A 51,060-nucleotide genomic window follows, 5' to 3' on the forward strand; every position below is an offset into this window, starting at 1 on the left:
GGCCTGCGGTATAAGCCACCGCCCCGATGTCTTCCAGACGGACTCCTGCCTGCCTCAATACCTGACGAGTCAGGGGAATGACACGGCGGATATGGTCACGCGATGCCAGCTCGGGAACAACGCCACCGTACTCACGGTGCATGTCAATCTGACTGTGCAAAGCATGGGCAAGCAAACCACGCTCCGTGCAAACCAGGGCAACACCGGTTTCATCGCAGGAGCTTTCAAAGCCAAGAATAATCATGATTTAGTGTCGACAGGCCAGCGCCCTGCCTGATTGATTGCGCGTTTACACGCTGCTGTCAAGCGAATCCGCAACGCAGCATGGCGAGCGCAGGCGCCGTAGGTCAATGTGCGATTCAGTTCAACAGAACCCTGAGGAAAGCCGTAGAATTCAGTCTGCATTTTACCGCCTACCTTCTGATTCGCTATCCGGAGTCTCTTTTCATGCTCGAACGACTATTCAGGCTGCGTGAGCACGGTACCGATGCCCGCACCGAAGTGCTGGCCGGTGTCACCACCTTCCTGACCATGGCCTACATTATTTTCGTCAACCCCGAGATTCTGTCGAGCACCGGCATGGACAGAGATGCCGTATTCGTAGCGACTTGCCTGGCGGCCGCCTTGGGTTCGCTGATTATGGCTTTTGTGGCCAACTGGCCGGTCGGCATGGCCCCGGGTATGGGTCTCAATGCTTTTTTCGCTTTCACCGTCGTAGGTGCCCTGGGCTACAGTTGGCAGCAAGCGCTGGGAGCCGTCTTTATTTCCGGCGTCATCTTTCTCATCATCACGATTACAGGCATCAGGACCTGGCTGATTGCAGGCATTCCTTCTTCCCTGCGTTCGGCCATTGCTGCCGGTATCGGGCTTTTTCTGGCCATTATCGCCCTGACCACATCCGGCATTGTAGTGGCCAACCCCGCTACCAAAATCGCGCTGGGCGACCTGACTCAACCCGCCCCACTCTACACAATTTTAGGGTTCTTCATTATTGCCTCGCTCGACGCGCTACGCATTAAAGGAGCGATTCTGATCGGTATTCTGGTGGTCACTGTACTTTCCATGATTCTGGGCCACAACACCTTCTCCGGGTTGTTGTCAGCGCCACCCAGCCTGGCGCCCACTTTTCTACAACTGGACATTGTTGGCGCACTGCACACCGGCTTTGTCCATGTCATTCTGGTGCTTGTACTGGTTGAGGTGTTCGATGCCACCGGCACAATGATAGGCGTAGCAAAACGTGCTGGCCTGATTTCCGATGGCCACCCCGGCCGCCTGAACCGCGCCTTGCTGGCCGACAGCACAGCCATTGTGACGGGTTCCATGTTGGGTACTAGCAGTACCACAGCCTATGCTGAAAGCGCCGCAGGCGTTCAGGCGGGTGGGCGCACCGGCCTGACAGCGCTTACTGTCGCACTATTATTCTTGCTCGCTTTGTTCTTTTCGCCGCTAGCAGGTTCAGTACCCTCTTACGCTACCGCTCCTGCCCTGCTATACGTGGCCGGCCTGATGATGCGGGAAATTACTTACATCGATTGGGATGATGTGACGGAAGCCACCCCCGCGGCGCTTACCGCTCTTATGATGCCGTTTACCTATTCCATCGCTAATGGGCTGGCTTTCGGCTTTATCAGTTATGTCATGTTGAAGGTGGCCACCGGGCGCTGGCGCGATGCTCACCCTGCCAGTTACACGGTTGCGTTGTTATTTGCAATCAAGTTTTCTTTATTTCCAGACTGATTACACCGTCACCTTTTTGCAATCGTTAGATACAATGTCGAAGCTTTTGCTTTTTTAGCTAAAAACACTATAAGAATTTTATTGTGCCGCCAGTACTTTCTCCGGTAGGCCGGAACTACAAGGGTCTCTGGCTTCCAATCATTTTTTTGGCGCTCGGTCTGCTCCTGACGACCGCCGCTTTCCACCAAACACAGCGACTGGTCGGGCAGGAACAGCAAACGGTATTGAATGCGCAAGCCTATCGCATGCGCAATATCCTGACCATGCACATCCTGCAGCACGCCGACGCCCTGCGTGCATATCAGGCCGAATTCGCAGCCCGGCCACTGATATCTGATGATGCGTTTAAGCGCATGGCTGGGGCGCTCAAGCTGCAAGAGCGCTTGCCCGGCCTTTACGCCATCGGTTATGTTCGGCGCAATGACGGGAAAGATAACACCAACAAGAGCTTTCTCTGTCATTATCTGTTCTTGCATGGCCCCTCAGCACTGCAACTCAGCCCAGGCATTCCCATTGACGACCCCGTGCGGGAAGAAGCGCTGATTCGCGCGCGCAATACGGGAAAAATGGCGGCGACCGCCCCGGTACACTCGGCGGTTGACCCTAGCCACCCCGACACCTTGATGATATTTCTGCCGCTGTATTACGGTGGTGTGATACCGGATACACTGGCCGCACGCCAGCGTAATTTTTCAGGAGCGGTGTTTGCTTCGATACAGCCCGACCTGCTGCTGGCCTCCATGCTCGATCAGAGCGGTGAAACCAGCGCCACCGCCCGGCTGCGGTTCGACGACTACACCGACGGCACTTTGCTCGACATCCCCATGGCGACGTTTGCGGAAAGCATCGAGCCCGAACCTGTTTCTCTACAGCAAGCACAAGTCCAGTTACCCCTTTTCCTGGCTGGCACCCGTTGGATACTCGACATCACCATGGAGCCCACCGCGTCGCGTTCGCAACGGTGGCTCCCTTGGAGCATACTGGCTATTGGCATACTGCTGTCGCTGCTAGGAGCCCTGATTATCGTCAGGCTGCAAAAAGCCCGTGAAAGAAGCATGCATAGCGCCACACAGGATAGAAGCCTGCGTCGCCAGGCGGAAGCCGCCTTGCACCTGAGGCAGCGTGCCATCGAAGCGAGCGCCAATGCCATCCTTATCACGAGCGCAACGAAGCTTGGTTATCCGGTCGAGTATGTAAACCCCGCCTTTGAACGCATGACAGGCTACTCAGCCGATGAAATCATCGGTCAGAGCCTGCGTATCATGCATGGTTCTGATACGGAGCAAGAGGGCCTGGAAGAGCTGCAACGCATTCTGGCCGAACAGCGGGAAGGCCAAGCGACACTGCGTAACTACCACAAAAACGGGCAGCTTTACTGGACACGCGTTCACATTGCTCCGGTACGCGACGAAACGGGCGTAGTCACGCATTTCGTGGCAGCCAAGTACGATATCACTCAGGCCCGTCGCTACCGCGAAAGTCTGGAGTTCCAGGCCTGGCACGATGCTCTGACCCAGTTGCCTAACCGTCATGCCCTACGTGCGCGACTCACCGAAGCCATCCAGAACTACAAGCCGGGCGACCCGCCTTTCTGGGTTGCTTTTCTGGATCTCGACAATTTCAAACTGATGAACGATTCTCTGGGCCACACACTGGGTGACCTTGCCTTGCAACAGATTGCCAAGCGACTCCAGGAGACCCTGCATGACGGCGACATGGTGGCGCGTCGTGGGGGCGATGAGTTCGTTTTCATCCTGTTTGATAATGCCCCGCCCCGCAATGCGGTGGCAACGCTAAGCCGCATCATGTCGGCCATAACGCGCCCACTATCTTTGAACGATCAGCGCTTCTACCCGTCGGGCAGTGTAGGAATCGCCATTCACCCCAAAGACGGCAATGACCCGGAAATTCTGATCAAACACGCCGACATGGCTATGTATCAAGCCAAGCAGCAAGGGCGCAACAACTATCAGTTTTTCAGCTCAGCCTTGCACGAACAGGCCATGGAACGCGTCCAACTGGAGGCCGATCTCCGGGCTGCGCTAGACAATAACGAATTCGAGCTTCACTATCAGCCACAGCTAAACCTGCACGACGGTGAAATGCGAAGTATGGAAGCACTGGTGCGTTGGCGCCACCCTACTCGCGGTCTTATTCCTCCAGGCAGTTTCATTCCTCTGGCGGAAGAAACCGGGCTCATCGTGCGCCTGGGCGAATGGGTGCTGCGTACGGCATGCCAACAAATTGCTGCATGGCGTGAAGCTGGCCTGCCGCCCCTACGCGTGGCGGTCAACCTTTCGGCCCGCCAATTCAACCATCGCGATCTTCCCATAATGATTCGCTGCGTCTTGCAAGACAACATGCTTGACCCGCAACAGCTGGAACTTGAAGTCACTGAGTCTTTGCTTGTCGACGACGTCAAGGCCGCCAGCGCCATTCTGGAGCGCCTCAAGCGATTGGGAGTGATGCTATCGCTCGATGATTTTGGCACGGGTTATTCCAGCTTGGCGCAACTCAAGCGCTTTCCCATCGACATCTTGAAGATTGATCGTTCCTTCGTTTCCGATATCTCGGACAGCGGCGACACCATTGTGCGCACCATTATCAAGCTGGCGCACAATCTGGGCCTGACCGCAGTGGCCGAGGGCGTTGAGACGGCAGAACAAAAAGCGTTCTTAAAAGAACATGGGTGTGATGTGATACAGGGTTACTACATCAGCCGCCCCTTGCCCGCCGAAGAGTTCGAGACATGGATGCGCCAGCATTATGCTGCATCGTGAAATGTGTTCAGAATATCAGCCTCGCCATTCACCACCTTTTACCGTCGGAATACGATTTGCACCTAGGCGCGTGGTCAAGTCCTGTTGCACTACGCAGGTTTCCGTTATGGCGGCAGATGCCTGAGCGTATACACTGGCAGTTGACATGAACAGGCGGCATGCTTTCATGCCGCCTTTTTTTATGAGGACAGACTGCCCATGACAACCATTGATTTGAACAAAGACACATTCCAGGAGGCCATTGACGGCGACAAACCGTTGATCGTGGACTTCTGGGCGCCATGGTGCGGGCCGTGCAAGACCTTTGGTCCTATCTTTGAAGCTGAAGCTGCAGAGCACCCAGACATCACATTCGCCAAGATCAATACCGAAGACCAGCCTGAAATCGCCGAGGCCTTGGGTATCCGTTCAATTCCCACACTTATGGTATTCCGCGAGCGCGTTCTGCTGTTCCGTCAGGCAGGCGCCCTGGCCCGCCAGCAACTCTCGCAGTTGGTCAGCCAGATCAAGGAGGTGGACATGGAGAAGGTCCACGCTGAGATGGCTGCTGCACAGAACAACGCGCCTGACCGCGAGTAAGGTCGATAATCAGTGCCGCCACCTCGGCGGCACGTTCTTGAGGAACGGCCAGCAGCCAGTTGGCCCCTTCGCCATCGAATGACTCTTCAGCAATTCGCACACCCTGTGCAGCGAAACGCGACTGCAGCAGCGCCACATCAGAAAACGGGCAACTGCACTTCAGCAAGGTTTCTTCGACGATTTCGACCTTATCCGCCAGGCGCAGGCATTGCGCCGCCACCCCGCCGTAGGCGCGCACCAGCCCGCCCGAACCCAGTTTGATACCGCCGAACCAGCGTATTACCAGCACCGCAACCTGATCGCATTGCTGGCCTTCTATGGCCTGCAACATAGGGCGCCCCGCCGTGCCCCCCGGTTCGCCGTCGTCGTTAAAACGATATTCTTGACCGATACGATACGCCCAACAGTTATGCGTGGCGTCGGGCACTTGGTGTTCGGCAAAAAACGCCATGGCCTCGGCAGCAGTCTGCACTGGTGCGGCCAGCGCCAGGAAGCGACTCTTTTTAATGAGTTCTTCATAACGGGCAATTCCAGTGAGGGTATATGTCATAGGCAATGCAGCATGCGGCTACGACTCAATGCCGCGTGAGCTGAGGTAATCTTCGTAACCGCCCATGTAGTCGACAATTTCGCCATCCGGCAAAATTTCGATCACACGAGTGGCCAGCCCGGAAACAAACTCGCGGTCATGCGAGACAAAAAACAGCGTACCCTTGTAGAGATCCAGCGCGTACTGCAAAGACTCGATGGATTCCATATCCAGATGGTTGGTGGGCTCGTCCAGCAGCATGACATTATGGCGCCCCAACATCAGCCTTCCAAACGTCATGCGGTTTTTTTCACCGCCCGACAGCACCGAAACCGATTTGCTAATGTCATCACCCGAAAACAGCAAGCGGCCCAGCACCGAACGCAAGGCTTGATCGTCGTCGCCTGGCTGGCGGTATTCTCCCAGCCAGTCGAATAGATTGAGATCGGTCTCGAATTGGTCGGAGACATCCTGCGCCATGTAGCCCAAATCGGCCGCATCAGACCATTTCACACTGCCGGAATCCGGCTGAAGGTCGCCCGCCAACAAGCGCAGCAACGTGGTTTTACCCACACCATTGGCACCAATGATGGCCACTTTCTGTCCCGCCTCCAATGTCAGCGAGAAGTTTTTGATGACCTGATGGCTGTCATAGCCCTTGCTCAGGTCTTTCACCGTTACCGCCTGACGATGCAGAACCTTGTTTTGTTCAAAACGAATATAGGGATGAACACGGGAAGATGGCTTGACCTCAACCGTGGATGCCTTAATGCGGTCGATCTGCTTCAAACGCGATGTCGCCTGGCGCGACTTGGACTTGTTGGCAGCAAAGCGGCGCACAAAATCCTGTAGTTCAGCCACCCTCTCTTTGGCCCGTGAGTTGGCGGCGGAAACGCGCTCACGGGCTTCGGCCGCCGCCAGCATGTATTCATCGTAATTCCCAGGGTACAGACGCAGTTCCCGGTAATCCAGATCGGCCATGTGTGTGCAGACTTCGTTCAAGAAGTGGCGGTCGTGGCTAATGATGATCATGGTGCTCTGATACGAGTTAAGCACGCCTTCCAGCCAGCGGATGGTATTGATGTCCAGGTTGTTAGTGGGCTCGTCCAGCAGCAGGACATCGGGGTTGGAGAACAAAGCCTGGGCCAGAAGCACACGCAGTTTCCAACCAGGCGCCACCTCGCTCATGGGCACATTATGCTGCTCAACCGGAATTTCCAGGCCCAACAACAGTTCACCCGCACGCGCTTCGGCGGTATAGCCGTCGTATTCCGCGAATTTAGCCTCCAATTCGGCGGCCCGCATGTAGTCGTCTTCGGTGGCCTCAAGGTTGGCATAAATGGCGTCGCGCTCAGACATCGCGGCCCACATCTCCTCATGCCCCATCATGACGACGTCCAGCACCCGCACGTCTTCGTAGGCGAATTGATCTTGCCGCAACTTACCCAGCCGCACGCCGGGGTCAAGCGCAACATTACCGGCGGAAGGCTCAAGGTCGCCACCGATAATCTTCATAAAGGTCGATTTGCCCGAACCATTGGCGCCAATCAGGCCATAACGATTTCCCTCCCCGAACTTGACGCTGACATTCTCGAATAAGGGCTTGGCGCCGAATTGAATGGTGAGGTTGGAAGTGGTGATCACTGGATGCTGGACTCTAGAAAAAAGGGGTAAAACCTTCTATTTTACTCCCTTAGTTAAAAATTCCGAATCACAGCACGAGACGTGCCTACACAGCCGCGCTGTCAGTGATGTTCCTGCAAAAGCAAATAAGCCATGCCATCTTCCGTGGCCACACCCACCAGCGCGCCGACGGGCAAGGTTGCCTTGAGCTTGACGTGGCCATAAGGTAGCCCCGTCACCACGGGTACCCGGCATGACGCACGCAACCACGCTATGACCGCATCCATGTTGTAGCCGTTGTCATGGGCGACGGTGCGATATTCGGTAAAGCGGCCCAGCACAATGGCTTTTTGTTTCGCCAGCACGCCTGAATGCAGCAGTTGCGCAAGCATGCGCTCAATACGGTAGGGGTGCTCACCCACATCTTCCAAAAACAGCACGCCACCCGAGATATTTGGAAAGTATGGCGTACCCACCAATGACGCCAACATGGCCAAGTTACCGCCCCACAGCACGCCCCGCTCATCTACTGCGTCGGACCCAGGTGATTCAAAGCTCAGCACCTCCAGTTGGTCGCGCATCACTTCGGCGAACAGATCAGCGGTCAGGTCATCTACCTTGCTTTGGCCAAAATCGGGAATCGCTGCCGGGCCGGTATAGCTGATTGCGCCGGTTTGCGACAGCAAAGCCAAGTTGAAAGCCGTAAAGTCGCTGTGACCAACGAATATCTTGCCGCTATCGGCAACCGCCTTCCAGTCAATCTTATGCAAAAGCCGGCTCAAGCCGTAGCCACCCCGTGTGGCCATCACGATAGGGTGTTTTTGCTTCAGGGATCGTTGGACGGCAGCCAGGCGCTGTGCGTCCGTGCCGGCGAACCGCTCATGCACGGCCAGTGCGGTTCGATCCACGGTACTTTTAAACCCTAGCTCACTGAGGCGCTCACGCGCCAGTTCGAGGGTCGCAGGGTCAGCCACCGCACTGGACGGCGAGAAAAGGTAGATGCCTTCTGGGTTGCGGTGCGTATGCGCATGGTGATGGTCAAGGTCAGCGCACGAGTGAGAGGGTTGATCGCCGCTTGTGGTGTCGGGCTTTTGAGTGGGCATGATTTAAAAAATTTAGAAAATAAAAGAGAAGGCGTCGCAGCAACGCGCAACCTAGTCTTAGCTGCCCGAATTCTGGGCGGCTCGCAAAAGTCGCGCCTCACGCGCAGCTTGGCGACGCCCCTTAAAGAATTCTTGCAGGCGCGTCGCACATTCGTCGGCCATCACACCGCCGACTACGGTAGTGTGATGGTTAAAGCTTGCCGCCGGAATGTCGAGCACACTGCCGCAAGCCCCCGTTTTGGGGTCGCTGGCGCCATACACCACACGCGCCAACCGCGCATGCAGCATCGCCCCCATGCACATTACACAAGGCTCCAGAGTCACGTATAGCGCCAGCCCCGGCAGCCGGTAATTACCGACATTCGCTGCCGCATCGCGCAGCGCCACAATTTCCGCATGGCCAGTAGGGTCGTGATCGAGAATGCAGCGGTTATAGCCGCGCCCTAACACATTGCCCGCGGCATCCAGCACAACCGCCCCGACCGGCACCTCGCCAGCCTGTTCCGCAACATGCGCCATTTCCAACGCGGCTCTCATGCCAATGGCGTCCAGTGCTTCCAATGCGGCTGGGTCAGCATGATCAAAGCACAAAACAGGGGCATTCCCGGCAGACATACACTACACTCTCAAGCAGCAAAGGGGGAGACCAACGAATTATTCAGCAACAAACGACCTACAGTTTAGCGCCGGATCTTCGCTATACAGCACCCGCCCCTGCATTGCTTGATGTAACATTCAGACACCTAAAGTAAAATCTCACAGGAGGGTTCCCTATGCTGGGCCGTATCGCCATTCATCTTAGCAACGACGATGCTTGCACGCGTCGCATCGACGCAGGCCTGCAACTCGCCAAGGAACACGGCGCTGAAGTCATTGGCGTATATCCCGCCGATGGTGTTGCAGGTCATTACTACGACGAATCCATCATTCCCCAGGACATCCGCAAAGTGTTACGCAACCGCCGCGACGAGTTCCGGGAAATTGTGCGGACAAAGTTTCTTGAGCGTGCCGCATCTGCAGGCGTCAAAGCCGAATGGCGTGCCCCCAAAGGGGAAGCCGACGAAGTTCTGGCTCTGCATGCCCGCTACTGCGACCTGCTGGTCATGAGCAAGGCGGAACGCGTTGACTCCGTCGCGTCGATTATTCCCAACCTGCCTGAATCAGTCGTGATGGCAGCCGGCCGCCCCGTTCTGATGATTCCCAACGCCGGCAGCTTTGAAACGATTGGCCGTCGCGTCCTGTACTGCTGGGACCAGCGCCGCGAAGCCGCCCGTGCCTTCACTGACGCCACACCTTTCTTCAAGCGTTGCGAAGAACTCGCTGTGCTTGAAATTGATCGTGACGAGCGTGCTTTCCAGGACAACGACCTGCACGAAGACGATTTCATCAATTTTTGTGTCAGCCAGGGCTATCCCAAACCCAAGCACTTGGTCAAAAACAGCGATGACATCGGTGTCGGCAACATCATCCTCAACACCGCCAGCGATCTGGGCAGCGACCTCATCGTCATGGGCGCCTACGGCCACAGCCGCATGCGCCAATGGGTAATGGGCGGTGCATCTCGCACCCTGCTTTCTTCCATGACAGTGCCCGTGCTGTTGGCTCACTAAGCCTCACGGGCTCCGTCTAGCCAACGTAGAACTGCCGCAGCACTTGCGGCAACAAGCTTGGCAGGTCTTCCGATATCAAACCGGGGCCTGCCAGGTTGGCCGCCTCCCCATGCATCCAGACCGCTGCGCAAGCCGCTTCAAATACCGGCACACCCTGGGCCAGAAGCCCGGCAACCATACCTGCCAGCACATCACCAGACCCACCAGTCGCCAACCATGCGGGCGCATTAGCATTGAGCACAGCCCTGCCACCGGGTTCCGCCACCACGGTATCCGCCCCTTTCAACACGACAACCGTACCGGAGCGTTGCGCCGCGCTGCGAGCCCGCGAGAGTTTGTCTCCCGAGATTGAAAACAGCCGCGCAAACTCGCCGTCATGCGGTGTCAGCACGCAGGGCCCGCGCAGCGCGGAAAACAGCGTAGATGGCTGATCGGCAAACACGCTCAAGGCATCTGCGTCCAACACCAAAGCACGCCCTGTAGCAGCCGCGGCCAGCACATTGCGCTTGGTTTGCTCAGTAACTCCTGCACCAGGCCCCAGCACCAGAGCATTGCGACGCTTGTCTATCAAGGCAGGCGCCAGATCGTCACCCGGCAGAGCCTCCACCATGACGCTCGTCATGGCTGCGGCATAGACGGCCCAGGCTTGCGGTGGCGTCGCAATCGTAACCAGCCCCGCTCCGATCCTGGCCGCCCCCAATGCGGCCAAACGCGCCGCACCCGTCATATTGGCGCCGCCATTAACGAGTACGTGCCCACGCTTGTACTTATGCATATCAGCATTAGGACGGAGCAGCCGGGCCGACCACAGCGCCGGAGCATTCTCAAAAGTACGCGCATCCACCGTTTGCTGAACCGTGGCGGGAAAACCGATATCGGCAAGAACGATTTCTCCGCATAGCTCCCGCCCAGGCAATAGCAGATGCCCTGGCTTTTTCCGAAAAAAAGTGACAGTCAGCGCCGCTTTCACCGCCATGCCACGTACTTGCCCGGTGGCGCCATCCAGGCCGCTGGGCACGTCAACCGCGCAAACAGGCAGATTCCGCTTGGCGACTTCGCCCAATATTTCAGCTGCAAGGCCATCCACATCGCGCGACAACCCTGCGCCGAACAAAGCGTCGACGACGAGATCCACTCCATCTAGCAGGCGGGGGTCGAGGGCATGAATTTCATTGCGCCATTGGTGTGCATGCCAAGCAGCGTCGCCCTGTAGATTTCCCAGCTCGCCCAACAACGCGACTCTGACTCGCCACCCTTCTGCCAACAGGCGTCGCGCCACCACGAAACCATCACCGCCGTTGTTGCCCGGGCCACATAACACCAGAACCGTACCAACCAGCCACCGTGCCTGAATGGCATCCGCCACAGCCTGACCGGCCGCCGCCATCAACTCGACGCCGGGCACGCCGGCAGCAATGGCGGCATGATCTGCCCGCGCCATCTCGTCAGGCGTGAGCAAAACGTGAGAAAAGGAATCAGCCACGGTGACCTCCTACCGCTTAAATCGTGCATGAATGCAAAAAGTGATATGTTATCGTGCCGCATTGTCCACGGATGGTAAGCATGAATCCCATTCTCAATGTCTCGGGGCTCACCAAGACCTACGCTTCGGGTTTTCAAGCCTTGAAAGGCGTTGATCTTTCCATACAGGCAGGCGAAATCTTCGCCTTGCTTGGCCCCAATGGCGCAGGCAAGACCACGCTAATCAGCATTATCTGCGGTTTGGTGAACCCCTCAGGCGGCAGCGTAACAGTGGATGGCCACGACATCATCCGCGATTTCCGCAAGGCACGCGCCCTCATTGGCCTGGTGCCACAAGAACTCACCACTGACGCCTTTTCAACCGTCTGGCAAACAGTCAGCTTCAGCCGTGGCTTGTTCGGCAAGAAGGCCGACCCAGGCCATATAGAGCATGTGCTAAAAAGCCTTTCCTTATGGGACAAAAAAGACAACCGCTTGATTACTTTATCTGGCGGCATGAAGCGCCGGGTGCTCATTGCTAAGGCGCTGTCGCACGAACCCCGCATTCTATTTCTGGACGAACCCACAGCAGGCGTAGATGTTTCGCTGCGCCAAGATATGTGGGCGCTGGTGCGTTCGCTGCGTGCGACCGGCGTGACCATTATTCTCACTACCCATTACATTGAAGAAGCCGAAGAAATGGCTGATCGCGTAGGCGTGATCAACAAGGGTGAGATCATTCTGGTCCAAGACAAGCACACCCTCATGCAGACGCTGGGCAAGAAAGAGTTAACCCTGATGCTCGACAGCCCGCTTCAAACCATCCCTGAGGCGCTTGCAGCTTTTCGCTTGCGCCAAGGCGATCAACCCAACGAGCTGGTTTATACCTATGACAGCCGGCAAAACGATATTGCCGCCCTGCTGACCGCCATCGACCGCTGCGGTCTGCGGCTGCAAGATCTGCAAACACACCAAAGTTCTCTGGAAGATATCTTTGTCAGGCTGATTGGGAGCACTTCATGAACTGGCAAGCCATCTATGCAATTTATGCCTCTGAAATGGCCCGTACTCGCCGTACCTTGCTGCAAAGCATTGTGGCGCCGGTTATCTCTACTTCACTCTATTTCGTAGTATTCGGCGCCGCCATCGGCCACCGCATCAATGAAATTGACGGAGTGAACTATGGTTCGTTCATCGTGCCGGGGCTGATCATGTTGATGCTGCTCACCCAAAGCGTGTCCAACGCATCGTTTGGGATTTACTTCCCCAAGTTCAACGGCACCATTTATGAAATTCTGTCGGCCCCGATTTCCTCTATGGAAATCGCGCTAGGCTTCGTGGGAGCCGCAGCGACCAAATCTATTTTGCTGGCTTTCATTATTCTGGCCACCGCCTCTGTCTTTGTGCCCGTACGCATCGACCACCCAATATGGATGCTGTTGTTCCTCGTCCTGACAGCCCTCACCTTCAGTCTGTTTGGTTTCATTATTGGTGTGTGGGCGGATGGCTTTGAGAAATTGCAGTTAGTGCCTTTGCTGGTGGTCACACCGCTCACCTTTCTGGGCGGCAGCTTCTATTCCATCGACATGCTGCCACCGTTCTGGCAGACCGTTACGTTGTTCAACCCCGCTGTCTACCTGATCAGCGGCTTTCGCTGGAGTTTTTACAGCATTGCGGATGTCAATGTGGGAATCAGCCTTGGCATGACGGTAGTTTTCCTTCTGCTGTGCCTGGCTGTGACCACTTGGATTTTCCGTACAGGCTACCGGCTGAAGCATTAACCTCGCCCTAATGGGCGAGGCGTGTGCAGCGCCCTGCTCTTAGTCGCGGAAGTTGTTGAACTGCAAAGGCAGATCGACATCCGTTTTGCGCAGTAGCGCCATCGCGGCTTGGAGATCATCGCGCTTCTTGCCCGACACACGCAGCTTGTCGCCGTTAATCTGCGCCTCGACCTTGAGCTTGGCGCCCTTGAGCGCGGCAATGAGCTTTTTGCTCACCGCCTGTTCCAGCCCTTGGCGAACCGTGATTTGGCGCCGCGCCCCAGATACATTCTCGTTAACTTCCCCGAGTTCCAGGCACCGCACGTCGATATTGCGAGCCGACAAGCGCCCGCGCAAGATGTCCATCATCTGTTCCAGCTGGAAAACGCTGGGGGCGGATTGCGTCACGACGTACTCGTTAAGCTCGAAGCTCGCATCAACCCCTTTGAAATCGAAGCGCTTGGACAGTTCGCGGTTGGCCTGATCGACCGCATTAACGAGTTCGTGCTTATCGACCTCGGACACGACGTCGAATGATGGCATGTTGCTGCTCCTGTGCAATGAAAAGGAAATAAAAGACTTATTCTAAGCCACGGCTGCACTTAGCCGCCTTGAAGGCCGACGGAGCACCTGAGGGTGCCCCGCCTTCATGTGGTATTCAGAAAGTGAAAACGTCTGGTCGCAATGCGGCTGGCCTCGCCACTGCCTTCAAACGAAACGCGCACAGACACGTGGTTGCTTAAAGCGCCTCGGCCTGCTTGCGCAACTCGAACTTCTGTATTTTCCCTGTAGAAGTCTTGGGCAATTCGCAAAACACCACGTAGCGCGGCGCCTTATAGCCCGCAAGATGTTGTTTGCAGTGGTCGATGATTTCCTCGGTTGAGGCAGTCAGCCCTTCCTTGAGCTCGACAAAAGCGCAAGGCGTTTCGCCCCAGCGCGCATCGGTCTTGGCCACCACAGCAGCCGCCAGCACAGCGGGGTGGCGATACAGTACATCTTCAACTTCGATGGAAGAGATGTTTTCACCACCGGAAATAATAATGTCCTTGCTGCGGTCTTTGATTTTCATGTAGCCGTCCGGATCGGCCACTGCGAGGTCACCACTACGGAACCAGCCACCCCCCAGAGCCTCTTGAGTGGCTTTGGGGTTCTTCAGATAGCCCTTCATGACAATATTGCCGCGGAACATGATTTCACCCATGGTCTGACCATCTTGCGGCTGGGGAAGCAAAGTGGCTGGGTCCATCACGCAGGCGCTTTGCTGCAATGGCGACGCAACGCCTTGCCGGGAATTCAGGCGAGCCCGTTCGCCGATGTCGAGCTCCTGCCAATGTTCATGTTTGGGGCACACCGTACCCGGGCCATAGGTTTCGGTCAGGCCATAAACGTGCAGCAAGTCGAAACCCAGGCGTTCCATCCCTTCCAGCATCGTGGCGGGCGGCGCGGCGCCGGCCACCATCGCTTTCACACCCGCCGGCACGCCTTCCTTCATGGAAGCCGGCGCATTCACCAACATGCTGTGGACAATGGGCGCCCCACAGTAATGATTGACACCATGTTCGCGGATGGAATCGAAAATGGCTTTAGCATCGACCCGGCGCAGGCAGACGTTCACCCCCGCACGCAAAGCCAGCGCCCAAGGGAAGCACCAACCATTGCAATGAAACATTGGCAAGGTCCATAAATAAACAGCGTGCTTGGGCATGTCCCATTCCAGGGTATTGGAAATTGACGCCAATGCCGCACCACGATGATGGTAGACCACGCCCTTGGGGTTGCCCGTGGTACCGCTGGTGTAGTTCAAGGCGATTGCATCCCATTCGTCGCCGGGAAGTTCCCAGGCGTAGTCGGGGTCACCCTGAGCAATGAAAGCTTCGTATTCGACGCCACCGGCGGAATCGAACTTGCCGTCGAATAAGGGGTCGTGAACATCAATCACCTGGATAGGTGTTGAGGATTCACGCAGAGCCAGAGCCTGGCGCGCCACAGCAGCGAATTCTGAATCGACGATCAGCGTGCCAGCCTCGCCGTGATCCAGTATGAACGCCACAGTCTGAGCGTCAAGACGAGTATTGATGGTGTTGAGCACCGCCCCTGTCATGGGTACCCCGAAATGGGCTTCCACCATGGGGGGCGTATTGGGCAACAGCACAGCAACGGTATCCCCCTTGCCTACCCCGCTCTGGGCCAGTGCACTGGCCAACTGTCGGCTGCGTTGGTAAGTTTGGGACCAAGTGCGTCGAATGGTGTTAGCGCCAAAACCATGCACGATAGCCAGACGATCGGGATACAGCCGCGCCGACCGCTCGATGAAGGATAAGGGTGAAAGCGGCGTGAAATTCGCTTCGGTGCGCGGAAGATCCTGATCGTAGATACTCATAATTTACCTCTGCTTGCCTTTAAAAATCTTTAAACATTCTGTCATAAATTTTAATGAATTGCACCGAGCAGCTCTCCTAGCCCGCCACTGCGATACACCCGTTGGCTGATGGCCTGCGCCAGCACGCCCGGCCCGCCTGGGTTGACCAAAGTGAACCAATGACTGGCACGCGTAATGCCGGTATAGAGGAGCTCCCGGGTCAGTAGCGGCGTCGGAGCCTGAGGCAAAAACAGTACAGCATGTTGGAATTCCGAGCCTTGGGATTTGTGAACCGTCAAAGCATAGACAGTTTCTACGTCATCCAGACGATTGGGCGCAAACCAGCGCACGCCCTCCCCTTCGCCATCCGGGAAAGCCACGCGCAGTACTTCCCCTCGCCCTTGCCCGGCCGGGTACGGTAAGACCACGCCAATATCCCCGTTGGTCAGGCGCAGTGCCGGGTTATTACGCGTCACCATGATCGGGCGGCCTGCATACCAGCCCGATGGTGCGGGAAGCAGGCCTCGCCCGTGAAGAATGCGGGCAATGGCGACATTCAAGCCTTCAACCCCCCAAGGGCCATTACGCACGACGCACAGCACTTGGCAAGCCCGGTGGGCGCGCAGTACCTCGGCGGCCCACACGTCGTAGTCAGCCGGATCATCTGACGTCGGCTGTTGGGCCACCAACGCAAGATAATGCCCGTAACCCTGGCGGTGTATTTCGCCCGTTGAGTCAACCGCAGCCGGACCAACGCTACCTTCGATAATCAGCTTGGCGTAAGCCGCGCTATCGGCTGCCTCGGCCTGCACATAGGAAAGATCGGGCGGAGGGGCACTTAGCAAAGCGCGCGCAGCGGCTACCTCACCTTCATTCACCGCCAGAGCGAGCTTGCCGATTCCGCTGTTTTCGTCAAAGCGATGGCTGACACGCAACATGGCGACAGCTTGATCCAGCGACCTGCCTTGCTCATCTACAAAGTGCGCGGGTAATGCCATGCCCGTGGCCGCGTTCAGCCACTGGGCAGTGTCTGGCAGATAATGCCCCTGAGAGGCTCTACTACAGAGCTCACCAAGCACGGCCCCTGCTTCCACTGAAGCTAGCTGATCTTTATCGCCAATTAGCACCAACTGCGCATGGGGCGGCAAAGCCGCGATGACATCCGCCATGTCGCTGAGCGAGACCATGGATGCCTCATCAATCACCAGCACATCCAAGGGCAGTGGGTTATCGGCGTGATATTGGCGCTGCCGCACATGAGGCCGTCCACCCAGTAAGCGATGCAGGGTCACAACTTGTGTGGGAATCGCTTCAGCCAGATGGGCAGCCCCGCCGAGACGATCCAGCGGCAACTCCCCGACTTTTTCTGCGATAGATTCGCTCAACCGCGCAGCGGCTTTACCGGTGGGAGCCGCCAGGCGTATGCGCAGTGGCTGCCAGGGACGAGCCACTCCTTGCTGTGCACCTGCACCACCAGAACGATGTAAATGCAGCGCCTGCAGCAGGGCCAGCAGACGCACCACTGTGGTGGTCTTGCCCGTGCCAGGCCCGCCTGTAATGATGGAAAACCGCTGTCGTGCCGCCAAAGCGCACGCCAATCGTTGCCAGTCGAGCGCGTCACCGGGCGACACCGGGCCGAACAAGGCGTCTAAATAATCGCGCACAGGCTCTAGCGGCGGCCCACCGTCGCCTGCGTCGGCCTGAAGACGCGCTGCCACACCATGCGCCACCTGCTGTTCATAGCGCCAATAGCGGTACAAGTACAGACGCCCACCCTCGTAGACCAGTGGCGTCAGCCTGTCGCCACGCGACACCACAGCCGGATGCAGCGCTGCTTCCCAGTCCGCCAGCGTCAGGCTTTTCAACAATTCAGCGGGATGAGGCGGCGATTCCACACCCACTGCCGTGGAACGGAAGTCTGGCGGCAGGTTAAGGACTGAGCCCGGACCATTCAAAGTGGCAGCCAAATCCAGGCAAACATGGCCACGCCCCAACTGATGACTTGCCAGAGCCGCAGCCAGTAGCAGCAAGGCCGGCGTCTCGGGTTGTTCTGTATGCAGGAAACGAGCAAAACGCGCATCCAGCAGCCGTAGCCAACCTACCTCATGCCAAGTGTCGAGCAAGGCCAGTACGGCTTGCGCATCCTGTAAGAACGGGTGGCGGGCAGTGTTCAAACCCGCCCCTTGAGGCAGGCCAAGTGTTAGTTGCATGGTGGCAGCCCCCCTTCTTGCAGACCTGAAAATAGGGATTCCATGTGTTCTAGAACGGCAAGCGGAGGCCGCTCAAAGTGCAGCCCTTGGCTGGCCGAGTGGATGCCGCGCACGAAAAACACCAATGCTCCGCCAACATGTTGCTCGTAGTCGTAGCGGTCGCCGAGGCGGGATTTCAGTAAGCGATGCAAGGCGAACAGGTAGATGGCCGATTGCAAATCATAGCGATGCTCGAGTATGGCATCCCCAATAGCCGCCTCATCGTAGGCCAGGCTGCTCGCCCCCAACCAGTTGGATTTGTAATCCGCCACGTAGTAGCGGCCCTCATGCTCAAAAACCAGATCAATAAAACCGCGCAACATGCCGTTTAACTGCCCTGCTGCGATGACGGCGCGCGGACGGCCCGCGACGAAGTGGCGCGTGACAAGAGCATCCAGCAGGGGCAGGTTGGCGTCCCTCACGCCAAACCAGAACTCCATTTCCGGCAAGACACGAGTCAGATCAGCCAGCACAAGGTTGCCGAAATCCGCCCCGCCCAGCTGTGCCAGTCGAAATGGATGCATGAAAAAGTCTTGCAGCCAGCTCACCACAACGTCGGTATGCGCCTGCCACCCACGACTCTCGCAACGCCTTTGAACTTCCGCCTGTAAGGCGGCATGATCAGCCAGGGTCTGGCGCGCCCCTTTTACTAAGACCCACTCCAGCAAATCGTGCAAAAACGTACCAGCCGTCGCCCCCTTGGGAAAAGCGTGTATGCCAGCCGCTGGAGCCACCAACTCCTCATTGAGCCGCCGGTACGCGTGAAGGTCAATCGCCTCGTCAACTGTTGCTTCCGCGACATAGCCCTCCAAGAAGGTCTCCATCCGAGGCTCGTCCGCCAAAGCTAGGCTGGCGATATCTGGATGCAAAACGGCGGCATGCTCGAAGCGCTCAACCGCCAACCGACTCAAAGAGGAATAACTGCTCAAACTCCAGCGCCGCTCTATGCGGCGGCTCATGCTGCGCCAGACCGGCTCGAAAGCGGGTGCGTCACCATGCTGATAGCGCTCATCCAGGACTTGCGGAAAACCGGAAACGCTAATATGGCTGCAGCTGCCCGCCCACTCAGCCAGTTTGTCTTGCAAGGTGTCGGCGCTGCAGGCTTCGGGCCCACCCAGCAAATACCCCATGGCCGAACTGCCCAGAAGATCGACCGGAGCCAGCGCCACCCAGGTTGCGTATCGCGCCCTTGTCAGGGCCACGTACAGCTTGCGCATATCCTCAGCCAATCGCTCATGCTCACGGTTGTCTAAGATCAACTGGTGCTGTTCTTCCGTGGCGTCAGCCAGATTAGCCAGCACATGCTGCTGACCGCTCGTGTCATGCCAGGTAGCCGGCAGTTCCAGCGAGGTTTCAGGGCGGCAGTGATAGGCAAAGGGATAGAACACCAGAGGATATTCCAGACCCTTGGATTTATGCACCGTCACAATCTGCACCAACCCGGCATCGCTTTCCAGCCGGACACGCGACGCATCGCCGTCGACGCCCACCTGCCCACCCTCTTCAATGCATTCCTCAAGGTGGCGGATCAGGGCATGTTCGCCATCGTGATGAGTGGATGCCGCCTGCAGCAGTTCAGCCAAATGCAGCAAATCAGTTAGCTGACGTTCGCCTTGTTGGTCGCCTGCGCTTTGCTGTGCAAACAAACGTGCCGGAACAGCGAAATCGTGCATGTAGCTGCGCAGCATAGGCAGCACGCCGCTTTTACGCCATTGTTCCTTGTAGCCAGCAAAACGTTCCAGTGTATCTTCCCACAGGACTTCGTCGCGCACAAATGCGTCAAGTTCGCTCCAGCTCTTACCCAACACAGAGGTCGCTAGGGCTGCGCGTACATAGCCACCGTTTTCAGGTTCTGCGCAAGCCCGCAGCCAGGCAAGGACATCGCCGGCGGCGGCGCTATGGTAGACCGAACTGTCGTCCGACAAATACACACTGCGGATGCCGCGATAGCCAAGCTGCTCACTCAGCCGCCCTGCTTCCGTGCGGTTATTCACCAAAATAGCGATATCTTTGGGTTGCAGCGCCTGGAATTCACCATTCTTGCGAAACCCCGCCAAGCCCTTGCCCGCTAATTGCAACAGGCGCAGAATTTCTGAGGCGCAGGCTTGGGCAACGGCTTCAGCACACGCCCCTCGCTTGTTATAGCTGGTATCGCACCAGATGCTGAGCGCCTCAGCCGGTTCCTCGTTCACCCACCATTCGCCCGGGTCGCTAGCGGCATCTACAGGCAGAAAAGGTACGGGGTTGTCGCCCAAGGCGGAAGCCTCCGCACCAGCCTGACGGAACAGAAACGCGCCTTTCTCGCGCGCTTGCTCGCCCACTTGGAAAAGGTGATTGACGGCCCCCACCATGGCTGCGGTTGAGCGGTAATTACTGCCCAAGGTATAAATGCGGCCCGCGCAGGCCCTTCGCGCAGCCAGATAAGCGTGAATGTCGGCTCCCCGGAACCGGTAGATGGCTTGTTTAGGGTCCCCAATTAAGGCCAGCAAGGCATCCTCGCTATTAGTATCTATTTTATATATATGATCGAAGATCTGATACTGAGCGGGGTTGGTGTCCTGAAATTCGTCGATCAGCGCCGCCGGGAACTGGTTGCGTATGAGATCGGCCAACCGCTGCCCGTTCGGGCCGCATAAAGCAGTATGAAGCTGCTCAAGCAGGCCGTTGAAATCCACCATGGCCCGCTGCCGCCGTAGTTCTGCAACGCGCTGTGCAACCCAGCGCCCGGCATGAGGAAAAATTCTGGCCAGATCGGCATCCAGCGCCTCGATTTCTTGGAGCAGGCTTTCCATGGCCGTCAAACCAGGGTGCTCTGGTGGGCTTCCCTCTTTCCAGACCTCAGCCAGACCGCCGGGCGTCAGACGCCACCAGGCAGCCACGCTGGTGTCAAAAGGCAGCCTGGAATGCGGGTCTTCAGCCCATTCCTGCAATTTGTCCAGCCAGCCTTGCCAGCTGTTCACCCGAAGCCTGTTCTTATGGAATAAATTGTCGTCATAAGCAGCCTGCAGCAGGTCACGTATTTCTGGTACCCACTGCCGCCACGGCGCTTTACACGCGGCGCTGCGTTCCTTCAGCTCGGCCAAAATATCTACAGGCGCCGGGGTATCTTCTGCATAAGCATGTGCTTGGTTCAACCAACGGCGGTACACGAGTTCCGCCAGCGCATCACAATTGGCTGCATTGCGCTTGTCAAACATCTGTGCAGAAATTGCTTCTAGCACGCGTGCAAGGTCGTCTGCCGCTAACGGCGCAATGTACAGCCGCCAGTAGTCAGCCGTGGCTTCGGCAACCCGTTCTCCGCCATTGACATCCATTTCCACGTTGAACAGGCTGGCGCTGTCAAACGCGTGTTCACGCAACATGCGATAACACCAGGCATCAATGGTGGATACCGCCGCGTCATCCATCCATTCCGCGGCAATGCTTAATTGCCGGGCACAACCGGGCCACTGTTCAGGCGCGTATTCAGCTCGCAAATCGCATAAAAACTCGTCGCTTTCATGTTCACCCAGAAAGCAGGCAGCGGCTTCGTTCAGGCGCTTACGAATGCGATCGCGCAGTTCTTGGGTGGCGGCGCGCGTGAAGGTGACAACCAGGATGTCGGGCGGCGTCAGGGGGCGCTGGCCGGGCAACGCCTCATGACCCAGCACCAACCTGACGTACAGACTGGCAATCGTGTAGGTTTTTCCTGTCCCTGCGCTGGCTTCTATCAGCCGGCTGCCCCATAGGGGGAAGCGTAATGCGTCCAGTGGCACCATAGTGGCTTCATACTTTGCCATTACTCCGCCTCCTTGGCACGCAACTCAACAAACAACGGCCCATACAACGCCACAGCCCACTTCACCAGTTCCCCCTGGCTAAACAACGCTTCAAAGTTGGGATACGCACGCGCCTCATAGAAAGCATCGCGCCTGCCAGGCTGATTCCAGCTTGAGTCATAACAGGCTTCCACCTGCGCCACCAATTCCTCCGAGGCAAGCAGTTCGCGCCACGCTGGTGTATCACCAAGGCTCAATACTCCAGGCAGGGCCACAGTCAGAATGGGCCGGGCGAATTCCGCCTTAATGGGCAAGGGGCGGCACATCCCCTTCACCCAGGCTTTCAGTATGATGTCCAGCCAGCCTGCGGCCTGCTCCGGCTGAAGCGGATCCAAGCACGCCGTACCAGCGGGGCTCAGCACCTTAGTCGTCAAGGGCAAACCCATGCTATTGGCTGCCAAGTGCTCCACCCAGTAGCCCACCAGTTTTTCATCGCGCCAGTGGCGAGCCCGGCCACTGGTGAGTTGGGTGGCCTGCATTTCTATACGCAGCAGCCCCCCCTGGCCATCGCCGCGCAAACCATGCAACCAGCCCGATACACCAGGCGTGCCGGGACATGCATGCCGCAGTTCCAGGGATTCATCAAGCGCTTCCGGCCATTCGTCGAGTTGCAGGCGGTATTCATCCAGCATCGGCAGCAACAGTGCACGCGCCCGGTCGACTTGCAGCCTGCCTGCGCCGCCAAATGCCAAGGCGCCGCTACGCTGCATGCGGTCAAGTTCCGCTTCACAGACTCCCGACGGGTCGATGCCCATCTGAAGCGGCTTGCGCGCTGCTCCAATCAAGGTGTTGTGCAGCACCCAGTTATCCAGGCCGTCGGCAACAAAGGTTTCCTGATCTGCCAGAGTCTCCGTTTCATCGTACCTGACCTGCAACCTTTGTCTGAAAAATTCCCGCACCGGGTGTTCCAGAAACGCCTTCAGCTCGCTAAAGGATAAGGGCTCATCACGCTTGATCGATTCCAGCCCCTCGGTGTCGGTAGGCGCCGCTGTGTTGTGCTCAGTGGCTGAATTACGCCATTCAGCACCGAAAGTGAACAGCCGGGCTTGTGGCGACGCATCGTGAAAGTATGCCGGGCTGAAGGCCTGCAAGGGATGATGGGTGGTAATTTGCTCCAGCACATCGCCACCATCAGCCGCCTGCCAGACAGCGGCCAGGTAGTCGCGCAACTGCCCCACCAGTACGGAAGGCGGTTGTTCCGTGTTGTCCACAATACTGCGCCCCACCCACGATACATAAAAGCAGTCGCGAGCGGACAGCAGCGCTTCCAGAAACAGGTAGCGATCGTCGTCACGGCGCGAGCGGTCACCCGGGCGGTAATCTTTCTCCATGAGGTCGAAATGCGCCGGGATGCGCTGGCGCGGATAGTCGCCATCATTCATGCCTAGTAGGCACACATGGCGAAAGGGGATGGCGCGCATTGGCATCAAGGTTGCAAACGTAATGGCACCGCTGGTGAAACGTTGGGCCATGCCCGCATGCTGCAAGCAGGACAGCCAGCGTCCCCCCACCACTTGCAGGGTCAGTGCTTCGTCAAAACGGCTGTCGTCGCATTCTTTAAGCCAATCATTCAAGGCTTGCTGAAGCTGTTCAATGGTGTAGGCTGCGATATCGTCCGGCGGCAGTAGAAAGTCATCCAGCAAGGCCCGCAAGCGTTTGCCCCACTCCTCTGGAGACGCGGGGCGAGCCAGTTCACGGGAATAATGCAGCAGCCGCTCCAGCAGCAAGGCCAGCGTACCTACCAGCTCGGCGCCCAAGCCAGAAACATCGCCATAGGGCGCAATACCGTTCCACTCTTCGCCCTCGCCTGTGGCATAGCCCAACAGCATGCGCCGCAGGCCAAAAGCCCAGGTATGCAATTCGGCTAGGCTTGGTTCGATAGGCAGGCCCAATGCTCGCCGGTGGTCGGCATCCAACCCCCAGCGGACATTGGCGTTCTGTATCCAATCGCGCAACACGGCAACGTCTTCTTCGCCAAGCCCATAGCGCTGCCTGACTGCCGCGATGTCGAGCAAGTCCAGCACCTCTCCCACCCCCATGCGGGCCAGGGGCAAAGTCAGCAGCTTTTCAACGGCATCTGCCACGGTGTTGACCTGCCCCGGGCCGCGGTCAACGATGAAATAGGGAATTCGGCGCTTGTCTTCGGGGCCGTACAAGCCGAAAACCGCCTCAATATACGGGGCGTACTGCTCGATATCCGGCACCATCACGATGATGTCGTCCGGTTGCAGGCTGGCGTCTGCATCGAAGGCGGCCAGCAACTGGTCGTGCAGGATTTCTACTTCACGCAATGCGCTGTGAGCAATATGAAAATGCACGGAGAGGTCATCCGCAGTGGCCACGCGCCCGGCCTCTTTTACCTCGGCCAAGGAACGCAGGCCGCGAATATCATCCTGCACAGCCCCTAGCATGAAGTTTTCATCCACGTTGGCAAACGCGGGAGCGACCGTGAACGGAATGGGGACGGCGCCCTGGTTGGCCGACTCATCTTCCAGCTCTTCCAACAACGCAATGTAGTCGCGCCCCTGGCGGCCCCAGGAGGCCAATAGCGGATGCGCTTGTGCATGCAGGCTGTCTTCATCGAGCTCCGGCGCACGGCCGGGCTTGAGCTGCTGGTGGCGCTTCACGCTACGCAACAAGGAACGCCCTTCGACGATGTCCGCCCAGTAGTATTCACAAGGGTTGTGAACGCAGACCATCACCTGCGACCATCGAGCCACCGCAATCAGCACTTCCAGGCTTTGCCTGGGCAAAGAACTGACACCAAACACCACAATACGCCGTGGGAGATCCGGCCTGCCTAGGGCGGTTTGCCATTGCTGCAAGGTTTCTATAAACCGCTCGTGAACGCCGGCCCTGCCCAGTGCGGCAGCCTGCGACCCAACGTCGGCCAGAATGTCGCGCCACAGTGCAGCCTGCCAGCACTGGTCGGCTTCCAGCGGGCGCGGCTCACCATGGCCACGCAGCTGATCACGCCCTTCTGCCCAATCAGTTAACCAGTCGGCACGATAAACCTGATATTGGTCGAACAGGTCAGCCAGGCGTTCAGCCAATTGGTAACGCTTACGTAAGTCGGAGTCATCATCCAGAAAACGCTGCAAAGGCGCATAGACTTCACGTTCCGAAATACCGCCCAGCAAACGCATCAACCGCCAGATAAGGGGCTGCTCATCCAGTGGCGACGATTCCGGCACCTGCGACTCTCCCAACACCCGGCGATACAACGACCACATCAGACGGGAAGGCATGGGGGTATCGAGCGCTGCTGCAATACCCGGCCCGCCATCAGCGCTCATGCTTGCCAGGCTGCTGCGCAGCCATTGTGCAATGCCGTTGCTTTGCACAGTGATGATGTCAGTTTCCAGAGGGTCGAGCGGGTGATCGGCCAACCACTGCACCAAGCCGTCACGCAGCACTTCCATACGGTTGGAATGCAGAACGATTAACCCCGGCGTAATGGGGGACACAACATGGCTTTGAGGCAAGGCAACTCCGACATTGGTGAGCGAAAATTGCTAGGAAAACGGCAACTTGAACGCTGCGTTTCGCTGCATCATTCTATGCAATGAAACGGCGAAGGCGGCAGCGTTGAGATGTTATCACCCTAGCTGCCGCCTTCACCCCTGAACGGGAACCTCGGGATTACACGTGTGGCCGGCCCAAGCGTATGCGCGGTGCCGACAGCAGGTTGCTCAGCACCTTGCTAGGACGTAAGACTTCCATGTCCAGGGAATCAAGCGTGTTCTTCACCAACAAGCCCAATTCCGTGTCGCCCTCCATGACCAGACGGCGGCTGAAAAACAAAGTGTCCGGGTCTTCGCCGCGCTGAATCAGTTGGTGGAAATCCCAGGCATCGGCGCGGATGGTGAGATCCGGCGTCTGGCTGCCATGATTCGCAGCGCGGAAAGCGCTAGCGCGCCAGGTGTAGTCGAATCGCAGCCCAGCATCCGCCACTTCAATACGCAGCGAGCGCCCTTCCAGCATGCTGCACGTGTCGATTGGCAAATGAGGAGCCAGCATCAGATTCAGGCCTGTAACAAACAACTGCGAACCCGGGCGTTTGGGCAGCAACCCCAACAGACGCCCCACCGGCGCCGGGACCCGAAACCGTTCAATATCATGACTCATCAGACTGCTCCTATGTATTGCGATTGCACCATTTCCAGGCCGGGGCGGCCATACCAATAGCCATTGCAGGCGGCGGCAGGCATGCGCGGCTCAAGTTCAGCATGCGCTTGCTCCGCACTTTTTTCACCGTCCAGAACGGCCTTGAACGCTCTCACCACCTCGTCCATATACTGCGATTGAGGGCTGAGCCGGATCACATCAACGCCCAGTTGGGAGAGTTCATCCAGCTCGTGGATCAGACTGTACACATGTGCAGATTGGGTCTGTATGCCATTGATGGTGAGGAAATCCTGCGCCTCGCGGGTTTGCATCAACAAGCCATCCGGATGATCCATGCAGACATACTGGCAGTTGTCTTTGGGAAGATTGCGATTGCGCGCGGTAAAGCAGCGCGCCGAGAATGCCAGCGGCATGCGACCATAGGCAAAGACTTCTGTCTGCATGCCTTGCGGCCTGTCCTGTTGCAGGCGATGCAAACCGGCACGGCCCATTTCCAAAGGCATGACCCAACGGTGTGCGCCTGCCTGGGCCAGAACATCCAGTGTGGGCTTGCTGTAGATGTTCAGATATGGCCCGGCCACAAACGGCCGCCCTTTCAAGTAGCGAACAGCGCCCATATCGTTGGCTTCCACCCCATAGTCGGGGTTGTCGGCCACCTTGCGCATCGTGTTTAGCTCTACATTCGATTCCAACAACACCTGAGTGGACAGCACCACTTCCTTGCCGGCCTCGCGCAGCATGTCGGCAACATCCAGCCAGTCTGGCAACCGCAATTCGTGGCGCCGTGAGCACACGGTTTCACCCAGATAAACAGTATCCACCGGCCATTCCCGGACAGACTCATAAAACTGCAATGTAGCCACCCGCGGCCAATAGTATTGCAGGGGTCCAAGAGCGATCTTCATGTTTTCCTCTTTGATTCAATAGGGTAGAACGCTATTTCCAGGGGCGGTGATAGGCACCCAGCGTCTGCTGCTGGCCTTCTGCCACTTTGGCCAGTTCTGCTGACCAGGCGGGGCGTACGGAATAACGGGCCGCATTCGCGCTTGCCGTGTCAATGGCCTGGCGCCATACCCGAGTAACCTGCGCCACATAGGCCGGACTACGCTGGCGGCCTTCTATCTTGACGGCCTTCACGCCCATCTCCATAAGCTTGGGCAGGATCTCCAGCGTATTAAGACTGGTTGGTTCTTCCAGGGCGTAGTAGTTTTCACCCGCCACATCAAAGCGGCCCTTGCACAAAGTGGGATAGCCTGCGTTTTCGCTCTTGGAATAGCGGTCGATCAGAACGCCGTTCAGGCGCGACTCCAACCCTTGCGGAGTATCTTGCCAACGCACGTGGCGGGCAGGCGAACACACGCCGTGGGTGTTAGGCGACTCGCCCGTTGTGTAGGAAGACAGCGCACAACGGCCTTCCACCATCACACACAAACTGCCAAAGCCGAATACCTCGATCTCTACCGGGGTGTTCTCGGTGACCTGTTCAACTTGTGTGATCGACAACACGCGCGGCAAGACAGCCCGCTGTATGCCGAAGTGCTCATGGTAGAAATTGATGGCTTCGTAATTGGTCGCCGAACCCTGCACCGATAGATGCAGGCGCAGATCCGGATGCGTGGCCGCCGCGTAGGCCATCAGCCCAGGGTCAGCGACAATGACCGCATCGACACCCGATTCTGCGGCACGATCCATGGCGCCACGCCACTCTTGCCAAGCATCGGGCTGTGGGTAGGTATTAAGTGCTAGAAAGACTTTGCGCCCACGGTCATGAGCGTATCGTATGCCTTCGGCGATCGCCGTGGCATCGAAATTCAAGCCGGCAAAATTACGCGCATTGGTGGCATCTCGAAAGCCCAGATAGACGCAATCGGCACCATGATCAATTGCCGCTTTGAGGGACGGCAGGCTGCCCGCAGGGCAAACCAGCTCAAACCCGGCATCGACGGAACTGTCGATACCGGTTAATGAAACAAATCCAGTACGTGACATGAGCGCTTTACTAGAAGCCGAGACGACGTGCCGCGTCTCGGATCGGCATAGCCATAAACTATGCCGACAAAGCGCTCATGCTGCCTTGATAGTTGTTAAGCTATCACCTTGACTTTGAGTTCTCCCAGGCCTTGAACCGCACCAACCATGAGGTCGCCTGGCACGACCGCACCCACACCTTCAGGCGTGCCGGTAAAGATGAGGTCGCCTGCCTTCAATTCGAACAGGCCCGAAAGATAGGAAATGGCCTCAGCGACTTTCCAGATCATCTGATCCACATTACCGCTTTGGCGGGTTTCCCCATTAACAGACAAGGTAATGGCCGCCTGATCCATGCTGCCGACAGTCTGCGCAGGATAAATCGGCCCCATGGGAGCGCCAAAGTCAAAGGCTTTTCCGATTTCCCAAGGGCGGCCCTGTTTCTTGGCCACCCCTTGCAGGTCGCGACGTGTCATGTCCAGGCCAACGGCATAACCATAAATCGCAGCAGCCGCCTGCTCCAGGGTGAGATCACGCCCTCCACTGCTCAACGCCACCACCAATTCGATTTCGTAATGGAGATCGGACGTTAGCGGGGGGTAAGGCAGCTCGCCGGTCTGCCCTTCTGGAACATACAACACGGCATCCGCCGGTTTACAGAAAAAGAAGGGGTCTTCACGCCCGGTAAAACCCATTTCCTTGGCATGTTCGACATAATTGCGGCCGACGCAGTAGATGCGACGCACTGGAAAGGCCGCGTCAGACCCGACAACCGGAATCAGGGTGGGCGCTTGAGCAGGAAAGACGGTTTTCATGAAGTTCAGGCTCCGGCGTTGTAACGTGCCACGCTTTCGGTGATTTCCTTCGCGGCAGCCTCAGGGCCTTCCCAGCCTTGTACCTTGACCCACTTGCCTTTCTCGAGATCTTTGTAGTGCTCGAAGAAGTGACGGATCTGCTCCAGCACTTCCTTGGACACGTCGTCGGTGGACTTGAGATGGCTGTAGACGGGATAGAGCTTGGTGATCGGCACAGCCAACAATTTGGCATCCAACCCGCTTTCGTCTTCCATCTTCAGCATACCCAGGGCGCGACAAGTTACCACTGCACCAACCTGAATGGGGAATGGAGTCATGACCAGCACGTCTACCGGGTCGCCATCGTCGGACAAAGTCTGAGGAATGTAGCCGTAGTTGCACGGATAGTGCATAGCAGTCAGCATGAAGCGATCAACAAATACGGCGCCGGTGTCTTTATCTACCTCGTATTTAACGGGATCGGCATTCATGGGAATTTCAATGACGACGTTGAATTCGTCTGGCAACTTATTGCCCGCGGGCACGCGGTCTAGACTCATGCTGTCAACCTTGCTAGAAAATTTATGTGAAAAATAATTAATCAACGTTCCCGGCGCGGGCCGTCAGAAGTCTGACTCAGGTCTACACCGGGAATGGGAGCGCTGTCGAAGTACTCGTCCAGGCCGTCGTGATCAGAACCGGGCGATTTTACTTTGTTTGCCTTTGGCGCTGCGGGTGGCTTGGCCGCAGCATCGCTTGTTGCGTCTTCCACCACGTAATCAACGGCGCTGGCCGCAATGGGAACTTCCAGTGCCGGGTCTGCAGCAGGTATTTCTTCGGCCAAGGCAACGTCGATCAGAGTGGGGTCGCGCGTCATGTCGGCCGCCGGCAGATGGCGGTTGCGTGGCAACACCGGCAATACCCCTACAACCCCGGCGGCCAGACGCCAGTGCTTCATGGCGTCTTCGGGGCGGCCCAGGCTGTCGTAAAGATTGCCCAATAGCGCGTGGATGCGCATATCGCTGCGCAAAACCATACTGCGTTTAAGGTAGCGCTCGCCCGGCCCCCACAGCTGCCCTGTGAGGCACAAATTACCCATCGCCGCGAGCAAGGCAGGGTCATCGGGGTGCCGTTTCAACCATTCTTCCGCTTTAGCCAAACGCCGCGAGACATGCTGCGGCGGACACTGGGAATACGCACTCAACAGCCGTGGGTCAGGCTGAACAGAAATGGCGGCTTCCAGAATGCGCGAGGCTTCATCGTGGTTGCCTTCTGCCGTCTGAATGCCTGCCGCCGCCAGTGCGATATCCGGCAGACTGCGCTCTTCCGAGCGCAAATCCCCCCATATGGCTTTGAAGCCGGAGGCGCCAGCGGTATGTAATCGCGCCGCCGCAGACATTTCTATCAGCTGGAGCGCCTCGTCTTTTTCTATAACCCCACGGCGTAGCAGCAAGCGAGTCAGGTCGTAAACCCGATCGTAGTTGCGCAATTGACGATGCGCGCGCAGCAATAAACGGGTGGCGTGCAAATAACGCGAGCTGGCGTCCTGCAACGGCTGCAACAGGGCCAGTGCATCTTGCGGGCGGTTCTGGTCCAAATACATTTCCGCCGCAACAATGGCCCAGGCCTCTCGCAGCCGCAAATCCTCGCCGGCGGCTTGCTTGGCGATTTCCAGCGCTTTATCGCGCTGCCCATACTCGCCCAAATGGTGGTTAGCATCTGCCGAAGCCAGGCTGGCTAGCACTTTGCGCTTCTCTGAACGCGTGCGGTTCACAACCCGGCTGAAATCCTTGTCGGCATTGACGTACTTCCCTTCCAAAACGTTAATCCAGCCGCTTTCCAAAGACTCTTGATCGCGCCGCACGGAGCGCCGCAAACGCCAGCTACGGAAACGTTCGGGGCGATCTCCCACCCAAGAAAACACCCGGAGCAAGAAGTAAAGAATGGCGAAGGATGTAATAAGCAGCAAAACAGCCAGCGTGAGAGAAAGCTCAATGCGCCACGGCTGCGCCACAATCACTACATTGCCGCTGTGGTCGCGCAGCACCAGTGCTAAAGCCACGGCTGCAGCAACGACCACGATGGTCCAGAACCAGGTACGCATGGCTTAGCTCTCCAACTGCTCTTCGGCCTGCCCCGATTGGGCGTCGGGCTCAGTCTCAGGGGGTGTATCTGCAGAGCCTTCTTCACTTGCTTCCGGCTGAGTGCGGGGGGCGTCACCCTCTTCCTCACCGGCTTCCGGCGTTATACCTTCGGCAGCGCCCGCTTCTTCGGCAACCGCTGCAGGCGGGTTAGACGCCGCAGGCTCCCCCGCACCAAAACTGCGTGACTGCTCATCCCGCAAAGCCGTCAGTGCCTGCAATGTATTTTCTACCGTTGGTAGTTCGGCGTCGATGCTGGCATCGGCCATATGACGGGCCATGCGCAAGGCTTTCCGTGTCAGAGGCGAGGATTCATCGTAGCGGCTCTCAATGGCCTTGACCACCGCTTCGGTTTCCGTTTTCCAGATTTCTGGTTGGCGCATCATCAGAGCAAGTTGGGCCGTCATGACACGCGTGCGCAGGTTGTCGCGGAAGCGAGTCGCCTGATCGGGGGACATCAGCAAGGCGCTGGCATCGTCCACACGCCGCACTTCAATGAACTGCCCCAGATCGTCGCGCAGAGAATCCCATGCACCCTGCGACCACGTTCGTGTTGTATCCCAAGCCCGTTCCCACCAGCGGCCATCCTCACCCTGAGCGGGAGGTACGGTAGGTGCCGGCTGTTCGCGCGGGGTTTCGTCTCGTGGGGAGGCAGGCTTTCCGCCCTCCTTTTCGGGCATGATGAGCGGCGCTTCAGTCAGAAGCACTGCAAGTTCTTCCAACTGAGCGGAAAACGCCGCGATATCGATGGTGGCAGCAGCCCGCAGGCGGTCGAGGTCACCATTCAGGGTTTGCTGTAGTGAGGCCAGCGATGAACGGTTGGCGCGTGCCAACTGCGCTTGAGCGGACTCAAGCGCCACGATGGCGTTGCGCACATTGCCTCCCAGTTGCAGCTGTTGTTGCGCAATGGTGACGAGATGGTCAACGTCATTCAGCAACACCAGCTCTGAGCCGCGATCCGTCATGCTGCGCAAGGCTTCGTCTAGGTCGCGAATGATGGCTGAGGCTTCAGCCAACTGCCCTTGCAGGCCTTCCATGCGCGCTTCCTGCTGTTCAACCCGCTCAAGCAGGCTTTGAACCTGGGCGGAGGTGCGCCCCACAACGGTTTCACTACCAGCAAGCTGCTCGGATAACCGGGCAGACAATTCTGTTTGGGATTCTTGCGCTTTTCTGTGCTGCTGCCAAAGCCCACCTGAAAGGCCAACGGCCACCAGCGCAAGAACCAGCGCTGCAGGTGCCAGAATGGTGCGCGAACCACTCTTGGTGCTGGCAGCTTCGGGGGAGGCGTCCCCTGTGGGCGGCACTCTCTTGTTCGCCGGAGTCGTCAGAACAGAAGACTGGGTACGTGCGCGGTCGTCTTTCGACATATCGGTTTTCTTATCAGTCATGGCCGGATTGTAAACCTATGGTTCCGCCGTTGGCCCTGCCACGGCATGAATTGCCTGAACGATGGAGTCATCGTCCGGCGTGCAAAGCGCAATACGCACTGCATCGTGTATGCGCCTAGCCTCGAATACTGATTGTAGCGTTGCCCCAATGCGTTCGTGGATAACAATAAAGGTGGACATTGACCAAGCGGCCAACAGGCACTTTGCCTCAAGCCGTTTAGCCATCGCCTGGACCCCTTCGCTACTAGTCAAAAGGAAAACGCAATGTTGCGGGCGCTGCAATGCCCGGGAAAGGTTATTTGTAGCAGTTTCCGGCCAGGGTGCGGCCACCCTTTCGTAAACCGGCAGAAATTCGACTTGGGCGCCGGACGCAGTCAACGTCTGCGCCAGCCAGCCCCGGCCTTGCGTGCCTCTGACAATCAGAACGCGTCGCATAGTCGTGCCGCGCTGCTGCAAAAGCGCCAGCAGCGCTTCGGAATCCTGGTCAACGGCGTCAGCGGGGGGATGAACGATGGCATGGGCAGGCAAGCCCCCGCGCAACAGCGCTTGTGCACTGCTGGCGCCAACTGTGGCGGCTACCGTAGCCTGAGGCCACCGTTGCGCCAAGCCGCCATTTGCCGCCCAAATATCCAGATAACGCTGGGCGGCGTAGCGACTGACAAATACGATGACATCGTAATTTTCGGGTGCGGGAACTCTGGAAAGAGGCAGGGGCTGAATCGCCAAAGCTGGCAGTTCGGCCACTGCCATGCCCGACTCCCGAAGGCGCTGCGGCACAGAGCCGTTGCGGCCTTCGGGGCGGGTGAGGAAAACCTGTGTGGCGATCATGCCGCGCTGTACGGCCCGAACGCGGTTCAGGCTGTAGGTGGCAGCAAGCGCGCCAGAATGGCATCGGCGCCCTGAGCCAGTAGTTCACGAGCCGCGGCTTCTCCCAGATGCAAGGCATCGGAAGCTTCGCCACTGCGATGACTACGAATGATTTTCGTGCCGTCGGGTTCGGCCACGAGCGCCTGCACCGTAAGCTGGCTGCCGCTAACCTGCGCAAAGGCAGCCAAGGGCACCTGACATGAACCGCCTAACACACGAGATACCGCGCGCTCTGCGATGGCACAAGCCGTGGTTTCGGGGCAGCTTAGCGGTTGCAACCATTCGGCTAAATCACTCCGTGATTCGAGGATTTCGATACCCAAAGCCCCTTGTCCGGCAGAGGGCAGACTGATCTCGGGTTCGAGCAGGCCACGTATACGATTTTGTAAACCGAGGCGGCGCAGACCGGCTGCGGCCAGCACGATGGCATCGTACTCGCCGCGATCCAGCTTGCCCAAACGGGTATCGAGGTTGCCCCGTAGGGGTTTAACCTTCAGCTTCGGAAAGCGTGCGCGAATCTGTGATTCGCGTCGCAGACTGGATGTGCCCACCACCGCCCCTTCAGGCAGTTCCTCAAGCGAGGCATAGCCGGACGATACAAAAGCGTCGCGAGGGTCGTCGCGTTCCATAATGACCGGAAGGCTGAAGGGCGTGGTCAGGTCGACGGGAACATCCTTGAGCGAATGCACGGCGATATCCGCCCTGCCATCCAGCAAGGCGGTCTCGAGTTCCTTGACGAACAGACCCTTGCCGCCCACTTTGGAAAGTGTGCGGTCGAGGATCTGGTCGCCCCGGGTTGTCATCTTCAGCAAGCTCACTTCACATTCGGGGTAAAGCGCTTGCAAACGTGCCTGCACATGCTCGGCCTGCCAGAGCGCGAGCCGGCTGGCACGCGTAGCGATCACAAGTTTTGACGGATATTTCGACATGCTTACCCTGCCAGATACCTGAATAACAAGGCTAACGCTATGCCGATGAGGGCCAGTATGCCCAGCCCTTGCAACAACGAAAGCCCCTTATCAGACTTCTTGTGATCAGATGAAGATTTAAACAGACTCATTAGCCTCGCCTTGCTTGGAAGAGCGGCGGGATGCCAGCCACTTGCCAAGTCCGATTACAAAAATCACACCGATGACTTCCGCGATGATTTTCACTGTAGCGCTAACTTCGCCGAACTGGTTGATGATGAAGACGTCCGTCACCAACATGCCCCCGGCAATCCAGCCCAACAGGCCTGCACCGAAGGTAACAACCAGCGGGAAGCGGTCGATAAGCTTGAGCACCAGCGTGCTGCCCCAGATGATGATGGGCACACTGACGACCAAACCGAAGATCACGTAGTAGATCTGATGATCGGCATGCGTATTCTGCGCCGCCCCGGCGATAGCAATCACGTTATCCAAGCTCATGACCAGGTCAGCGATCAGAATGGTTTTGACTGCGGTCCACACAGAAGTTGCGCTTGTCACATTGCCATGCTCGTCTTCTTCCGGCAACAGCAATTTAACGCCGATCCACAGCAACAGAGCACCACCGACGACCTTGAGGAAAGGAATGTCGAGCAGTACCAGAGCAAAGGCAATCAGAATGACCCGCAGGAAGATGGCGCCTGCCGTCCCCCAGAGAATGCCCTGCATGCGTTGCTTCTTTGGAAGATTACGACAAGCCAGCGCGATGATAACCGCGTTATCGCCACCCAGCAGGATGTCGATCAGAATGATCTGGAAAATTGCGCCCCAGTGGAGCGTTTGAAAAAATTCAACCATAGGTGTTTCCGTAGGTGCCCAGTGGCACCAAGAAGGTGGATTTTAAGGCCCACACGCAGTCAAGCTACGCAGGGTGCAAAAAGCGGGCCATTATAATTCAGCTTCTTGTAAGAATCGCCGCAAGGCCCTGCGAGTGCTCCGCTACTCCCTTGGGGGAAGATTACGGATACACAGCATGTCGGGAAGACTTAGCACGGTTAAGCCTTCCCAAGGGCCCGCTTGTGGCGGGCCCCACATCACTTACAACACCGACTTGAGCAGTTTGCCCATTTCGGATGGATCGCGGGTAGTACGGATACCGCAAGCTTCCATAACTTCAAGCTTTGCGTCAGCGGTATCGTCACCGCCGGAAATCAGTGCGCCAGCGTGGCCCATCCGTTTTCCAGGAGGGGCGGTTACGCCGGCAATAAAGCCTACGACAGGCTTGGTCATATTGTCTTTCGCCCAACGTGCGGCATTGACTTCGTCAGGGCCGCCGATTTCACCGATCATCACCACCGCATCAGTGTCGGGGTCATTGTTGAACATTTTCAAGACATCAATGTGCTTCAGCCCGTTGATGGGGTCGCCACCGATGCCCACTGCTGAGGATTGGCCCAGACCGAGTTCAGTCAGCTGAGCCACAGCTTCGTAGGTAAGCGTGCCGGAACGGCTGACCACGCCAATGCGACCTTTGCGCGAAATATGGCCGGGCATAATGCCGATCTTGATTTCATCAGGCGTGATCAGGCCCGGGCAATTGGGGCCCAGCAGCAGTGTTTTTTTGTTCTCGGCTTCCATGCGGTTGCGCAGCATCAGCATATCGCGCACGGGAATACCTTCGGTAATGCAGATAACCAAGTCAAGATCTGCGTCGACCGCTTCCCAGATTGCATCGGCTGCACCTGCAGGCGGAACGTAGATGACCGAAACCGTTGCACCGGTTTCCGCCTTCGCTTCCTTAACCGATGCGTAGATAGGCACACCTTCGAAATCCTGGCCGGCTTTTTTGGGATGCACTCCTGCCACGAAGGCTTCCTTGCCGTTGGCGTATTCACGGCAATAATGGGTGTGGAACTGGCCCGTTTTGCCGGTTATTCCCTGGGTAATGACCTTGGTGTCTTTGTTGATCAAAATCGACATTTAAAAATCCTCGGCAAATTCTTATTTGGCAGCGGCCACAACTTTCTGTGCGGCTTCGGCCATGGTATCGGCGCTGATGATGGGCAGTCCGGACTCAGCAAGCAATTTCTTGCCCAGCTCTTCGTTAGTGCCCTTCATGCGCACGACCAGCGGCACGCTGAGGTTGACTGCCTTGCAGGCGGCAATCACGCCTTCGGCAATAATGTCGCAGCGCATAATGCCGCCGAAGATGTTGACCAGAATGGCTTCCACACCCTCGTTCTGAAGCATAATCTTGAACGCTTCAGTGACTTTTTCAGCCGTAGCGCCGCCGCCCACGTCAAGGAAGTTGGCGGGTTCGCCGCCGAACAGTTTAATGGTGTCCATGGTTGCCATGGCCAGGCCGGCGCCGTTTACCAGGCAGCCGATGTTGCCATCAAGCTGAATGTAGGCGAGGTCGAACTTGCTGGCTTCCACTTCAGCAGGATCCTCTTCGTCGAGATCGCGATACTCAACAATTTCCGGCTGGCGATACAAGGCGTTGGAATCGAAGTTGAACTTGGCATCCAAGGCGATGATGTTGTTATCGCTGTCGCGGTTCAGAGGGTTGATCTCGACCAGCGACGCATCGGTTTCCATGTAGCACTGATAGAGTTTCTGGAAAATATCGACGGCCTGTTCAAGAGAAGCATCGGGCAGTTCAATCGCCTTGGCGATCTTCGTGGCCTGCTCTTTGGTGAAACCGACCAGCGGGTCGATATATTCAGTGATGATTTTTTCGGGAGTGGAAGCGGCAACTTCCTCGATATCCATACCGCCTTCGCTGGAAGCAATGAAGGCCACTTTCTGAGTGGCGCGATCCGTCACCAGCGACACATAATATTCTTTCTGGATATCCGCGCCCTCTTCAATATAGAGGCGACGCACCTTCTGTCCTTCCGGGCCGGTCTGATGGGTCACGAGCTGCATACCCAGAATTTCCGAAGCCAGTTGGCGGACTTCATCGATGGAGCGAGCCAGCTTGACGCCGCCGCCCTTGCCCCGGCCCCCTGCATGGATCTGGGCCTTGACGACCCATACCGGCCCACCCAGCTTTTCAGCTGCAGCCACGGCCTCTTCAACGGAGAAGGCGGGAACGCCGCGAGGCACAGTCACGCCAAATTTCTTCAGCAGTTCCTTGCCTTGATACTCGTGAATTTTCATTGATTACCTATCAGACGTAGAAATGGTTTTAACGTGATGCCGCGGCTCAGGCGCGCATAACTCAGCAACGCCATGGGCTTAACTTTCGGTCACCGGCGTGACATACCACTTAGGATAAAACTCTTTGACAACGGGGCCGTCTTCCCGGAGCGCGTGGCACCCGCCAATTTGAAAAGGGCGCTGCGTGTCTTCCCCGGCCTTGCGATCCTCGCGGCGCTTGTTGGACAAAGCCTGAATCGCCACAGTCGGCAGAATGTAAGACAGCTCTGTCATGTGGCTACAGCCAGCCGCGCGACCATACTGCCGCCTGACCACATCACGAAAGCGCTTGAGCAGATTCATGCCCACCAAGCCTTCATATGCCGGCTCAATCGCCATGCAATGTTGCGCATATGGCGCTGCATCATAGGCCGCTTGCGCAGCAGTAATGGTGAAGCTCTCATCAAACGTAATACGCAAATGCATATGATGGACTGGGTCCCCAGCATAATGCGTACCGTGCCGGCGTTCAAAGTCATAGTGCTTGACATCAATGAGCTCTGCTTCGAGATCCCATTGACCATCGGCTCGCGCATAGGCATCGACCCGCAGTGTACGGGTGTGTAAAGCTTCGCGTTCAACTTCTGGTGCAGGCAAAGGCATGGGGTAAGAACTGGCCTATCGGAAAAACGCCTAAGTATAGCGCAGGCGCTGTTTCTGGAAAGTGAAGAATTCCGGCTACTTCATTCGAACGTGTCGTCGACAAACGAAGCGTCCGGCAACTGGCTATCTGCTTCAGACAAAATACGGCGCACGCAGTCGGCCGTGAAACCACGCGCCGCCATGTAGCGCAATTGCTTGGCATATTCCTTGGCGTCGCTCGGCGCTACGCCAAACCGCTTCTTCCACACTTCGCGAGCTCGATCGAGCTCGTTGGAACGCAACTTCCCCGCCATTTCTTTCAGCGTGTCTTCGGGAAGTTCGTGCTGCCGGAGTTCCTGCACGATGCGTCGCATACCATAGCGGGCTGCCCGCCGGTGCACCAGACTTTCAGCAAACCGTTCCTGCGACAACCAGTCGTTGCGTTCGAGTTCATCGAGCAGGGCTTCGAGTTCAGCAGGCTCTTCACAATGCGGCGATAGCTTACGCCGCAGTTCAGTACGAGAATGTTCCCGCCGTGAAAGCAACCCGACGGCCCGCGCTTTGAGAGAGAGCTTTCCACCCGCTTGCGCCATATTCTTTCTTCAATAAACAGGCAACTCGTGCGAACAAGGGCGTACGAGTTGCCTGATGCAGCGACGGGCGGAAACACTGCCCACCCTGACGGCGCAGTTACTCGCCGGCCTCTTGAGTATTAGGCGCATGGCTGACAACAGCAGCTTGCTGGGGCGCCACACCGAGTTTTTCTCGTACGCGGTTTTCGATTTCAAACGCCATTTCTGGGTGCTCTTTAAGATATTCGCGAACGTTATCCTTGCCCTGACCGATGCGCGTGCCATCGTAGCTGTACCAAGCCCCTGCTTTGTCGACAATGCCGGCCTGAACGCCGAGATCAATGATTTCGCCTTCGCGCGAGATTCCCGCCCCGTACATGATGTCGAACTCGGCCTGCTTGAAGGGTGGCGCCACCTTGTTCTTGACAACCTTGACGCGAGTTTCATTACCGATGACCTCATCGCCCTTTTTGATGGCGCCAATGCGGCGGATATCGAGACGGACGGAGGAATAGAATTTCAGGGCATTACCGCCGGTAGTGGTTTCCGGGTTGCCGAACATTACGCCGATCTTCATGCGGATTTGGTTGATGAAGATGACCATGCAGTTGGCACGCTTGATAGTGGCCGTGAGCTTACGCAACGCCTGGCTCATAAGCCGGGCTTGCAGGCCGGGCAGAGAGTCGCCCATGTCGCCTTCGATTTCAGCTTTGGGGGTGAGCGCTGCGACAGAGTCGATGACGATGAGGTCGATAGAACCGGAGCGCACCAGAGCATCGGTGATTTCAAGCGCTTGTTCGCCGGTATCGGGCTGGGAAATAAGGAGGTCTTCAAGGTTGACGCCCAGCCTTGACGCGTACTGGACATCAAGCGCGTGTTCGGCATCGATAAACGCGCACGTGCCACCCAGCTTCTGCATTTCAGCAATGACCTGCAGCGTGAGAGTGGTTTTACCGGAAGATTCGGGGCCGTAGATTTCGATGACTCGGCCACGTGGCAGGCCGCCAACGCCCAGTGCGATATCCAGCCCCAGTGAGCCGGTAGACACTACCTGGATGTCGTGTTCGACCGTGTCGTCGCCGTAGCGCATGACCGAACCCTTGCCAAACTGCTTTTCGATTTGCGAAAGTGCGGCGGCCAGAGCCTTGGCGCGTTCCGGGTTGGCGGCTTTGCGGTTTTTGTCGTCCATTGAGGATCCTTGCAAATAACTGTGAAAGCGGCGCGACGTATGAGAGCGCCGTGTAGATGCCGACGATTATTGCATCAAATTATACTGTATAAATAAACAGATATGAAATTCTGTGTTGGCAGGCCGTAACGTTACCGAGTGAAGACAGGCCGGCACAATCGTCAAACCCTTTGTACACGCGGCCGCCCGCTTGTTTCACCCCACTTCCGCACCAAGTTTGGCACCCGCATTAGCACGCATGGATACATAAAGCCTGCTTGGCGCGTGGTGGGTTCAGCATACAATCGGTGCCTTTGCGGCGTGCCCGATCGGCCAATTTTCCGCCCTCTCCCAATTTCAAAACGATATTTCTCCATGTGGTTTAAGAATCTTCGCATCTACCGTCTCGCTCCCTCCTGGAACTTCACCCAGGAAACGCTGGAAAACGCGCTGGAAAAACTGGCCTTCCGGCCTGGCTCCGCTACCGACATGACTGCATTCGGCTGGGTTCCGCCACGCCCCGAGTCCGGCTTGGTCTACGCCTTGGATGGTCAGTATTTACTGAGCCTTCGGGTAGAAAAAAAACTGCTTCCTTCTACAGTCATCAACCAGTTCGCGCGCGCACGCGCTCAGGAAATCGAAGAACAGCAAGGCTATAAGCCTGGTCGCAAGCAAATGAAGGAAATCAAGGAAGCCGTTACCGATGAGCTTCTGCCCAAAGCGTTCAGCATCTATCGCGACACCCGCGTATGGGTTGACACCAAAAACCGCTGGCTGGTGGTCGACGCGGCCGCTGCAGCCAAATGCGATGAGGTCATGGGCGCCCTGGCCAAGGTGCTAGACCCCTTCCCTGTTGTGCCGCTTTACACCGAGCTTTCGCCCGCATCGGCCATGACCAACTGGCTGGTTAGCGACGAGCCGCCCAGCAATTTCACCGTGGACCAAGACACCGAGCTGCGCTCCACCAACGAAACACGCGCCGCCGTTCGCTACGTACGCCAAGCCATCGAGCTGGACGATGTTCGCAAGCACGTGGAAGCTGGGAAGCAATGCACGCGCCTGGCTCTCACTTGGGCCGATCGCGTGTCCTTCGTTTTATCGGATGGCCTGGACCTCAAGCGCATCGCTCCGCTCGACGTGCTGCAGGAAGGCCGCATACCCGCTCACGATGAAGCCGAGCAGTTCGACTCCGATTTCACGTTGATGAGCGGCGAGCTGTCGCAATTGCTGGAAGCGCTTGTTGAAGCGCTGGGCGGCGAAAAGCAAGCATGAAGGCAACACGGCCGCCACGACTGACGCGGCGGCCGCTTTACGACTAAAACAGAGCTGCCGCGTAAAGCCGGGCCAGGCCCGGTTCACACCCAGCGGAAATATCAGTACATGCCGTGGAATACGCTATCGTCTGGGCCGATATGCGAAGGCGGGCTCCAAGTTACGTCGCGCAGCGAATGCGGCACCAGAGATTCCACGCCCAGCAATACCGCAAAAATGGCCATGCGCACCGGAATGCCATTATCAGTCTGACGGAAAATCGCCAAACGCGGGTCGTAGTTGAGATCTGTGCTGAGATCGTTGGCACCTTCACGGCTATCGCGCGGAAGCGGGTGCATCACAATGACATCAGGGTCGCAGCATTTATCGACAATCGCTTTATTCACTTGGAAGGTTGCGTCGTAGCCTTCCAACTGCTCTTCCTCGAAACGCTCTTTCTGTACGCGAGTGGCGTAGATAACGTCGGCGCCACGCAACCCTTCTTCCAGTGAATGTGTCTGCTGAATGGTATGGCCGTTGCGCCCAGCCTGCTCAAGAATATATTCAGGCATTTCCAACCCCGGAGGGGAAATCAGCGTGAATTTAAGGTCGCGATACAGCGCCAGCAGCTTGATTAGCGAGTGCACAGTGCGGCCGTATTTGAGGTCGCCCGCCAAAGCGATATGGGAACCATCGAGCAGCTTGCCCAGGCGCGAGAACTCAGTCAGGATGGTGTAGAGGTCAAGCAAGGCCTGGCTGGGGTGCTCACCCGGGCCGTCACCACCATTCACCACAGGGATATTGGTCGCGCGGGCAAATTCGGCCACCGACCCTTTTTCAGGGTGGCGAATCACCATCGCATCCACATAGCCGCTCATAACGCGGCTGGTGTCATAAATGGATTCGCCTTTGGCCATAGACGAAAAGGTAAATCCCGTGGTGTCGCAGACTGAGCCACCCAGACGGCAAAAAGCCGCACCAAAGCTGACCCGCGTGCGCGTGCTGGCTTCAAAAAACAGATTACCCAACACCGCCCCTTCCAGCACCCGAGAAATTTTCTGGCATCGGGCAATGGGCTGCATCATATCGGCAATGCGGAAAAGCTCTTCAACGGCTTCACGGCAGGTGAATTGATCGACCGACAACAGCTGGTGGCGCCCTTCGAAGGCGATACGGTCGCGCAATGGCCCCCCTTGGCCGCTTTGCGCATACTTCTGCAGCAAGGCGTCATTCTGGACGATTTCGCTCACAAAGCGCTGAACAACTTCTGGCATGGGCCGGAACTCCTGGGAGGTTTCCGGCAGCAACCAAGTATCCAATGCACGACGCTTGACGCCTATGCGACCCGCGAAAACATCACGAGTCAAGTTAAGACGCCGCATGGCATCACGAAGAAATACTTGCTGAGGGATGGACATGGACAGCCCCTGAAATATACGCAAAGCGTACATTTTAGTTTTTTACACGAGGCTTGGGTAGCAAAAAACCAGGGTTTGTCCCGATACAACAACGCCGCAATGGTTTTTCTTCCATTGCGGCGTTGTGACTGCCGTGCAGCAGTAATCTATTGCGGTGCTGCTTGACCGCTTGCAGGCGGCAACGGAACGCCGTTTTCATCGACTCCGGCAATGGCTCTTGCTGCCGCCGTAGCGTTGCTTTCCGTGCCTACCGGGAAAATCAGTTGGTCACTGTTGACCTGCTCCGTATACGAAGGAGCGGCCATCAGAGTGCGCCCCACCACCAAAGCCAGACGCTTATTGGGGTTGCGGGACGTGGCCTCCTGCACCCTGGCCCTGGCTTCATCACTTAAGATAAGCGCCAACAAACCTTGAGCCTGTTGATCGGCGCCCGCTTGCACACCGGTGAGATCGGCACGGGTGACCACAGGCTGGGGGCTCAAGTACAGTTTGGAGTCACCCCCTACTGCCACTTCAAGCCAACCTTCCTGCTGAACCATGTCGGCCACAAATACCGCAACCGGCGCGCCCTGCTCTGCAGCAGGCTGGGTGACTTGCGAGTCGTCGACCGTAGAAGATGGGGGGGTCGGAGTTGCGACGGTGGTGTCGGCCGGCTGCGTGGCGGCCTGCTGCTGTTCAGGTGCTGTTTGACATGCTGCCAGGGTAAGCAGTGCCAGCGCCAGAGTGCTGCGGGTCAGGATACGGGTGACTTTCATCGGCTTCCCTCTAGATATAAAACAATTACTGGAAGTGTAGCAGCGCCAGGAAAGCCATGCGCGTTCGCTATACCTAAACCGCATACTCTTCACAGAAAATGACGCCACATCAACTTAACGGCCCCCACGCAGCCGTGGCAAACCACGCACCTGGATGGTGACTTCATCCAATACCGTACCCGAGTCATTGCTCAGCACGATGCGGTGTTGCCCGACACGCAGCGGCCAGCGTGATTCTTGGCCATTGGCCACATGACGACCTTCAATGTGCCACTGTAGCAATTCAGGTGCCTGCTTTCCCGTATCGGCCCTGAGTGTCAGCTGCTGGTGAGCAAGAGGCATGTCGGGGTCGAAGGCGATGACGGTGCCGGCTGACGGGCTAAGGATGCGAGCATTCGCCACCGCCCGCGCCAACGCCGGTTCAACCCGGCTGATGGCCGTGCCGGGCAGAAAGTACTCGGTGCGCGCGGCTTCTATATTGTCAGCGAAAACAAGCGCTTGGCGCTCGACATCGGGCGGAGGGGGCGGCTGCCTGCTGCCAACGTCCTGATGCAAAGCCGACATCACTTCGTGCCAGATCGGCCCCGCCCCGGAGACTCCGGACACATCACGCATACTCAAGCCCTGGCTATTGCCCACCCAGACTCCTACTGTGTAACGACTCGACCAACCCAAAGCCCAGTTATCCCGCATATCCTTGCTGGTACCCGTTTTCACTGCCGACCAGAATCGGGTAGCAAGCGCACTTTCAAGCCCGAAGGTACGGGCCCGTGCGCGTCGATCAGAGAGAATGTCTCCCACTATCCAGCTGGCTCCAGCGCTGAACCGTTGCACGTTTTGCACCTCAGAAAACGATTCGCCCGCAAGAATGGCAGGTTCGCGCCAACGCCCCAGTTCAGCCAATGTCCGATAGGCATTAGTCAGGCTAAGGAGGTCCATATCAGCGCTGCCGAGACTAAGGCTGTAGCCGTAGTGCTCACCGTCGTGCAATAACGGCAGACCAAGGCTTCGCAGGCGCTGAACGAAACGCTCAACCCCCACCAACATAAGCACACGAACGGCGGGTATGTTGAGCGAAGAAGCCAGGGCGCTACGTGCGCTTACCCACCCCACATAATTACGATCATAATTTTGCGGAATGTACAAACCGCCTGCCGTCGCCACATCCAGCGGCGCATCTTCCAGTAGCGAAGCAGCCGTAACATAGCGAGATTCCAGTGCTTGCGCATAAAGGAAAGGCTTTAAAGTGGAACCCGCCTGCCGCAGCGCCCGCGCATGGTCGACCTGGCCCGCTGCCGAGATGCCGCCCGACGACCCCACATAAGCGAGAATTTCCGCCGTCTCATTGTTCAACACCACCACAGCGGCGTCAGTCAGTTGCGCATGGCCCATGCCCGCCAAATGACGCTGAACACTTTCTAGCGCCACCCGTTGCAGGCTGGCATCCAAGGTCGTACGTACGGCGCCCGCCGCCCCTTTTTCCCCGGCCTGCGCTACCGCCATTCGAGAAAAGTGCGGCGCCAGCGTGGGAACATCGGCTGCTGGGCGCGCCGTGGCCGCCAGCCACCCCGTCACATGATCGGGCAAGGTCGCACAATATTGCCCAGCGCCCCCATCGTTCAGCAAAGCACAGGCGCGCACTGTTACACGCTCAGCAGCAGCATTCGGCCCTCGCAACAAGGCAGCCGCCACGGCGGCCTCGCGCTGATCAAGGCCATGCGGATGCTTGCCGAACATCACCCGGGAGACCGCATCAATACCACGCAGTTCGCCCCTGAAGGCTGCCAGATTCAAATAGGCCTCCAGAATCTGTTCCTTGCTCCAGGCCGACTCCAGCAAACGCGCACTGCGCATCTGCGCCAGTTTCTGTTCCGGGCTGCGACCGCCCGCAGGCCGCTGCAACTCAGACGCCAACATGCCGGCCAGTTGCATGCTGAGCGTCGAAGCGCCACGCGAACTACCGCCCCAGGCCCAGTTCCAGCCCGCCGCTATCAAAGCCGGCCAATCCACGCCGCCATGATCGTAAAAGCGTCGATCTTCCGACAACAGCACCGCGCGCTGCATGGCAGGCGAGATATCGCCCAAAGGCACCCAGGCCCCGCGCCGCTCGGCGAAATCTTGTCGTACCGCACCAATAAGGACCCCATGCCTGTCCAACACCCATTGGTCGGAGGGCTGGTGCTGCGCCTTGACTTGCTCAAAAGACGGAAAAAATGGTGTCGCGGACGACATTGCAGCCAAGGGAACAAGCAGCAGCCAGGCTGATAAGAGAAGCCCCCAGCCATTCCGGACGAACCACCGCTGAATCACGGACGGGTGAGCGGCGTGTCGCCGCGCCGCTCGTTGGAAACAGCGCTGAACCCATAGCGGCTGCTTAACGCGGGGCAACGCCATCAAAGCCCCCAAAACTCCACCTTGATACCGCCGGGATTCGGCAGACTCCCGAAAAGATCGGGCTGATACAGCGCTTCTACCCGCGTGGGCGGCAGAGAAAAACTGCCTGTAGCATTCAGCCTGACGGTGTATACCACCGTCACCCGCCCCGCCGGCAAGTAATCAAAATAAGCGCGATACGCTGTCGCCGTACGCTCCACATAGGTTGGCGGATAACGCCCACTGCCGGATTCTGACAATGCAAGGCGGGAATCACGGCCCGACCCCGAGCCCAGAATCGTGGCACCCGCCGGGATAGGATCATTCAGCACTACCCAAGTTGCCCCGTCACGGGCGTGAATATCCACTTCCACCCGATAAATGTCACCACGCGACCAGCTATCAGCTTGCTGGCGCTGCACGGGAACCACTCGCCGCTCAATTCGGTAACCCATATTTTGGGAGTCGGCCGCCTCAATGCTTGCTTGTGCCCGCAACCCGGCCCATGCCCTGCCCTGACCCTCGTAGCTGAGCTGTAAGGCACCTGCATCACGCGACGGCCATTGCATCAGCGCCGTGGCCGTTTCCCCAGGTGACGGCACAACCAGTTGCGCCTTCGCTTCAGCCGATGAAACCGACAAGGTTCCGCTGGCGGCTTGAGGCTCGAAATGTTCGGCAAAACGCGCCAAAGCCAGAACGCCCAACAGGTTTTCGGTGGTGATGGCCCAACGGCCCTGCTGCTGCAACGCCAGCAACCCTTGCGCCATGCGTGGCATGTCATCATGCCACTCGGGCTCTTGCGCAACAGCCAGCATTAAGCGCGCCAGGCTGGTGGTACGCGTAGCCATCAAGCCGGGGGCCGCATTCAGACTGGTATCACTAAACACCATGGTGCCGCCCGACACCGTCATGCGCGACACGAGAATACGGCGTGCCTGCAATATTTCTTTCTGCCAGCCTTGTTGCTGCGGCAAACGAGTTAGCACGGACAGCCAATCCACCACAGCGGGAGTCGGCCATTGCTGCGGCGCCTGCGACAAACTACTCAGCATGGCGGCATTCACCCTCCCATGCCGGGCCAGCGCCTCCATAGCCATCAGGCGGCGGGCATCCAGGCTCGTCCCCGTCCAGCGGGTCTCACGCGTGAGCCGCCCTTCGGCAAACGCCTGCAAGCCATCCAACATGCGCTGCAAGAGTTCAGAAGGCAATGGAAGACCCAGCCCCAGTTGGTGGGCGTCGTCAACCACCGACACCAGATAGGCCGTTAACACTTCACTGCCCGGCCCCGTGCCTGGGAAGTAGCGCAACAGGCCATCATCGTCCATATGAGTGGCCAGCCGATCCACCACCTTGCGCCAGCGTTCGCCATCCTGCAAGGCAATGGCCTGCGAAGCGGTTTGCTCAAGGCAGGTATAGGGGTAGGCCCGCCACCAATCCCGCACGCCTTCAAGACTCCCCACCAACGACCCAGCTACATCGACCGCGACGCCACCGAAAACCGCGCCCTTCTCGCTACGTTGCGCAAGCCTCGGGGCGGCAAGCGGCACTTCAGTGGTTTCACCTGTAAGCAGGCTCAGTAACGTCGCCTGTACCGTAGTCGTCGGCAGACGGGGTTCAACACGCTGGTTGACGCGCACACGGTCGAAAATCGCGCTATCAGAGGCTTCAAAAAACCATTCCACCTGTGCTTCTTCATCAGGCCAATCCAAAACAGGTGCCTGAACATCCCAACTGACGCTGGCTGCGGCCCCTGGCGACAGGCGCAGCTCACGATCCGGCAGGCTTTCATGTTGACCGTTACCACCGCGAGCAGCGCTGACGATGACCTCGCGTTCTTCTTCAGTTCCGTTACGCACTGTCACTTGCGCCCGATAGCGATCGGCTTCGCGTACGACAGGCGGCAGGCCTGACACCAGTTGGATATCCTGGCGCGTAACCACCTGAGTCTGGGCGCTGCCAAAATACCCCGCTCCATAATCGGCCAACGCCACCAGCCGGAAACGGCTGACCGAATCATTCATGCGAAAGCGCACCTGCGCCTGGCCATTAGCGTCAAGCTGTACCTCCGGCAGCCAAGCGACTAAGGGGTCGAAAAATTGACGCGTCGGCATACTGCCCCCGCCCCCTCCTGCCGCAACGGCCTTGCGCCCATAGTGACGTCGCCCCACAACCTCCATTTGACTGGTTGCGGTGCGTACACTCAGGCTGCGACGCGGATGCATAGCTTCGTACAGCGCCCAGCTATCATTCGGAGCCAGCTCAAGCAAGGCTTCATCCACCACAGCAAAGGCCACGGTGCCATGGGCGGCGGGCCTGCCATTCGGCAGGCTGACCGTCAGCCGCGCAGTGGACTCTTGCCTGACTTGCACTACCTCATTGTCCGGCGTCAATTCCACCTTTAAGCGGTCGCCCTCGCCAGCCAAACGCAATTCCGCCAACCCCAGCCGGAATGCAGGCTTAGCCAAATCGATCTGGCTGGTCACCTTCATATCTTCGGGGTTCTCGCTCCAAGCCCGCAGCCAACTGCCCGGCTGTCGCCAACCCCATTCAAAAAAGGATTGCCAGGGCAGTTCGTACAAGCGCCCCCGCACCACTAATACAGACACAAAGGCGTTCGGCCCCCAGTCCTGGGAAACAGGGATTCTGACCACGGGACTCCTGCCTTCCAGCCTGACCTGCTGAGTCCAAAGCACGCCCTCCCGCTCCACGCTCACCAGCGCCAGTGCCTCTCTAAACGGCATGCGCACCTGGAATTCGGCCTCTTCCCCCACCGCCCATTCCCGTTTGGCGGGAATCAAATCGATACGATCATCGTCTGCACCATCGAACCAGAGCTCACCCGCACCCGACACCCAGACGGTGCCGGCGGCTCGCGAGACCCGCCCTCGTTCATCTTGCGCGACAGCCACCAGTTCGTACGAGCCGCTGCGCTCAAAACGCGCCGCACACTCCAGTACGCCAGCAGTGTTAGTTTTGCCAGTACACACCGTGCCGGCATCTTCGAATTCCGTATGGGAGTCATAACGGTAGAAGCCTCCGACCATGCGCTTGCGTACCGTATAGGTTTTGCGCTGCACGGCTTGCAACTGTATTTCCACATCCGCGCGAGGCTTGGCATCGGTGCCCAAAGCAATCATGCTGACTGGAATGTCCTGCCCGGCCTGGTTCCAGCCTTCCACCTTGATGCCAGCCTGCACGCTGCTGGGCCAGACATCGACCGATTGCGATAGGGTTTGAATTTCACCATTAGGGTCGGCAAAAGCCGCCTCGAAAACAAACCGGCCCGGCTGCTCAGCGATGGGGACTGAATCAATGTCTATCGTCGCCATGCCATTAGCGTCCAGCGTAAAGCGTCGTCCATCCACAAATAATTGCCGGCCCGGCACACCCTCGTCTTCCGCCCGCCAACCAGCATCGCTCACCCTTGTACCGGCCTCGTCGCGCTCGGATGGCGGCATGAAGCTGTACTCTTCATAGTCGGCCATGGCGACATAACGCGACTGCGCCACGGCACTCAGCTCTACCTGCTGCCCTTGTGCCGCACCGCCGGACAGCCAAGACAACTGCATATCAACCGCCAGCTTATCGGGTGCAACCAAGACGTCGGGCCTTTCTCCGCCTCGAACCACCAGTTGGCCAGTCAGCATGGGAAGACGGAATTCCTCTACTTTGAATTCCGTGCTGCCATACCAACCATGCTGTTCGTCAGCCAGACGCACGGTATAGGAACCCAGGCGAGCCGATTCTGGAAGCTCGAATTCGCTCAACGCAATTAAGCCGCCTGTGGCCGTTTCCTTCCAGCGCACCGGCAATTCATGACTCTGAGAGGAGCCCTCGTGCTCAATGATCAGGCGATCCGGGCGCGCTGCGGTGGGGTTTTGCAGACCGTCACGGGTTTCCTCGCGCAAATAGTGCTTCATCCGCACTGTCTCACCCGCCCTGAACAGGCTGCGATCAAACACCGTATGCGACAACAGCTCAGGCTCAGTACCAGAGCGCGTAGGCACATTGAAGCGCCAGTTCTCAATACCGCGATCCCATTCAGACATCACAAAGGAATAATCGGCCGCACCGAATGCTTGAGGATGCTCCGCCGGAATACTTGCGGAAATAAACAGACCGTATAAATCGGTGCTGTGACAGTAATCCGGCTCCTCCAACTGTGCCAGATGGTGCCACACGCCTTTAGCGTCACTACGCCCGCTGGCCAGCAGTTTGCCATTGCAATCCCGCACAGAAATTTCAGCATCCGCCACCGGCTGGGCGTCGGCCAGCGTCGTCACCCACACCAGGAGATCATCCATCCCCTTTTTCACATGCAAGGATAAGTTAGTCAGCAGCACGCCCGTACGCACATACATTGGCGAGGCGTCTTCTAGCAGCGAGGCGCCGAGGCGCGGAGATTCAATTTCCAGAACATGGAAACCCGGCTCTTCCAAGGGCACGCCGACCACTTCGAAAGGCCTGAATTCGCCTCCCGTATCGCCTGGCAGCGTCATGTGTTTTGTGTCGGGTGCATCTTTCAACAAAGAAACAGCGCGAGAGTCTGTCAGCGTCGCCCAATCTTGCTGGGTCTGCCCGGGCGCGCGGCCCGCCAGAATATTCTGCACTTGCTCCTGGCTCCACCGCCCGCCTTCGAGCCGATTCAAACGGGCATACCACGCCAGCACCTGCGCATCGTCGATACTGTGCAAGCTGGAGACCTTGCCCGCCGACCACCCCTTGCCCCGCAGCGCCACATCGGCTTCTACATGCCTGAGTGTTACCGGAACCGCCGGCGGCTCCTGCCCCGCAGAGCCGGGGCGGCCATGGGCGAAGCGTTCTATCACCCCTAATGTTCCGGAAGCGAACTTTGCAAGTGGCGGGTAATCGGCGACCGAAAACTCAAGCGGAAACCGCTCAGCGTTTTCCAGCGACCGCCCCGCATCGTCGCGCAAATCTTCTGGCAGAGCCAGCGTAAGGGAGGTATTGGCCGGAAACGGCCCAGGAAACTTCACATGGGTTAGGAAATCACTCTCGAAAGTATCGGGCGCGACATCGAACTGCTGATCACCCGCACTTAGGCTGATGCCCTTCAAGGCCTCACTCGCCACGGGCGCAGAAAACGTGACGCTGAGCGGTGTCATGGGCAGGCAAGGCTGCCCCGCCCTTTCGCGCTGGCAAGACAGCGTGGCCATAAAGGGTGGGCGTACCTCGTATTCCCAGACCTGTGCATCTTGAGAACCCGGCAGACCAACCGGTTGCTCCAACGCACGAATACCCGCCCCCACATCCAACCTGACCTGCGCCTCGGGCGGCAAGACCCGGGCGCATTGCAGCAGCACCAGCTGCTCCGGCGTTCTAGGTGGCGGCATATACGCCGCCTTCATTAGCGACTCAACATCTACCTTAGACAGCTGCCGGACTGGAATTCTCTCGCCCAACCCTTCTACCGCACAGTAGCTTTGCTGCGCGACCCCTTCCGCATCCACCGCTGCATCGAAGTTGAGAATAAAGACCTGTTCTTCATCAATCGTCGTGCTTGGGTAAGGACGGAGATCCACCACTGACGGCGCGCCAGTATTGAATTCATAGCGCAAATCGGCGGGAAGCGGCCGCCCCGCAAGATCGCGAAAACTGGGGTTAGCGCTGGCGGCACAACTCACCCCCGCAGGTAGCGTCGATTCAAAGATATACGTCCAGCGCGCATCATCCAGCCAGCGCCCCTGCCCCTTTGGCGCACGACCCTGACAATCCAGCACCACCGGCGCCGCCGCAGCGGCATCGCCAAAAGCGGATACCGAGCCTGCAAACCGCAACTGCACGGCTTCCACCCCGGACACCGGCCCTTGCGGAAGGAATTCAACAATTTCAACCGACTGCTCTGGCTCACCAGAACTCGTTGCTGCAACGGCTTTACTTGCCAGCGCTCCAGCCAGCGCCAACGCTAAAGACC

General features: G+C 57.9%; 39 protein-coding genes (1 of these 39 cut by a window edge). 7 read left to right on the plus strand and 32 right to left on the minus strand.

The window, feature by feature from the left end:
* Positions 1 to 244: the start of a tRNA (adenosine(37)-N6)-threonylcarbamoyltransferase complex transferase subunit TsaD gene (gene tsaD, locus VRY85_RS11170; protein ID WP_414598674.1), read on the minus strand. It extends 815 nt beyond the left edge of the window; only the first 244 of its 1,059 coding nucleotides appear in the window; it begins with the start codon at positions 242 to 244; the stop codon falls past the left edge of the window.
* 203 nt (positions 245 to 447) lie between these two features.
* Here tsaD and VRY85_RS11175 point away from each other — a divergent pair, with 203 nt between their 5' ends.
* Positions 448 to 1,740: an NCS2 family permease gene (locus tag VRY85_RS11175; protein ID WP_414598675.1), complete on the plus strand. Its 1,293-nt coding sequence runs from the start codon at positions 448 to 450 to the stop codon at positions 1,738 to 1,740.
* Between the two features lie 8 nt (positions 1,741 to 1,748).
* On the opposite strand, the gene VRY85_RS11180 is transcribed toward VRY85_RS11175, so the two are convergent.
* The gene (locus tag VRY85_RS11180) at positions 1,749 to 2,216 is read right to left on the minus strand and encodes a hypothetical protein (protein WP_414598676.1); all 468 of its coding nucleotides are present in this window, start codon (positions 2,214 to 2,216) and stop codon (positions 1,749 to 1,751) included.
* Between VRY85_RS11180 and VRY85_RS11185 the strand changes: the two genes are divergently transcribed.
* Both VRY85_RS11185 and trxA read left to right on the plus strand, forming a co-directional pair.
* Positions 2,211 to 4,520 carry an EAL domain-containing protein gene (locus VRY85_RS11185; protein ID WP_414598677.1) on the plus strand — a complete coding sequence of 770 codons (2,310 nt, stop codon included), beginning with the start codon at positions 2,211 to 2,213 and terminating at the stop codon, positions 4,518 to 4,520. The genes VRY85_RS11180 and VRY85_RS11185 overlap by 6 nt on opposite strands.
* A 198-nt stretch (positions 4,521 to 4,718) precedes the next feature.
* A complete protein-coding gene (gene trxA, locus VRY85_RS11190) occupies positions 4,719 to 5,099 on the plus strand; it encodes a thioredoxin (RefSeq protein WP_414598678.1) in 381 nt (126 codons plus the stop codon).
* On the opposite strand, the gene VRY85_RS11195 is transcribed toward trxA, so the two are convergent.
* The 4 genes from VRY85_RS11195 to tadA form a co-directional block, all read right to left on the minus strand.
* Positions 5,026 to 5,649: an IMPACT family protein gene (locus tag VRY85_RS11195; protein WP_414598679.1), complete on the minus strand. Its 624-nt coding sequence runs from the start codon at positions 5,647 to 5,649 to the stop codon at positions 5,026 to 5,028. The genes trxA and VRY85_RS11195 overlap by 74 nt on opposite strands.
* A gap of 18 nt (positions 5,650 to 5,667) precedes the next feature.
* Positions 5,668 to 7,272, minus strand: coding sequence for an ABC-F family ATPase (locus tag VRY85_RS11200; protein ID WP_414598680.1), 1,605 nt, complete (start codon positions 7,270 to 7,272; stop codon positions 5,668 to 5,670).
* A gap of 101 nt (positions 7,273 to 7,373) precedes the next feature.
* The gene (locus tag VRY85_RS11205) at positions 7,374 to 8,354 is read right to left on the minus strand and encodes an LD-carboxypeptidase (RefSeq protein ID WP_414598681.1); all 981 of its coding nucleotides are present in this window, start codon (positions 8,352 to 8,354) and stop codon (positions 7,374 to 7,376) included.
* A 57-nt stretch (positions 8,355 to 8,411) separates the two neighbouring features.
* Positions 8,412 to 8,891, minus strand: coding sequence for a tRNA adenosine(34) deaminase TadA (tadA, locus tag VRY85_RS11210; RefSeq protein WP_414598720.1), 480 nt, complete (start codon positions 8,889 to 8,891; stop codon positions 8,412 to 8,414).
* Between the two features lie 236 nt (positions 8,892 to 9,127).
* On the opposite strand from tadA, the gene VRY85_RS11215 reads away from it, so the two are divergent.
* On the plus strand, positions 9,128 to 9,964 hold the full coding sequence (locus tag VRY85_RS11215) for a universal stress protein (protein ID WP_414598682.1): 837 nt from the start codon (positions 9,128 to 9,130) through the stop codon (positions 9,962 to 9,964).
* A gap of 16 nt (positions 9,965 to 9,980) precedes the next feature.
* Here VRY85_RS11215 and VRY85_RS11220 read toward each other — a convergent pair whose 3' ends face one another.
* Entirely contained in the window at positions 9,981 to 11,447 is a 1,467-nt protein-coding gene (locus VRY85_RS11220; RefSeq protein ID WP_414598683.1) for an NAD(P)H-hydrate dehydratase, read from the minus strand.
* 80 nt (positions 11,448 to 11,527) lie between these two features.
* On the opposite strand from VRY85_RS11220, the gene VRY85_RS11225 reads away from it, so the two are divergent.
* Both VRY85_RS11225 and VRY85_RS11230 read left to right on the plus strand, forming a co-directional pair.
* The gene (locus tag VRY85_RS11225; protein WP_414598684.1) at positions 11,528 to 12,448 is read left to right on the plus strand and encodes an ABC transporter ATP-binding protein; all 921 of its coding nucleotides are present in this window, start codon (positions 11,528 to 11,530) and stop codon (positions 12,446 to 12,448) included.
* Positions 12,445 to 13,206, plus strand: a complete 762-nt coding sequence (locus VRY85_RS11230; RefSeq protein WP_414598685.1) for an ABC transporter permease — start codon at positions 12,445 to 12,447, stop codon at positions 13,204 to 13,206. Before VRY85_RS11225 ends, VRY85_RS11230 begins: the two co-directional genes overlap by 4 nt.
* A gap of 39 nt (positions 13,207 to 13,245) precedes the next feature.
* Here VRY85_RS11230 and VRY85_RS11235 read toward each other — a convergent pair whose 3' ends face one another.
* From VRY85_RS11235 to recA, 21 genes are all read right to left on the minus strand, one after another.
* A complete protein-coding gene (locus tag VRY85_RS11235) occupies positions 13,246 to 13,728 on the minus strand; it encodes a YajQ family cyclic di-GMP-binding protein (RefSeq protein ID WP_414598686.1) in 483 nt (160 codons plus the stop codon).
* A 196-nt stretch (positions 13,729 to 13,924) separates the two neighbouring features.
* Positions 13,925 to 15,568 (minus strand): acyl-CoA synthetase, encoded by a 1,644-nt coding sequence (locus tag VRY85_RS11240; protein WP_414598721.1) that lies wholly within the window; start codon positions 15,566 to 15,568, stop codon positions 13,925 to 13,927.
* 47 nt (positions 15,569 to 15,615) lie between these two features.
* Positions 15,616 to 17,754, minus strand: a complete 2,139-nt coding sequence (recD, locus tag VRY85_RS11245; RefSeq protein ID WP_414598687.1) for an exodeoxyribonuclease V subunit alpha — start codon at positions 17,752 to 17,754, stop codon at positions 15,616 to 15,618.
* The gene (recB, locus tag VRY85_RS11250) at positions 17,745 to 21,572 is read right to left on the minus strand and encodes an exodeoxyribonuclease V subunit beta (RefSeq protein ID WP_414598688.1); all 3,828 of its coding nucleotides are present in this window, start codon (positions 21,570 to 21,572) and stop codon (positions 17,745 to 17,747) included. Before recB ends, recD begins: the two co-directional genes overlap by 10 nt.
* A complete protein-coding gene (recC, locus tag VRY85_RS11255; protein ID WP_414598689.1) occupies positions 21,572 to 25,096 on the minus strand; it encodes an exodeoxyribonuclease V subunit gamma in 3,525 nt (1,174 codons plus the stop codon). Before recC ends, recB begins: the two co-directional genes overlap by 1 nt.
* Before the next feature lie 157 nt (positions 25,097 to 25,253).
* Positions 25,254 to 25,739: a ubiquinone anaerobic biosynthesis accessory factor UbiT gene (ubiT, locus tag VRY85_RS11260; RefSeq protein ID WP_414598690.1), complete on the minus strand. Its 486-nt coding sequence runs from the start codon at positions 25,737 to 25,739 to the stop codon at positions 25,254 to 25,256.
* A complete protein-coding gene (gene ubiV / locus VRY85_RS11265) occupies positions 25,739 to 26,644 on the minus strand; it encodes a ubiquinone anaerobic biosynthesis protein UbiV (protein WP_414598691.1) in 906 nt (301 codons plus the stop codon). The genes ubiT and ubiV overlap by 1 nt, the downstream gene beginning before the upstream one ends.
* A 31-nt stretch (positions 26,645 to 26,675) precedes the next feature.
* Positions 26,676 to 27,728, minus strand: coding sequence for a ubiquinone anaerobic biosynthesis protein UbiU (ubiU, locus tag VRY85_RS11270; RefSeq protein WP_414598692.1), 1,053 nt, complete (start codon positions 27,726 to 27,728; stop codon positions 26,676 to 26,678).
* 95 nt (positions 27,729 to 27,823) lie between these two features.
* On the minus strand, positions 27,824 to 28,522 hold the full coding sequence (locus VRY85_RS11275; protein ID WP_414598693.1) for a fumarylacetoacetate hydrolase family protein: 699 nt from the start codon (positions 28,520 to 28,522) through the stop codon (positions 27,824 to 27,826).
* A gap of 5 nt (positions 28,523 to 28,527) precedes the next feature.
* Positions 28,528 to 29,061: an inorganic diphosphatase gene (gene ppa, locus VRY85_RS11280; protein WP_414598694.1), complete on the minus strand. Its 534-nt coding sequence runs from the start codon at positions 29,059 to 29,061 to the stop codon at positions 28,528 to 28,530.
* A gap of 41 nt (positions 29,062 to 29,102) precedes the next feature.
* Positions 29,103 to 30,605, minus strand: a complete 1,503-nt coding sequence (locus VRY85_RS11285) for a heme biosynthesis HemY N-terminal domain-containing protein (protein ID WP_414598695.1) — start codon at positions 30,603 to 30,605, stop codon at positions 29,103 to 29,105.
* Positions 30,606 to 30,608: 3 nt separating this feature from the next.
* Positions 30,609 to 32,030 carry a uroporphyrinogen-III C-methyltransferase gene (locus VRY85_RS11290; protein ID WP_414598696.1) on the minus strand — a complete coding sequence of 474 codons (1,422 nt, stop codon included), beginning with the start codon at positions 32,028 to 32,030 and terminating at the stop codon, positions 30,609 to 30,611.
* 15 nt (positions 32,031 to 32,045) lie between these two features.
* A complete protein-coding gene (locus VRY85_RS11295) occupies positions 32,046 to 32,858 on the minus strand; it encodes a uroporphyrinogen-III synthase (protein ID WP_414598697.1) in 813 nt (270 codons plus the stop codon).
* Positions 32,859 to 32,884: 26 nt separating this feature from the next.
* Complete coding sequence (hemC, locus tag VRY85_RS11300) at positions 32,885 to 33,826, minus strand: hydroxymethylbilane synthase (RefSeq protein WP_414598698.1); 942 nt, start codon at positions 33,824 to 33,826, stop codon at positions 32,885 to 32,887.
* Between the two features lie 2 nt (positions 33,827 to 33,828).
* A complete protein-coding gene (locus VRY85_RS11305; protein ID WP_414598699.1) occupies positions 33,829 to 33,957 on the minus strand; it encodes a hypothetical protein in 129 nt (42 codons plus the stop codon).
* Complete coding sequence (locus VRY85_RS11310; protein ID WP_414598700.1) at positions 33,944 to 34,663, minus strand: TerC family protein; 720 nt, start codon at positions 34,661 to 34,663, stop codon at positions 33,944 to 33,946. Before VRY85_RS11310 ends, VRY85_RS11305 begins: the two co-directional genes overlap by 14 nt.
* A 240-nt stretch (positions 34,664 to 34,903) precedes the next feature.
* The gene (gene sucD / locus VRY85_RS11315; protein ID WP_414598701.1) at positions 34,904 to 35,785 is read right to left on the minus strand and encodes a succinate--CoA ligase subunit alpha; all 882 of its coding nucleotides are present in this window, start codon (positions 35,783 to 35,785) and stop codon (positions 34,904 to 34,906) included.
* 21 nt (positions 35,786 to 35,806) lie between these two features.
* The gene (gene sucC / locus VRY85_RS11320; protein WP_414598702.1) at positions 35,807 to 36,967 is read right to left on the minus strand and encodes an ADP-forming succinate--CoA ligase subunit beta; all 1,161 of its coding nucleotides are present in this window, start codon (positions 36,965 to 36,967) and stop codon (positions 35,807 to 35,809) included.
* Positions 36,968 to 37,045: 78 nt separating this feature from the next.
* A complete protein-coding gene (locus tag VRY85_RS11325; RefSeq protein ID WP_414598703.1) occupies positions 37,046 to 37,609 on the minus strand; it encodes a DUF2889 domain-containing protein in 564 nt (187 codons plus the stop codon).
* Positions 37,610 to 37,689: 80 nt separating this feature from the next.
* Complete coding sequence (gene recX / locus VRY85_RS11330; protein WP_414598704.1) at positions 37,690 to 38,181, minus strand: recombination regulator RecX; 492 nt, start codon at positions 38,179 to 38,181, stop codon at positions 37,690 to 37,692.
* Between the two features lie 97 nt (positions 38,182 to 38,278).
* Entirely contained in the window at positions 38,279 to 39,349 is a 1,071-nt protein-coding gene (gene recA / locus VRY85_RS11335; protein WP_414598705.1) for a recombinase RecA, read from the minus strand.
* Between the two features lie 354 nt (positions 39,350 to 39,703).
* Here recA and VRY85_RS11340 point away from each other — a divergent pair, with 354 nt between their 5' ends.
* Positions 39,704 to 40,600 carry a recombination-associated protein RdgC gene (locus VRY85_RS11340; protein ID WP_414598706.1) on the plus strand — a complete coding sequence of 299 codons (897 nt, stop codon included), beginning with the start codon at positions 39,704 to 39,706 and terminating at the stop codon, positions 40,598 to 40,600.
* 101 nt (positions 40,601 to 40,701) lie between these two features.
* Here VRY85_RS11340 and VRY85_RS11345 read toward each other — a convergent pair whose 3' ends face one another.
* The 4 genes from VRY85_RS11345 to VRY85_RS11360 all read right to left on the minus strand — a co-directional run bounded on the left by VRY85_RS11345 (position 40,702) and on the right by VRY85_RS11360 (position 51,049).
* Entirely contained in the window at positions 40,702 to 41,997 is a 1,296-nt protein-coding gene (locus VRY85_RS11345; RefSeq protein WP_414598707.1) for an aspartate carbamoyltransferase, read from the minus strand.
* A gap of 146 nt (positions 41,998 to 42,143) precedes the next feature.
* Positions 42,144 to 42,752, minus strand: a complete 609-nt coding sequence (locus VRY85_RS11350) for a SecDF P1 head subdomain-containing protein (RefSeq protein WP_414598708.1) — start codon at positions 42,750 to 42,752, stop codon at positions 42,144 to 42,146.
* 114 nt (positions 42,753 to 42,866) lie between these two features.
* Positions 42,867 to 44,984, minus strand: coding sequence for a penicillin-binding protein 1C (gene pbpC / locus VRY85_RS11355; protein WP_414598709.1), 2,118 nt, complete (start codon positions 44,982 to 44,984; stop codon positions 42,867 to 42,869).
* Between the two features lie 161 nt (positions 44,985 to 45,145).
* Entirely contained in the window at positions 45,146 to 51,049 is a 5,904-nt protein-coding gene (locus tag VRY85_RS11360; protein ID WP_414598710.1) for an alpha-2-macroglobulin family protein, read from the minus strand.
* Positions 51,050 to 51,060: the final 11 nt, after the last annotated feature.

The sequence above is a fragment of the Achromobacter sp. F4_2707 genome, assembly GCF_047501535.1.
GTDB lineage: Bacteria > Pseudomonadota > Gammaproteobacteria > Burkholderiales > Burkholderiaceae_B > Yanghanlia.

Bases quoted from the DNA above. Each gene is read 5' to 3' on its own strand.
- VRY85_RS11175 (WP_414598675.1), top strand. From the start codon at position 448: ATGCTCGAACGACTATTCAGGCTGCGTGAGCACGGTACCGATGCCCGC.
- VRY85_RS11180 (WP_414598676.1), bottom strand. From the start codon at position 2,216: ATGCAAGAACAGATAATGACAGAGAAAGCTCTTGTTGGTGTTATCTTT.
- trxA (WP_414598678.1), top strand. From the start codon at position 4,719: ATGACAACCATTGATTTGAACAAAGACACATTCCAGGAGGCCATTGAC.
- VRY85_RS11195 (WP_414598679.1), bottom strand. From the start codon at position 5,649: ATGACATATACCCTCACTGGAATTGCCCGTTATGAAGAACTCATTAAA.
- VRY85_RS11205 (WP_414598681.1), bottom strand. From the start codon at position 8,354: ATGCCCACTCAAAAGCCCGACACCACAAGCGGCGATCAACCCTCTCAC.
- tadA (WP_414598720.1), bottom strand. From the start codon at position 8,891: ATGAGAGCCGCGTTGGAAATGGCGCATGTTGCGGAACAGGCTGGCGAG.
- VRY85_RS11215 (WP_414598682.1), top strand. From the start codon at position 9,128: ATGCTGGGCCGTATCGCCATTCATCTTAGCAACGACGATGCTTGCACG.
- VRY85_RS11225 (WP_414598684.1), top strand. From the start codon at position 11,528: ATGAATCCCATTCTCAATGTCTCGGGGCTCACCAAGACCTACGCTTCG.
- VRY85_RS11230 (WP_414598685.1), top strand. From the start codon at position 12,445: ATGAACTGGCAAGCCATCTATGCAATTTATGCCTCTGAAATGGCCCGT.
- VRY85_RS11235 (WP_414598686.1), bottom strand. From the start codon at position 13,728: ATGCCATCATTCGACGTCGTGTCCGAGGTCGATAAGCACGAACTCGTT.
- recD (WP_414598687.1), bottom strand. From the start codon at position 17,754: ATGCAACTAACACTTGGCCTGCCTCAAGGGGCGGGTTTGAACACTGCC.
- recB (WP_414598688.1), bottom strand. From the start codon at position 21,572: ATGGCAAAGTATGAAGCCACTATGGTGCCACTGGACGCATTACGCTTC.
- ubiT (WP_414598690.1), bottom strand. From the start codon at position 25,739: ATGAGTCATGATATTGAACGGTTTCGGGTCCCGGCGCCGGTGGGGCGT.
- ubiV (WP_414598691.1), bottom strand. From the start codon at position 26,644: ATGAAGATCGCTCTTGGACCCCTGCAATACTATTGGCCGCGGGTGGCT.
- ubiU (WP_414598692.1), bottom strand. From the start codon at position 27,728: ATGTCACGTACTGGATTTGTTTCATTAACCGGTATCGACAGTTCCGTC.
- VRY85_RS11275 (WP_414598693.1), bottom strand. From the start codon at position 28,522: ATGAAAACCGTCTTTCCTGCTCAAGCGCCCACCCTGATTCCGGTTGTC.
- ppa (WP_414598694.1), bottom strand. From the start codon at position 29,061: ATGAGTCTAGACCGCGTGCCCGCGGGCAATAAGTTGCCAGACGAATTC.
- VRY85_RS11285 (WP_414598695.1), bottom strand. From the start codon at position 30,605: ATGCGTACCTGGTTCTGGACCATCGTGGTCGTTGCTGCAGCCGTGGCT.
- VRY85_RS11290 (WP_414598696.1), bottom strand. From the start codon at position 32,030: ATGACTGATAAGAAAACCGATATGTCGAAAGACGACCGCGCACGTACC.
- VRY85_RS11295 (WP_414598697.1), bottom strand. From the start codon at position 32,858: ATGATCGCCACACAGGTTTTCCTCACCCGCCCCGAAGGCCGCAACGGC.
- hemC (WP_414598698.1), bottom strand. From the start codon at position 33,826: ATGTCGAAATATCCGTCAAAACTTGTGATCGCTACGCGTGCCAGCCGG.
- VRY85_RS11305 (WP_414598699.1), bottom strand. From the start codon at position 33,957: ATGAGTCTGTTTAAATCTTCATCTGATCACAAGAAGTCTGATAAGGGG.
- VRY85_RS11310 (WP_414598700.1), bottom strand. From the start codon at position 34,663: ATGGTTGAATTTTTTCAAACGCTCCACTGGGGCGCAATTTTCCAGATC.
- sucD (WP_414598701.1), bottom strand. From the start codon at position 35,785: ATGTCGATTTTGATCAACAAAGACACCAAGGTCATTACCCAGGGAATA.
- sucC (WP_414598702.1), bottom strand. From the start codon at position 36,967: ATGAAAATTCACGAGTATCAAGGCAAGGAACTGCTGAAGAAATTTGGC.
- VRY85_RS11325 (WP_414598703.1), bottom strand. From the start codon at position 37,609: ATGCCTTTGCCTGCACCAGAAGTTGAACGCGAAGCTTTACACACCCGT.
- recX (WP_414598704.1), bottom strand. From the start codon at position 38,181: ATGGCGCAAGCGGGTGGAAAGCTCTCTCTCAAAGCGCGGGCCGTCGGG.
- recA (WP_414598705.1), bottom strand. From the start codon at position 39,349: ATGGACGACAAAAACCGCAAAGCCGCCAACCCGGAACGCGCCAAGGCT.
- VRY85_RS11340 (WP_414598706.1), top strand. From the start codon at position 39,704: ATGTGGTTTAAGAATCTTCGCATCTACCGTCTCGCTCCCTCCTGGAAC.
- VRY85_RS11345 (WP_414598707.1), bottom strand. From the start codon at position 41,997: ATGTCCATCCCTCAGCAAGTATTTCTTCGTGATGCCATGCGGCGTCTT.
- VRY85_RS11350 (WP_414598708.1), bottom strand. From the start codon at position 42,752: ATGAAAGTCACCCGTATCCTGACCCGCAGCACTCTGGCGCTGGCACTG.
- pbpC (WP_414598709.1), bottom strand. From the start codon at position 44,984: ATGTCGTCCGCGACACCATTTTTTCCGTCTTTTGAGCAAGTCAAGGCG.